This is a genomic window from Paenibacillus sp. sgz302191 (assembly GCF_057749925.1).
Window position 1 is genome coordinate 1 of sequence record NZ_JBYLHY010000018.1, and the last position, 57671, is coordinate 57671.

General features: G+C 49.9%; 42 protein-coding genes and 1 pseudogene (1 of these 43 running past the window's edge). 8 read left to right on the forward strand and 35 right to left on the reverse strand.

From position 1 onward, the window contains the following. Nucleotides 1-365: 365 nt before the first annotated feature. The 18 genes and pseudogenes from AC3G2T_RS23445 to AC3G2T_RS23530 form a co-directional block, all read right to left on the reverse strand. A complete protein-coding gene (locus AC3G2T_RS23445) occupies nucleotides 366-1976 on the reverse strand; it encodes a xylulokinase (protein ID WP_474681011.1) in 1611 nt (536 codons plus the stop codon). A gap of 665 nt (nucleotides 1977-2641) precedes the next feature. Continuing rightward, nucleotides 2642-3286 carry an SGNH/GDSL hydrolase family protein gene (locus AC3G2T_RS23450; protein WP_474681010.1) on the reverse strand — a complete coding sequence of 215 codons (645 nt, stop codon included), beginning with the start codon at nucleotides 3284-3286 and terminating at the stop codon, nucleotides 2642-2644. A gap of 449 nt (nucleotides 3287-3735) precedes the next feature. Further along, nucleotides 3736-4749: a glycoside hydrolase family 130 protein gene (locus tag AC3G2T_RS23455; RefSeq protein ID WP_474681009.1), complete on the reverse strand. Its 1014-nt coding sequence runs from the start codon at nucleotides 4747-4749 to the stop codon at nucleotides 3736-3738. 124 nt (nucleotides 4750-4873) lie between these two features. After that, on the reverse strand, nucleotides 4874-5890 hold the full coding sequence (locus AC3G2T_RS23460; RefSeq protein WP_474681008.1) for a sugar kinase: 1017 nt from the start codon (nucleotides 5888-5890) through the stop codon (nucleotides 4874-4876). Continuing rightward, the gene (dagF, locus tag AC3G2T_RS23465) at nucleotides 5883-6638 is read right to left on the reverse strand and encodes a 2-dehydro-3-deoxy-phosphogluconate aldolase (RefSeq protein ID WP_474681007.1); all 756 of its coding nucleotides are present in this window, start codon (nucleotides 6636-6638) and stop codon (nucleotides 5883-5885) included. The genes AC3G2T_RS23460 and dagF overlap by 8 nt, the downstream gene beginning before the upstream one ends. Further along, nucleotides 6631-7743 carry a DgaE family pyridoxal phosphate-dependent ammonia lyase gene (locus AC3G2T_RS23470; protein ID WP_488437092.1) on the reverse strand — a complete coding sequence of 371 codons (1113 nt, stop codon included), beginning with the start codon at nucleotides 7741-7743 and terminating at the stop codon, nucleotides 6631-6633. The genes dagF and AC3G2T_RS23470 overlap by 8 nt, the downstream gene beginning before the upstream one ends. Next, entirely contained in the window at nucleotides 7721-8836 is a 1116-nt protein-coding gene (locus AC3G2T_RS23475) for an amidohydrolase/deacetylase family metallohydrolase (protein ID WP_474681005.1), read from the reverse strand. The genes AC3G2T_RS23470 and AC3G2T_RS23475 overlap by 23 nt, the downstream gene beginning before the upstream one ends. A gap of 165 nt (nucleotides 8837-9001) precedes the next feature. Further along, nucleotides 9002-11326: a glycoside hydrolase family 3 N-terminal domain-containing protein gene (locus AC3G2T_RS23480; RefSeq protein WP_488437093.1), complete on the reverse strand. Its 2325-nt coding sequence runs from the start codon at nucleotides 11324-11326 to the stop codon at nucleotides 9002-9004. A gap of 8 nt (nucleotides 11327-11334) precedes the next feature. Beyond that, nucleotides 11335-12921 (reverse strand): response regulator transcription factor, encoded by a 1587-nt coding sequence (locus AC3G2T_RS23485; RefSeq protein ID WP_488437094.1) that lies wholly within the window; start codon nucleotides 12919-12921, stop codon nucleotides 11335-11337. An 11-nt stretch (nucleotides 12922-12932) separates the two neighbouring features. Next, nucleotides 12933-14720, reverse strand: a complete 1788-nt coding sequence (locus tag AC3G2T_RS23490) for a sensor histidine kinase (protein WP_474681003.1) — start codon at nucleotides 14718-14720, stop codon at nucleotides 12933-12935. A 34-nt stretch (nucleotides 14721-14754) separates the two neighbouring features. Continuing rightward, nucleotides 14755-15585, reverse strand: a complete 831-nt coding sequence (locus AC3G2T_RS23495; protein ID WP_474681002.1) for a carbohydrate ABC transporter permease — start codon at nucleotides 15583-15585, stop codon at nucleotides 14755-14757. Between the two features lie 23 nt (nucleotides 15586-15608). Continuing rightward, on the reverse strand, nucleotides 15609-16481 hold the full coding sequence (locus AC3G2T_RS23500; protein ID WP_474681001.1) for a carbohydrate ABC transporter permease: 873 nt from the start codon (nucleotides 16479-16481) through the stop codon (nucleotides 15609-15611). Between the two features lie 94 nt (nucleotides 16482-16575). Beyond that, nucleotides 16576-17889 (reverse strand): extracellular solute-binding protein, encoded by a 1314-nt coding sequence (locus AC3G2T_RS23505; protein WP_474681000.1) that lies wholly within the window; start codon nucleotides 17887-17889, stop codon nucleotides 16576-16578. Nucleotides 17890-18229: 340 nt separating this feature from the next. Beyond that, entirely contained in the window at nucleotides 18230-18478 is a 249-nt protein-coding gene (locus tag AC3G2T_RS23510; RefSeq protein ID WP_474681051.1) for a hypothetical protein, read from the reverse strand. Between the two features lie 54 nt (nucleotides 18479-18532). Next, nucleotides 18533-18694: pseudogene (locus AC3G2T_RS23515) on the reverse strand (winged helix-turn-helix domain-containing protein); the annotation flags it as partial. 602 nt (nucleotides 18695-19296) lie between these two features. Then, nucleotides 19297-20178, reverse strand: coding sequence for a TolB family protein (locus AC3G2T_RS23520; protein WP_474680999.1), 882 nt, complete (start codon nucleotides 20176-20178; stop codon nucleotides 19297-19299). Nucleotides 20179-20229: 51 nt separating this feature from the next. Continuing rightward, nucleotides 20230-20745, reverse strand: coding sequence for a VOC family protein (locus AC3G2T_RS23525; RefSeq protein ID WP_474680998.1), 516 nt, complete (start codon nucleotides 20743-20745; stop codon nucleotides 20230-20232). 213 nt (nucleotides 20746-20958) lie between these two features. Then, complete coding sequence (locus tag AC3G2T_RS23530; protein WP_488437095.1) at nucleotides 20959-21972, reverse strand: LacI family DNA-binding transcriptional regulator; 1014 nt, start codon at nucleotides 21970-21972, stop codon at nucleotides 20959-20961. Nucleotides 21973-22341: 369 nt separating this feature from the next. Here AC3G2T_RS23530 and AC3G2T_RS23535 point away from each other — a divergent pair, with 369 nt between their 5' ends. The 3 genes from AC3G2T_RS23535 (at nucleotide 22342) to AC3G2T_RS23545 (ending at nucleotide 24528) form a co-directional block, all read left to right on the forward strand. Continuing rightward, nucleotides 22342-23055, forward strand: coding sequence for a deacylase (locus tag AC3G2T_RS23535; RefSeq protein ID WP_474680996.1), 714 nt, complete (start codon nucleotides 22342-22344; stop codon nucleotides 23053-23055). Nucleotides 23056-23102: 47 nt separating this feature from the next. After that, nucleotides 23103-23843, forward strand: coding sequence for a YheC/YheD family protein (locus AC3G2T_RS23540; RefSeq protein ID WP_474680995.1), 741 nt, complete (start codon nucleotides 23103-23105; stop codon nucleotides 23841-23843). Between the two features lie 499 nt (nucleotides 23844-24342). Continuing rightward, nucleotides 24343-24528 carry a helix-turn-helix transcriptional regulator gene (locus tag AC3G2T_RS23545; RefSeq protein WP_474680994.1) on the forward strand — a complete coding sequence of 62 codons (186 nt, stop codon included), beginning with the start codon at nucleotides 24343-24345 and terminating at the stop codon, nucleotides 24526-24528. A gap of 85 nt (nucleotides 24529-24613) precedes the next feature. Here AC3G2T_RS23545 and AC3G2T_RS23550 read toward each other — a convergent pair whose 3' ends face one another. Further along, nucleotides 24614-30973: an S-layer homology domain-containing protein gene (locus AC3G2T_RS23550; RefSeq protein ID WP_488437096.1), complete on the reverse strand. Its 6360-nt coding sequence runs from the start codon at nucleotides 30971-30973 to the stop codon at nucleotides 24614-24616. A 186-nt stretch (nucleotides 30974-31159) separates the two neighbouring features. Further along, nucleotides 31160-32731 (reverse strand): response regulator, encoded by a 1572-nt coding sequence (locus tag AC3G2T_RS23555; protein ID WP_488437097.1) that lies wholly within the window; start codon nucleotides 32729-32731, stop codon nucleotides 31160-31162. A gap of 284 nt (nucleotides 32732-33015) precedes the next feature. On the opposite strand from AC3G2T_RS23555, the gene AC3G2T_RS23560 reads away from it, so the two are divergent. The 3 genes from AC3G2T_RS23560 (at nucleotide 33016) to AC3G2T_RS23570 (ending at nucleotide 38390) form a co-directional block, all read left to right on the forward strand. Further along, nucleotides 33016-33810, forward strand: a complete 795-nt coding sequence (locus tag AC3G2T_RS23560; protein WP_488437098.1) for a nucleotidyltransferase domain-containing protein — start codon at nucleotides 33016-33018, stop codon at nucleotides 33808-33810. Nucleotides 33811-33832: 22 nt separating this feature from the next. Beyond that, nucleotides 33833-34807, forward strand: coding sequence for a hypothetical protein (locus tag AC3G2T_RS23565; RefSeq protein WP_488437099.1), 975 nt, complete (start codon nucleotides 33833-33835; stop codon nucleotides 34805-34807). Nucleotides 34808-35114: 307 nt separating this feature from the next. Beyond that, on the forward strand, nucleotides 35115-38390 hold the full coding sequence (locus tag AC3G2T_RS23570; RefSeq protein WP_488437100.1) for an S-layer homology domain-containing protein: 3276 nt from the start codon (nucleotides 35115-35117) through the stop codon (nucleotides 38388-38390). Nucleotides 38391-38547: 157 nt separating this feature from the next. On the opposite strand, the gene AC3G2T_RS23575 is transcribed toward AC3G2T_RS23570, so the two are convergent. The 8 genes from AC3G2T_RS23575 to AC3G2T_RS23610 form a co-directional block, all read right to left on the reverse strand. After that, nucleotides 38548-39864, reverse strand: coding sequence for a UDP-glucose dehydrogenase family protein (locus AC3G2T_RS23575; RefSeq protein WP_488437101.1), 1317 nt, complete (start codon nucleotides 39862-39864; stop codon nucleotides 38548-38550). Next, complete coding sequence (locus AC3G2T_RS23580; protein ID WP_488437102.1) at nucleotides 39861-40991, reverse strand: NAD-dependent epimerase/dehydratase family protein; 1131 nt, start codon at nucleotides 40989-40991, stop codon at nucleotides 39861-39863. Before AC3G2T_RS23580 ends, AC3G2T_RS23575 begins: the two co-directional genes overlap by 4 nt. After that, nucleotides 40979-41698: a sugar phosphate nucleotidyltransferase gene (locus tag AC3G2T_RS23585; protein WP_488437103.1), complete on the reverse strand. Its 720-nt coding sequence runs from the start codon at nucleotides 41696-41698 to the stop codon at nucleotides 40979-40981. The genes AC3G2T_RS23580 and AC3G2T_RS23585 overlap by 13 nt, the downstream gene beginning before the upstream one ends. A gap of 28 nt (nucleotides 41699-41726) precedes the next feature. Next, a complete protein-coding gene (locus AC3G2T_RS23590) occupies nucleotides 41727-42920 on the reverse strand; it encodes a radical SAM protein (protein WP_488437104.1) in 1194 nt (397 codons plus the stop codon). A 27-nt stretch (nucleotides 42921-42947) separates the two neighbouring features. Further along, entirely contained in the window at nucleotides 42948-44051 is a 1104-nt protein-coding gene (locus AC3G2T_RS23595) for a radical SAM/SPASM domain-containing protein (RefSeq protein ID WP_488437105.1), read from the reverse strand. A gap of 1 nt (nucleotide 44052) precedes the next feature. Beyond that, nucleotides 44053-45171 (reverse strand): UDP-glucuronosyltransferase, encoded by a 1119-nt coding sequence (locus AC3G2T_RS23600; RefSeq protein ID WP_488437106.1) that lies wholly within the window; start codon nucleotides 45169-45171, stop codon nucleotides 44053-44055. Nucleotides 45172-45236: 65 nt separating this feature from the next. Beyond that, nucleotides 45237-45482, reverse strand: coding sequence for a phosphopantetheine-binding protein (locus tag AC3G2T_RS23605; RefSeq protein ID WP_488437107.1), 246 nt, complete (start codon nucleotides 45480-45482; stop codon nucleotides 45237-45239). Next, nucleotides 45469-46251, reverse strand: coding sequence for a class I SAM-dependent methyltransferase (locus AC3G2T_RS23610; RefSeq protein WP_488437108.1), 783 nt, complete (start codon nucleotides 46249-46251; stop codon nucleotides 45469-45471). Before AC3G2T_RS23610 ends, AC3G2T_RS23605 begins: the two co-directional genes overlap by 14 nt. 209 nt (nucleotides 46252-46460) lie before the next feature. Here AC3G2T_RS23610 and AC3G2T_RS23615 point away from each other — a divergent pair, with 209 nt between their 5' ends. Further along, nucleotides 46461-47405 carry a helix-turn-helix domain-containing protein gene (locus AC3G2T_RS23615; protein WP_474680980.1) on the forward strand — a complete coding sequence of 315 codons (945 nt, stop codon included), beginning with the start codon at nucleotides 46461-46463 and terminating at the stop codon, nucleotides 47403-47405. Between the two features lie 319 nt (nucleotides 47406-47724). After that, on the forward strand, nucleotides 47725-48525 hold the full coding sequence (locus AC3G2T_RS23620; RefSeq protein ID WP_488437109.1) for a helix-turn-helix domain-containing protein: 801 nt from the start codon (nucleotides 47725-47727) through the stop codon (nucleotides 48523-48525). On the opposite strand, the gene AC3G2T_RS23625 is transcribed toward AC3G2T_RS23620, so the two are convergent. From AC3G2T_RS23625 to AC3G2T_RS23655, 7 genes are all read right to left on the reverse strand, one after another. Continuing rightward, complete coding sequence (locus AC3G2T_RS23625) at nucleotides 48517-49179, reverse strand: HAD family hydrolase (RefSeq protein ID WP_488437110.1); 663 nt, start codon at nucleotides 49177-49179, stop codon at nucleotides 48517-48519. The genes AC3G2T_RS23620 and AC3G2T_RS23625 overlap by 9 nt on opposite strands. 35 nt (nucleotides 49180-49214) lie before the next feature. Beyond that, complete coding sequence (locus tag AC3G2T_RS23630) at nucleotides 49215-49811, reverse strand: DUF1349 domain-containing protein (protein WP_474680977.1); 597 nt, start codon at nucleotides 49809-49811, stop codon at nucleotides 49215-49217. Nucleotides 49812-49839: 28 nt separating this feature from the next. Continuing rightward, entirely contained in the window at nucleotides 49840-51105 is a 1266-nt protein-coding gene (locus AC3G2T_RS23635) for an MFS transporter (protein WP_488437111.1), read from the reverse strand. Between the two features lie 10 nt (nucleotides 51106-51115). Further along, nucleotides 51116-52147, reverse strand: coding sequence for a zinc-dependent alcohol dehydrogenase (locus AC3G2T_RS23640; protein ID WP_474680975.1), 1032 nt, complete (start codon nucleotides 52145-52147; stop codon nucleotides 51116-51118). A gap of 16 nt (nucleotides 52148-52163) precedes the next feature. Further along, nucleotides 52164-53426, reverse strand: coding sequence for an aminotransferase class III-fold pyridoxal phosphate-dependent enzyme (locus AC3G2T_RS23645; RefSeq protein ID WP_474680974.1), 1263 nt, complete (start codon nucleotides 53424-53426; stop codon nucleotides 52164-52166). Between the two features lie 18 nt (nucleotides 53427-53444). Continuing rightward, the gene (locus tag AC3G2T_RS23650) at nucleotides 53445-54605 is read right to left on the reverse strand and encodes a glycosyltransferase family 2 protein (RefSeq protein ID WP_474680973.1); all 1161 of its coding nucleotides are present in this window, start codon (nucleotides 54603-54605) and stop codon (nucleotides 53445-53447) included. 290 nt (nucleotides 54606-54895) lie between these two features. Next, nucleotides 54896-57671, reverse strand: partial view of an amino acid adenylation domain-containing protein gene (locus tag AC3G2T_RS23655; protein WP_474680972.1) — the 3' portion only. Its footprint extends 4040 nt past the window's final position; only the last 2776 of its 6816 coding nucleotides appear in the window; its start codon lies off the right edge, out of view; it ends in the stop codon at nucleotides 54896-54898.

Sequence of the window (57671 nt, forward strand, 5' to 3'; positions counted from 1 at the left end):
CTGTTGGCGCGAAACCGCGCCGACTACCCCCGTATTGTAACACGGGGGTAGTAAATACAAGGAACATGGTCCGACGCTACGCGTGGTCTGCGATTTCGGGTTTTGATCTTAAATTACGGGTTTTGTGCATATGTCTTTGCGACCTCAAAAAACGCTTTTTCTTTTCTTGTGTACTGTCCACAAATTTAGTCCGTTTCGCGACACAAATTATGGTCTGTTTTATACATAAATATCACGACACAAATTTAGTCCGTTTTGGAACAATGATGTGTCCTTCTAAAAAAAACTAAGTATTGAAAACCGTTCCTCTTTTATAAGGAACGGTTCGTTATAACCTGATAAATTTATTATCTTTTGTTTAGGTGTCATTTCTTCCAATTTTCTACAAAATGATCTACCGCTGCCTGCTCAATAGCCAGCCCTTCCGTGTAACGCTCCATAAACAAGGCAAAGCCATTCACATCTGCGCTGTCAGGATAAACCTCTTGTCCTTCTGCATCATTGAACACTTTAGTGGTAAGGTAATCAGCCAAGCCCTCGTGCTGCTCCTTATTAACCATATAGGATGCCAAAATTGCCATCCCCCATGCGCCGCCCTCACCAGCCGTAGACATGATCGAAACAGGAACATTCAGTGCTGCGGCACACATTTTTTGACCAACTAGCGGCGTTTTGAACAATCCGCCATGCGCCAAAATACGGTCAATTGTCACATGCTCCTTCTGTGTCAAAATATCCATCCCGAGCCTTAGTGCAGCAAACGCGGTAAACAGATGTACTCTCATAAAGTTAGCCAGATTGAAGCGGCTTTCTGGAGAACGAACGAACAGCGGACGACCTTTTGCAAGCCCGGTAATGTTCTCACCTGAATAGTAGCCGTAGCTTAGCAAGCCGCCGCCATCAGCGTCTGCTTCCAGCGCTTTGTTGAACAGGACGCTGAATAACTGATTCATATCGGGTTTCAGTCCCATTGCTTCATAAAATTCACGGAACAAGCCGAGCCATGCATTAATATCGCTGGAGCAGTTGTTAGCAAGAACCATGCCGACAGGGCTGCCATCAGGTGTAGTCACGATGTCAATCTCAGGGTACACGGATATATCTTTATCCAGTACGATCATGGCAAAAATCGATGTACCTACGGAAATGCTGCCGGTACGCTTTTTGACACTATTCGTAGCGACCATGCCTGTTCCGGCATCTCCTTCTGGAGGACATAGCGGAATACCTGCTTGCAGGCTGCCTGATGGATCTAATAGTCGGGCACCAGCTTCATTGAGATATCCAGCATGTTCACCAGCAGTATAAACTTTAGGTAAAATATCTTTAAGATTCCACGGGTAATCTTTATCGGCAATTAATTTGGCAAACTGCTTCACCATCTCTTCATTATATTGCAATGCAGATTCATCGATTGGGAACATGCCAGAGGCATCCCCCAAACCAAGAGCCTTGCTGCCGGTCAACAGCCAATGAATGTAACCCGACAAAGTTGTAATATAATCTATTTTAGTGACATGCTCTTCATCGTTTAAAATCGCTTGATACAAATGTGCAATGCTCCAGCGTTGAGGAATTTTAAATTGGAATTTCTCGGTTAGCTCCGATGCAGCTGTACCCGTTGTGGCATTGCGCCATGTACGGAACGGAACCAATAGCTCCCCTGCTTGATCAAGTGCAATATAGCCCTGCATCATAGCAGAACATCCAATTGAACCGATCTTTTGCAGTGTTACGCCATAATTATTTTCAACCTCTTGCTTTAATTGGCGATAGGTTTCTTGCAACCCGTTAATCATTTCATTGAGATGGTAGGTCCAATAACCGTCGATCAATTGATTTTCCCACTCATAACTGCTGGAACCGATTGTTTCAAAATTGTAATCAATCAGTATAGCCTTGATTCGTGTGGATCCAAATTCGATGCCAAGCGAGGTTTCTCCCCTGACTATCGCTTGTTTAATATTTTGATCCATGATGGCTTTGCTCCTCCATTAAAATGTGAGTATAAGTTTTGGTTATCATGGTGTGATGATAGCACTTGTAACTTAGTTTGTCAATTAAACAAACTAAGTTTTTCAAACAAAGTAGAGCAAGTGCGAGCATAGGTTCAATGGCACATCGGCAACCTTACTTTCTAATTGGATGAGCCATGTTTTACCCTCGATTGGCATCTTGTTGTTCACATACATTCGTATTTAATATTAGAATTTGCGTCTTCTAATAATTCAACAATTGTTTTAATAGGATTCTTTTGTACAATTGCATGTTTCTGGTGAAAATAAACTACCGATCTTCTCAGAATTATATTTCTTAGTTAGCCATCTTCTGGTTAATGTGTATTTTATTTTTAATTCCTTTCGCCAATTAAACAATCGATTTCTTAAATCTTCAAACTGAAATCCATATTTACAAGTAAATGCTGCACTCATTGATTTATCTGACACTTGAAATTGTTTTAATATTTTCTCTAGTTCAAAATCACCTCTCGATCGCAAAATAATACGTCGTACTTGCGCTGAGTCCAGTCACCGTAAAGCTCTGAGACGTTCCTGCTATTGCAGGGGTTGGCTCTCGGGTTGCTTGGGTCGCACTCCACCCTGCATTTCAATCGATCTTCAATACTTCCCGCGCCTCTATGCTACTTACGAGGGATAAGATATGGTGCCATTCCCATTGCAATAACTTGATGCCCCTTATCATTTGGATGGATGGGCAGTGATCCGCTCAAGGCATCCTCAATTTTTCCATTTCGATATCCATAGATAAGATTCGCTTGTTTTCCTTCGAACCATGCATGAGCGGGAGCAATACTTACATCGTAACTTTGGGCGAGCTCTTTCGTTATACGATTAAGTTTGTCTACTGACTCAACAGCAAGAGGACTGTTAGGGAATGGGTTGTACTGCGTGCAGCAGATGATGCGGGCATGGCATCCTTTTTTTATTTGGGATACAATGGCACCTATGTTGCGTATATAGTTTGCTGCAATTTGTTTTGCGGCTAATGGCTGCTGATTTCGAAGTGAACTCAATGCTGCGTTTGCTAAATCCACGCCTCCGATCCATATCGAAACAACAGCAGCCTGCCGAATAACTGAAGCCCCCCGCCATATCACTGAATCTAACAGATCATCGCTGGTCCAACCAGGCCGAGCCATAACACAACAAGTAGCTTTATGGGAGCTTGAATTTAATGTAGATACGGTCAATTGGGGATACGCATTTGCAAAAGAGGAGGCGTTTTCCCCAAATGTGATAGAATCTCCAAGAGCTGCATAGATCATAGCAATATTACCAACTCCTTAATTTATCAGACATACAACACAAATAACCAAATGAAAGAACAATGCTGCTTATTCCTGCATTTCATCAAGTGCATCTTAAAGGTATAATATTGCAATTATGCTAAGGTTGTGTGGGTATTAATAAGTATTGATTCAATTAAGAGTGATATGTACTGTAACAAAGTTCTTGTCATTAGTCGGTTCGATGACCATCGAATTCCACGTGCTGAAAAGGAATATTGGACAACTTCGAATGGCTGCTCCCGGTAAAGATCGCAACGGCAATGAGCCGCTTATCCTTATTTCGATAAGCGGCTCTCTATAAGTTCAAATAAAATGGATGCTACAAGCTATCCCATTATTTGCGCGGATAACCTAACGGGTTTGTCTGTTGAAGTTATCTGATTCAAATAAACGATTTCATTCATGCAGCTGTTAGCCCGTTCCCGTTAGACCTTTTGGGCCATTAGATGATTAAGCATGTCTTCAAGCGGGACGGTAGCCAAAGCGATGGCCGTATCCGTTACACCGTAATAGATGTGCAAAATCCCTTCATCCAATACGCAGCCTGTTGGGAAAATCACATTCGGAATCTGGTAGCCGAACTTCTCATAATAGGTTTCCGGCTCCATAATGAAGTTGGACGTTCTGGCCAGCACTTTATTCGGATTGTCCAGGTCAAGCAGCATCGCGCCTACGCGGTAGATAGTGTTCTGGTCTACGCCGTGATACAGCAGCAGCCACCCATGTTCGGTACGGATTGGCGGCGTGGAACTGCCGATTTTTTTGCCTTCCCAATCGTTCTCCGCTTTGGCCAGCAGAACAGGCTCTTCCCATTTCACCAGATCGTCGGAGTACGTGATCCAGATAGCCGCTTGGTCAGTGCCGAACGCTTCGCCAATATATTCTTCAGGTCTGCGGAGCAGGACGTATTTGCCGTTTACCTTCTCAGGGAAAAGCACGTTGTTACGGTCGTTGATTTCAAGCGGCGTTGTAGTCGTCACATATTCCCAGTCGGTCAGGTTCCGGGAGGACATCAGGATCGAGCGTGTCAGCCAGTGCCCTTCTTCTTCTCCCCAGCCGTCTGGATAGGTCGGAATCGAACGCTCCGGAATTCCGGTGCCCGTCGGATAGTAGTTCATCGCACAAGGCCGCACCGCAATCGTCATGTAGAAGGTATCATCAATTTTGACCATCCGCGGGTCTTGAACACTGCCGTATGGAAATCCTAACATATCCGGGGTTACGACTGGCTCGTCTGTGACATGCGTAAAATGTACGCCGTCTTCGCTTTCCAGCAGGCCCAGGAAGTTTTTGCACGGGGTAAGCGAACCGGCGGTCCGTTCGATCATGTAATATTTGCCGTTATCTTTGACAACGGCTGGATTAAATACGGTAGCCAATCTCCATTCATATCCACCGGGTACTACGATGGGGTTTTCAGGATGTCTTGTAATTTTCATTGATTGTGCCTCCTTGATCCAATGCATCTTGGTCATGTTGAAATGTTATTATAATATCCCGAATATGGCGTTTCAGCGGCCCGAGCCATGAATGAAAGCTATTGATGCTGTTCCTTTAATGACGTTAACGCTCCACATCTCTAACGGCGTGATCCATAGCGCGAACAACATCCTGTTCGGAAGCCATCGGCGTATCCCCAGCTACAGTGTGCGCCAGCATCCCAGCGGCCGCCGCAAAAGCAACGGTTCGCTGGGGTTCGAACCCTTCTAGCTCTCCGTGAATGATCCCACTCGCAAAAGCGTCTCCGGCCCCGATCCGGTCATACACCGGGAACGTCAGAAGATCGGAATGGACAACAGCCCCTTCTTTAAAAAGATAGCCCTTCAAGCTATGACGGTTATCGCTTTGGATGGACCGGTGCGTTCCGGCGGCCGCCTGCAGACCGTAACGTTCGGCGACAGCCGGAATCAGCTCCGCCAGTTGCTCTTCCCTCGACGTGCGGCTTGTATGCAGCCCAAGCACATGGATCGCGTCTTTTTCGTTCATGAAGACGATATCCGCGAGACGCAGCATGTCTTCATAATGCGGCCTGGCTTTGGCGTAACCCCCGTCTCCCCACAAGCCCGGCCGGTAATTGCAGTCGAAAACCACCTTGCCGCCGCGCTCTTTTACCGCCCGGGCAAAAGCCTTCATCGCCTCCCTGACGTTATCGTTCATCGCCAGTGTAATACCGCAGAAATGTGCGGCATCCAGTTCGCCTGCGATTCCCTTAAAGTCGTAGGTTCCTGCCGGAGCCGTATTGAAGCTGCTTTCCTGGCGATTGGAGTAAGTGACACGGCCAGGTCTGAGTCCGAAGCCGTTCTCCAAGAAATACATGCCGATATACGCCCCGCCTCTAAGCACACGGTTAGTGTTTAATCCGAGCTTCCGCAAATAAGCTTCGGCCGCATCCCCCAGCGGGTTGTCCGGCAGCCTGGACACCAGGCGCCCATCGTGACCGTATCGGGACAAGGCCGCCGCGACATTGACCCCGGTTCCCGAAAAGGAGTAACTGAGCGTACTGCTCTGCGTTAAAAGATCATAGCCCGGCACCGTAAGGCGCATCATAACCTCTCCAAATGCCGCTATACGTTTAGGCATAATGGTCGGCCAGATTCATCATCATTCCATGCAGCTTCTGCACATCCCGGATGATCGTCAGACCAGTAGAAGCGTCGATGATAGAAGAATAAACGTGCGGAATCACCCGAGGCACTCCGGCCTCCAGCGTAATGCGCAAAATCGCTTCAAAGTTGTCCAAATCGATGCCGCCCGTCGGTTCCAACGCAAAACCGGCCTCTGCACAAGCTTTTGCAACGGCACGCAGCTCTTCTTCCCGTTGTAATCCTTGCGTCGGGAAATATTTCAGAGCGTTGCCGCCCATATCTCTAACCAATGCAATGGCCGCCTCGACAGGCACCACTGCAAGTTCCTTCTGTGCCGCGCTGACCGGACCCGTAGAGATGTTGACATAACCAGGCCTGCCTGTCGGCGAAACAAGGCTGTTAATCCAGCTGTCTCTACCGCCCAGGTTGGCGCGGGTAGCTCCTACCGCCGGAAACACTTGATTGATATGACTGCCCGGATAATGCTTGGCGATTTCCGCAACGACAGCGGCCTGCCGGTTATCGCCGGCGCCCAGACCGATGGAAACCGCATCGTCAATTTCCAAGCCGTAAGCTTTCATCGCTTCCACGGCTTCCGGCACCGTGCCGTAATCTTTGGATAAAACACCGACCAGCACATGCCCTTCCGCAGCTTCAAACACCTCCTTGGCGTTGGAGATGTTTTTGGCCAGAACATTTAAAGCCACCCGATGTTTGTAAAATCTTTTTGCTATCTCAGGCATGGTTAGAACCTCCCGTTAACTCCCGGATTCTGGATTCGATGATCATGATGTCGTCGCCCGCCAATGGACGGGGATCGATGTCAAAGTAGCCCTGTCTTATGCCGTAATCCCGGGTATAAATGGCGATGTCGCCGTTTTGAAGCTCCTCGTTCAACCGTTTGGCGCTGATCCCCGCCACCGCTTCGTCCACCTTGACGCGGCCTCTATAAATCGCCCGGCCCGCTTCATCCTGAACGATAGTCACTTCCAGACCGGGAATCCGGCTGAGCGGCATCAAAGCCTGCAAGGAAGCTTTCTCCTGCTCGCTGTTATCTTTTTTCACGGCATATTCATCCAACGCCTGGAGCAGGCCGAAAGTGGTTTCTTTGCCCACCTTCATGCTGCGGCCGATGCCGTGCAGCTGAACTTTCAACCATTCGATATAAGACCGCTTCCCGGCTACGATGCCGGAGGTCGGGCCCTCGATCGCTTTGGAGCCGCTGTAAATCGCCAAATCCGATACTTTTACATATTTTTGCAGGTCTTCTTCTGCCGCCGCATCCACGATGAGCGGAATCCCTTTACGTTGAGCGATTTCCCATGCCTCTTCCACGGAAATCATATTTTTTTGCACGGCATGGTGGGATTTCACATAAAGGATCGCCGCCGTCTTATCCGAAACGGCATCGGCTATGTGCTCGGCCCGTCCTTCATTCGCGTACCCGACCTCAACAACCTTGCCGCCGCCGAGGTAAACCATCGTTTCAACCGGAGCGCCGTATTGCACGTTATGACCCTTCAGCATGATGATTTCATTCTGTTCAATGGGTTCCTGATGCAGACGCACGCTTGTCCGACGGTCGCCCTTCGTGACGATCGCCGCAACGGACAACACAATGCCACTGGAAGCGGAATTAACGACAACCGCGGCTTCGGAACCGACATATCGGGCTACGTAATCGCCCGCTTTATCTACCAAATCCGCTATCTCCACATAGCTTTGTCCGCCTTGTCTCATCGCTTCCATAACGGTGTCCGTCGGTGCCGAAACGCCGAGAATGCTCATCCGCCCGCTTGCGTTGATAACCCGTTTCAGCCCGTATCTAGCATTTAATGAGTTTGTCACCTATGATTGCCCCTTTCGCTTCAATTCGCCGCACCGCCGTTCTCGTTTCTCCTTCCGAATCGATCAACGCGATCGGCCGTTCCTCCAGCCCGAACAAGGTCAGGTTGGCCCGGTCGCCGACTTGGATTCGCCCGAGCTCCGGCCGTTTCAGCCACTCGGCAGCCCGTACCGTCACCCAACCGATGGTTTGCTCGAGCGTGTAACCGAGGTAGAGGAATTTGCTGAGCAGGTTGGACATGCTGTATACGGGGCCATTCAGCCGATTGCCGCGATAAATGTCCGTGCTGATCGTGTTCGGGTCTATGCCATGCCGCTTGGCGGCTTCCGCTACCCGGAACGAAAAACTCGCCGTCCCGTGCCCGACGTCCAGATGAACGCCGCGGCGGACGGCTTCCCGAAGCACTTCCAGCGGTTTGCCGACTTCGTCAAACAGATTGTTGCTTTTTCCGTTCAAGTAGTGCGTCACCACATCCCCGCCGCGCAGCAGCGGCATTACTTCGCGGATATTCGGCGGCGCCGATCCGATATGGACCATCAGCGGCAGCCCTGTCCGCTCAGACAGCTCGCGGGCAATCAGCAGCGGTTGAATGCCGCTTTCCCCAACGACGCTTCGGCTGATTCTTGCCTTCAGACCGACGATGAGATCGGGATGCTCCGATACAGCCTGAAGCAGCTTGTCCCGATCGATCCACTCCAACCGGCTTAACTCGTCGACCCGCAGCAGTCCGATACGCGAAATGTTCAGAAAAGCCAGCAGCCGGGTATCCGCTTTCCGCCCGCCGGCGGCCAGATCACCGATCCGATCGGCGCCGCAGCTTCCGGCATCGACAATCGTTGTGACCCCCTGCTTAACCCCGATTTCATCGATTTCGTCGCCATAGGGATCAAACTCCGGAAAGGCGTGTACATGCAGATCAATCCAGCCGCTGGAGACATATGTACCGGGTTGCTCCCAAATCTCGCTTTCCGAATCCGCGCCGCAAGAAGCCGCGCCTCCGGGAACAATATCCGTAATGATTCCGGCGTTAATCGCCACATCCACTTCTTCTCCGCTCACCAGGCGGACACGCCGCAGTAATAAGCTTCGATCCATCGGCTTACCTCCTGCCTCAATGAGATAAACCTCTTTCGAGGTCTTTCAAAGATGAACGACCGCGTTTAGAGGTAGGTTTGCTTGTTATCATCTTATTTGTTGCTTACTTCTATAGTAATTCAGGAAACTGCGAGAAAATATCCAATAGAATTGCGATTCTATCCGCTAAATTGTAAATGATCGTACGACGCTCAATTCGGCGGAAAGCGTATCGGTCGCGCTGCCGCCGACCTTAACCTCGATCCGGCAAGGCTCGACGGCGAACTCCATGTTCCGGTTCCAGACAGCCAGCTCTTCATGCCCCAATTCCAAAGTAACGATTCGTTCTTCGCCCGGATGCAGGTTTACTTTGCGGAAGCCTTTTAATTCGGCAATCCGACGGGTAATTCCCGATTCAAGGGCGCGGATATATAGCTGCACGGTTTCCGCCCCGCGGACGGCACCGGTGTTTTTTACCTTGACGCTGATTTGGACCGTGTATCCTGCGGCAAGCTCCGCCGAAGAAACGGCCCTTTGCGAAAGCGTCAATTCGCTGTACGCAAAACGGGTATAGCTCAAACCGTATCCGAACGGATACAGCGGAGCCGAAGGCATATCGATATAGTTGCGGAGACGGTGCGCCGCCTTCTGGTTGTAATATACCGGCAGCTGCGCCGCGGAGCGAGGCAGCGAAACCGGCAGCCTGCCGCTCGGATTCACCTGGCCGAACAGAATCTCCCCAATGGCAAGACCGCCTTCCATGCCGGGGTACCAGGCGCATAGAAGAGCGTCCGCCAGCGGCTCCAAATCCGTCAGCTCCAGCGGGCGGCCCTGAATCATCACCGCAATGACCGGCGTACCGGTAGCGGCCACCGCTTCCGCAAGCCGCTGTTGCATGCCGCCCGGCCGCAGGTCGGCCAGATCCACGCCTTCGCCGCAGTCCATTTCGGACGGACTGCCTTCGGAAATGACGGCTTCCCCGTTGCCGTCAAAATCGCCGCCGAACTGGCGGGCGCTGCTTCCGCCCAGCACCAGCACGGCAGCGTCCGCTCCGGCGGCGAGCTCTACGGCCGCAGCCAGGCCGGTGCCCGACGTATCGCGGATGCCGCAGCCGAGCGCGTGCACGACCTCAACCCCGGATGGCGCCGCTTGGCGGATGCCTTCTAGAACAGTGGTTCCCCGCCCCTTGCGCTGCACGCTGGTATAATCGCCAAGCTGATTGTACAGCCGGTCCGCATTGGGGCCAATCACGGCGATTCTCCGCTGTTTGTCCGCCTTCAGCGGCAGAATCTCGTCCTCGTTCTTCAGCAGGACGACCGATTCCCGCGCGACCTGCAAATTCAGCCGACTCATGCGGTCGCTGCCGACAACAGCCAGCGGGCGCTGCTCATCGGCATACGGCCGGTCGAACAAGCCAAGCCTGAACTTGAGCGTCAGTACCCGGACCACGGCGCGGTCAATGTCCGGCTCGGACACAAGCCCTTGGGCAGCCGCCTCCTCTAGCGTCGTAAAGGCCTTGTCCCACAGGCTTAAGTCCACGCCGGAGGTCAAGGCAATCGCCCCTGCGCCTTCATGGCTTCCGGTCAAAGCCAACAGGCGGTCAACCGCCTGACCGTCCGCCATGACGATGCCGTCAAATCCCCACTCCTCCCGCAAAATGCCGGTCAACAGCTTGTCATTGGCATGGCACGGCACGCTGTCGATTTCGTTGTAGGCGGCCATAAAACCGGCCGCGCCGGCCGCGGCACCCGCTCGGGCTGCCGGGAGATGGATTTCGCGCAGCTCGCGTTCGCCGATATCCGCGGGTCCAGCGTTTCTCCCCCCCTGACCTGCGCCCTGCGCGCAGAGATGCTTCAGTACCACAGCAATGCGATCCGGGCCGGCCAATTTCTCTGCGCCTGTCCCCTGCATGCCGCGCACCGCGGCCGCCGTGAAGGCGGCGGCCAAATAAGGGTCCTCGCTGTAGCATTCCTCGGAGCGACCCCAGCGGGGGTCGTGAAGAATATCCAGGGCGGACACCAGCCCGATATGTGCGCCACGGCTGCGGATTTCGGCCGCCACGTGGCCGTAAGCCTCCTCGAGCAGCTCCGGATTCCAGGTCGAGCCCGCACCCAGATTGACCGGCAGCATCGTACCGTCCAGCGCCTGATGCCCGTGCGGGCACTCTTCCGTCAGCAGTACGGGAATGCCGAGCCGCGAATGCTCGATCACATAACGTTGAATTTGGTTTGCCGCAACCGCGCTTTGTTCCGCGGTAATGCCGTTGGAATAGTCGACCCCGGACCAGGGGTCGCTGCGAAACAAACCGTATAAAGCGCCCATTCCGCCATACGCTTCCACTTCTTCTTTAAATGCATCCGTAATTCGGAACTCCCCGTTTTCCATCTTGTAAGCGTCCCAGCCGTACATGCGCTGATTCAACTGTCCGACTTTTTCCTTCAATGTCATGCGGGACAATAGATCCTGAACCCGTTCCTCCAACGGCAGTCCGGCCTGTTTGTATGTCTCCACCGTCCGCTTCACCCCTTCTCGGTTTTACTTGCGCGAAGTCCTCTATATTCTTTGGGCGTCAAGCCTGTAAACGATTTAAATACCGAAACGAAATATTTGTATTCCTTGTAGCCGACCTGATCGGCAATTTCAAACACTTTGTCGTGAGTCGTCGCCAGCAGCGCTTTCGCCTGCTCAATGCGCAGCTCGTTCATATATTCCGTGAACCCTTTACCGGTACTCTGTTTGAAAATATAACTGAAATAGCTCGGCGTGATCTTGAGCCAAGCTGCAACCTCCGAAGCCTTGAGATCGCTTCGATACTGATCGTTCATATAGCTTTTGGCTTTTTCGATAATCCAGTAGGAACGGTCGATGCCGTTTTTCTCGATCAGCGCGAGCAGTTCCGACATATCCCGGTTCGCCGCTTCCTCAAGCGCATGATACGAATTGTAGAGATTCAAATCCAGTGAAGGACGGCTGCCTTCAAGTCCGGTCATGCCGCTTTTTCTGAGACGCTGGCGAAGCAGCGCGAACAACTCCTCGCAGACGGCGACAACCTCCTGCAGCAGGTAAGCTTCCTTTTTAAAAAAATGAAACATATCGGACACTTCCGCTTTCAGTTCCTGTTCGCCCTGCTTGAACAACGCGGCGACCAGATGCTGCACCCGCGCCGATACATCCAGCACTTCCGGCCTGCGGCCTCCCTGCCATTTCGCTTCATAGGCGGCATTCAGTACCGGTTCATGCTCCAGCACGTAGTATTTCAGCCTGGACGCCGCTTCCGAACAGCGCTGAGCGGTCTCGTCCAAATGTCCGTACGGCTCCGACACACCGCAGTAGAACTGCAGTTGTCCCGGCGACGGCAAGGTATCTTGCCACAGAAGCAAATCCCACTCCCCCTCGTCCAGGAACCGGTCCGACACGGCCAGCGTGATCAGCAAATTTTCATGGTCGAAGATGGAAAAGGGGCGCAGCCCGGGATTCTCCAGCCGGCGGTGGAGCGTGTGAATCCATTGCTCCTGGATAAGCTCGTACTGGTCGGGCCGCACATCCTCATAAAGCTCATGGAAGCATGCCAACTGGCTGGCCAGAATCCGGAACTGGACGCCGTGCAGAGGCGGAGGCGCCATTTTTCCGTAGACGATGCCGCTTCGGGCCATATTCGCCAGCCACAGCTTCACGTCCTGGTCTCCGCTTACATTCCCTCTGCTTCTGATGCCTTCCACCAATTTCTGCACGACTTTGGTCAATTCTTCTACTTCCACGGGCTTCAGCAAATAATCGTTGACCCCGAGCCGCATGGCTTGGCGGGCGTAACCAAAGTCCTCGTATCCGCTAATAATGACCATCTGCGTATCCGGGTAACGCTGCCTGAGCTGCGCGGCAAGCTCCAAGCCGTCCATACCGTCCATCCGGATGTCCGACAGCAAAAAATCGGCCTGCTCCTGCTCCATCAAACGGAGCGCCTCTTCACCGTCATATGCCTCGCCGATGACCTCGACGCCGAGCTCCTCCCAATCGATCGTGCAGCGCAGACCCATGCAAATGATCGGCTCGTCGTCCACGATCAGCATTTTGATCCGCCGCAGCTCTGCAGCTTCCTGTTTGCCCATGAGATGCCCTCCTAGCTTTCGGGCTCCGGCCCGGGAAGTCTTAAGCGGATTCCCGTACCTTCATCCGAGTTATGAATGATCTCCAAACCGTACTGTTGTCCAAAAAAGATGGTGACCCGCTCATGAATGTTCAGAAGTGCGCCGATGCGGCCCGCCGAACGCTCCATTTGCCTGCTCGCCAAAGCATGGCTGATTTCAAAAGCCCGATCCGGCGGCATGCCTTTGCCGTTATCGGTTACATCGATCCAAATTTCGTCTTCCGATCTGTAGCCGATCACTTCAATAATGCTGAAGGGTTTCTTCTTATCGATGCCGTGTTTGATGAAGTTCTCGACCAGCGGCTGAATCGAAGCTTTGAGTGCGGGAGTCTCTTCAATCCCGGGTTCCAGATAAAGCTTGTACATCAGCTTGTCGCCCAGGCGAAACTGCTGCAAAGATAAATAGGTCTGAGCAAATTCGATTTCTTTGGCAAGCGTGGTCTGATAATTTCGGTTGCCTGCGCTGGAACGAAAAAATTTGGACAGCATCTCGATCATACGGCTCGATTTGTCCGCTTTTTCCAGCCGCGCCGTCCATCGGATCATATCCAATGTATTATACAAAAAGTGAGGGTCCATCTGGTTTTGCATCAGCTTGAGCTCGGACTCCCGTTCTCTAAGCTCCAGCTTGTATTTGTGCTCGATCAGCTCTTCAATGGTCGTGACCATCTCGTTAAATTTACGATTAAGCTCGGCAATTTCATCCTGGGAATCTATGGGAACCCTGGCGCTGAAATCGCCGCCGGCTACCCGTCCCGTCTCTTTCTTCAGCCTCAGAATCGGCCGGATGATCGTCAGGTTAAAGCCGAATAAAGCGACTAAAGCCAATAGAAGGATCGCGGTCAGTATAATCATCATGATGGCCTGGACGCCGCGCAGTTGTTCGGAAATATTCGCTTCTGAGACCATGGCGATGATTTTCCAATCCGTATTTTCCATCTGGTTGTACAAGACCAAATACCGTTTCCCCTGTACCTTATAGCTGAGGAAATCTTTTTTGCCGGAAGACAGCTTCTTCAGCAGCGTTTCATCCGGAACATAACCGCCCGGCATCGCGGCCTTGGAAGATAAGATCAGATTACCTTTCGGTCCTACGATAAACACGCCCCCCGCTTCCGCCTCCAGCACGCCTTTCTCCAGCTGGGAAGCGATGCTGGCTTCATCCAGCCTGATCGTCAGTTCGCCGAGCGGCTGAGTAATCTTAATGTATGAATTTAAGATGCGGATCATGGACAGCACCCGCACCTGACCATTCCAGGAGCTCTCCAGGGTGTGGCCTTCACTCCAGAAGATGCCGCCTTTTCGCCCGATGGCTTCTTCCTTCCAGCGGCTTTCATCGCCGGTGAACGGCTCGCCCATTTTGATCTGGTTCCCGTTATACCCCGTAATTTCGATAGAGCGGATATAACCTTTGGACATCAACTGGAAGGTCAGAAAGTTTTCAATATTGTTCTTGAGATCCGCTTTGAGCTCATTATCGAGCGGCGGTCCGGTCCTTAAGTAGCTCCGCATATCGGGACTTAAAATGAGGTAGTCGGCGATATCCTCAACCATCTTTGTCTGTTCTGACAGCTGGCTCGTCACATTATCCAGGTTGCGTCGGGTAGAGCTGATAAACTGCTCGCGTAGCACCTGATTGTATTTGTACTGCACAACGACGCCGACCCCTATCGTCGGCAAAATGACGAACAGCAGGAAGATGACAAGTGCCCTGCGTTTTAAGCTTAAGCTGCTCAGACGTCGGATGTAGCTTGTCTTCATGTCATCTCTCCTTTGCTGTCAGGACGCAGATTGATCAGCCTTTAACTGCTCCTGCCGTCATGCCTGTTACCAATTGCTTTTGCAGCAGCAGATAGAAGATAATGATCGGAATCAATGCGATGGTAAGCGCAGACATTTGCAGCGTATAGCTAGCGGTTTCGATACCGACGAAATTGGACAAGCCCAACGGCAGCGTCTTCAGGGCGTTGGATGTAATCAAAACGAGTGCAAACAAATATTCGTTCCAATTGTATATAAAATTCAGAATGATCACGGTAGCCATGGCCGGACGGGTAATCGGTAAAATGATGGACCAGAAGATCCGGAAGATGCCGGCCCCATCCATAACGCCCGACTCCTCCAGGTCTTTCGGGAACCCCCGCATGAAACCTTCCAGAATAAATACCGTCAGAGACAGGTGAAATGCTGTATATGGCAAAATGAGCGACAGATATGTATCGATTAGGCTCAGCTTTTGCATGATTAGAAAGATCGGAATCAATGTGGCATGAATGGGAATCAGCATACCAAGCAGAAACAGGCTGTAGGTTAATCCGCGCAGCTTAAAGGAAAAGCGGGCCAGGAAATAAGCGGCCATCGATCCGAGCAGCACAGTCACGATCAGTGAAGCAAAGGTGATAAGCAAGCTGTTAAAGAAATAAACGTTCATGTTGGCGATTCTCCACGCTTCCGCATAATTGGAGAACTCGAAGCCGGACGGCAGCGAGAACGGATTTGCCGCATACTCTTGCTCCAACTTAAACGAGTTTATAACCATCCAAAAAATCGGTACTATATTCATAATAGCGAACAGAATCAAAAATGTGTATGCGAATATTAGGAATAACGGAGACTTTTTCTTCATTCAACGTATTCCTCCTTTCCCTCTTAATCTTTCTCACGGGTGATCCGGTTGACGAAGGAAATGACGATAAGACTGAACAGCAAAATCATAATGGAAGCCGCACTGCCGTATCCGTAGCGTAAATTCACAAAGGCGCTGTTGTACATATAAATCGTCATGACTTCCGTCTGGTGAGCCGGTCCGCCGCCCGTCAGAACCTGTATGAGATCGAATACGCGGAACGAGTTGCTTATACTGTATACGATCGTGACCATTAAGGTGCTGCGGAGCATCGGAATGGTAATGAACCGGGTCTTCTTAAAGCCTGTAGCTCCATCCAGCTCGGCGGCTTCGTTGATCTCGTCGGGAATGTTTTGCAGAGCTGCCAGGAACATAACCATGTACAAACCGCAGTTCTGCCAAATATAAGCCGCGCTGATTGATAGCATCGACCATTTGGAATCGCCAAGCCAATTCTGCTGCCAGCTATCAAGTCCGAAAAAGGCGAGCAGATTGTTAAGCAGTCCGTATTCGGTGTTGTAAACCATTCCAAAAATCAGGGATACCATGACCGAGGAAATGACGACCGGCATAAATCCGATGGTCCGGAAAAAGCCGGAGCCCTTCAACCCGCGGTTCATCAGCAGCGCCAACAGCAGTCCGAGCGGAATTTGCCCGATCAGTCCGGTGATCATAATAATAACGTTGTTCTTGACCGACAGCCAAAAGGTATCGTCCTGCAGCATTTGGATGTAATTGTCCAGTCCGATAAATTTCATGGAACCAATACCGTTCCAGTTCATGAGCGAGTAGTAAAGCGAGATGCCTATCGGAACGATCGCGATGCTGAGATAAATCACCAGCGCCGGGAACAAGCCGATAAAGATGGCGTATCTGCTTCGTTTCAAGGTTTGCATCAGCAGTTCTCCTTTCGGTCAGCTTTGACTTTGAACAAAGAAAACCCGGTATGCGGGTTTTCTTTGCATCGGATTAAGCCTGTTTAACTGAGCATTAATTCGTAATGTTGTCCATTGCTTTTTGCGCATCCGCTGCTACTTGTTCAGGGGTACCGTGTCCTACAGTCAACGCCTGCAGGCCGTTTTGAATAACGTCCACCACCTGGGTCGGAATCATGCTGTCGAATACAGGAGCTGTTCCGTTGCTGGTCAGTTTAAGCAATTGTTTCAGATAAGGGTTCGCATCCTGGGGAATCTCCACTTTCGCCGGAACAACGACGCCGTTGCTGATCAATGCTTTATACAAATCTTCACTTACGAAATACTTAAGGAATTCTTCGGCTGCCGCCTTCTTCTTCTCATCCAAGCCGCTCTTGATTGCGATGCCGTACTGTACGACACCCGCGCTTTTTTTCGGATCCCCTTTACCGCCGTCCACGCTTGGGAACAGGGCAATGCCGAATTTGCTGCCGTCTTGGTTGTTCACGCGAATTCGGGCATCAACAGTGGAAGAGGAAATGTGCATAGCGGCTTTGCCTTGAATAAGATAATCCTGTCCTTGTACGGTGTCCATATTATTGGCATCCACATTAAAAGCTTTAAGTTTGGTCAGTTCGTCGATGACGCTGATGGCTTTCACGAATTCCGGATCGGTAAACTTGGCTTCCTTGTTCACAACCTTCTGCAGAAAGTCGCTGCCTGTAAAGCGGTCGCCGATTATCGACAGATAGGAGGACTGGAGCGGCCATTTCTCTTTGTTGCCAAGCGAGATCGGCGTAATGCCGGCGTCTTTCAGCTTTTTGACCAGATCGATAAATTCGCTGTAGGTTTTAGGAAACTCATTGTAGCCAACTTTGGCCAAAAGCTCTTTGTTGTAATAGACGATGTCTACAAACGTTTGTTTGGTCGGTACGGCATACTGATTGCCTTTCACATTGAAGCCTTTCAGTGCCGCTTCCGGCAGAATGGACTTCCAGTTGTCCAACAGACCGTTAATCGGCTCAAGCAGTTTGCCCTCTACCAATGGATCCATATCCGCCCCTGGCCAAACAACGTTGATGTCCGCCAAATTGTTTGCCGCAGCCATTGTACGGATTTTTGTTTTGTATTGCGCGGAAGGAACCTCGTCCGTCTTGATCACGATGTTCGGATGTTTTTTTTCAAACTCGGCAATTCTTGCCTTGTACACGTCATTGTCGATATTGGGCGTCGTCCATGGGTGCATCATGGTCAGCGTCACTTTATCGCCTACCGCCGATGCTCCGTTTGTACTCTCCGAACTTTTATTTCCGCAAGCCGCGCTGAATAAGGCAAGCAGGGAAACTAGACTTAAAAGAGTTACTTTCTTTCTTATCTTTCTGTTCTTCATCGTCAACCCTCTTCTCTAAAGTTTTTTTGTTTGTTTTCTCCGGCTCCAGATCATTGCTACTTTGTTTAGCGATCTGTTAGATTTAATTATAGAAGGTATGTCCAGCGGGCTATATCCCATAAATGTTTGATTATATCCGTAAATATTCAGATAATTTATAAAAGGGGCTCCTTTTTTAGAAAAAAAACAATTTTAAAAAAACAAAATTAAAAGATCCTTTTCAAAAATATTGTAAATTTGTGCAACTTTTCATCATGTCTCTCCATTTCATAAAGTTACCCGCTTTGTTACACATAAAACAAATATCATCAAATAAATTCCATCTTGCTACTCCAACTCCCTATCGGCTTTCCGGCTGCTTTTTCACCACGCTTTTAAATCGCCTCAGTAAAAGAAGGCCTCGCCCCTTTTTAGGGGCGGGCCTTCTACTTCGCAATGCCGGCGTAGGGATATCCAGTGGGACACTGAATATCGAGATTTTGGTTACCTGCCCTTTTTTCTTTTGGTGCGATAAAAAGGAAGCCGTTAAGCGGGTAACAATTCCATCGGTCGAAGGAAGAAACGTTCCTGTCACGATGGCAATTCTCATCCAGCGCCTCCTTAGATCTTGTTGAAGCGATAGCCGGCACCCCGGATTGCTGCTATCCTTCTCGATTTTCGATCTGATTCGGTTGATGTACACCGTGACGGTCGTATTGTCGCTAATATAATCGAATCCCCAGATTCGTTCGAAGAGCCTTTCCTTGGAGAAAACGATATTGGGATTTCTGGAAAGAAACAGCAGCAGCTCGAATTCCCGGAGCATGATAGGCCATTTCCTTGTTCGCGCGATTCACTCTGCCTTTGCGCATAGACCACGCCATCTCTGCGACGCCAAGTCCTCGGCTCTCTCCGGTGAAGGCATGGGATTGCTGTATGACCATGGGCTCCGTGTTGCCTTTAGAATAACCTTGACCTTACCGCCAAAACGGTTAGGATCGGACATGTACATGAGGCCATTGGTGCCAAACAGCACAAGCGTCGGCTTCTCCGGAACGATGAGTATGGAATTGGCGTCGAATAGAATTGTTTCACGACACCGTAATGTGCAGTCGGAGCGATCAGATTTACTACGATTTCAATCGAATCGTCCTCCAGTATCTCTTCCATGGAGAGCGCTCTGATGTATGCTTTTTCGAGGTCTGTTCCACCTTGTCGGGATTGCGATCGCAACAACCGGCCACATCCAATATACGAAAGCGGTTAATCATTGAACTCAAATACGCCTCGCTAATCCTCCCACAGCCCACTACTGCAACTTTAACCGGTTTCACTGTGTCCATGCCCATCTTCCCTTCTAGATATATGTAGTCGCTGCCCGGGATTGAAAGGTCATCACTACGCCCCCTTCTTTCCAGGACTTGAACGCTACTGCTTCAGCCGATATGAAACAAAAGCCAGTTTACGGCTGTCCGGCGCCCACGAATTGACATTTATCGTTCCCTGACCGCCGAACAGTCGGGCAATCGTACGCGACGGTCCGCCGCCCGCAGGCATTAGACGCAGTTCCACCTGTTTATTAGCCGGGTGTTCTCCGGGAGCCACATCACCTTTGCGGTAAACCAGATAGGATACCCATTCGCCATCCGGGGACATATGCGGAAACCAACAATTGGCTTCTTCAAATGTCATTCGCTCCGGGTTTTTCCCGTCAGAACCCATGCGCCAAATCTGCATCAATCCGCTTCGTGTCGAATTAAACCATATCCAGCGACCGCAGATCGAAAATTCAGGTCCGTCATCCAACCCGGGAAGGTCAGTAAGCTGGATCTCTTCACCACCGCTCGCCGGAATAGTAAAAATATCATATTGTCCGTTTCTTTCCGCACAGTAAGCAAGAGTCGAGCCGTCCGGAGACCAACCGTGCAAATAGCTTGGACCGTTCGGCGTCACCAGTACCGGTACCCCTCCCTCAAATGGAAGAACGTATATTCTGGACAACGCATCCTCTTCCGTAAAATGGCTAATTGCGATTTGAGCGCAGTCGGGAGAAAGTACATGATCATTATTGCAGTCGATGGCAAATCCGGTCTCGATCTGCCTTATCGTTCCGGTATCCAGCTCGTAGGTGTACATAAGGCCGTTGCTGTTATACGCCAAAAATCGGCCGTCTTTCGTCCAGTTGGGAGCCTCGATGACCTCATCGAACTCCCGCAAAACAGTCCGTTCGCCTGTTATGATATCTATCGTTTCCAGAATGCTATAGGAATCCCTTTCTTTTATTAAAGCCCGAAGGGTTTGAATATCCATTTTTCGTTCTCCTTTGTTGTTTGAATGGGCATGTACTTTACTTTTCGATATCTAAAGATCCTTTACTTCATCTAAAGCTTTTGCCCTCCCTTGGGCAAGGCGCTGCACCAAATCGAGATTGTCGGCTCGGTTGTTGATGCTAAGCTCCAGTCCAAGCTGAGATCTCGTGTCCACGTAGCTGTAAGAACCTTTGGCAAAATAGCCAATATGGTACGGGAGCTCTGCTCCGATGTCGGCCAGAGTCCGATACATGGACTTGCGGTCATCCACGTACAAGCAGAAATGGAAAACTCCTGGTCCGTGTTGATCGAGAAAGGTTCTCCAGGGACTCGGAGATTCGGCGGGCTGCATAAGTTCCAGGATCAGATTCTCCAATTCGTACTTGGCCACCTTGCATCCAATGTATTCTACTGGTTTTCCATACGTATAGTGAAGCACTCCCTCCATCTTCAGTGTCTCGACAGTTGCCTGTTGAACGCCCAGCACTTTAGCCCAATTGGCGCTTGCCTGTTCCGCATCATGGACAACAAGGCAAATCTGTGTAAGCATTGGCATCGGTTGTGTCATCGTACTTCCACTCCTCTGGTTATAAATTGGATTAGAGCATAGCAAAGAATCCGGAAAACGAACCGGGATACCTTCATAAAGACTCTGTTATTTATGTTATCGTTAACACATCACATAAGAGATATGTGTTAACGTTAACACATTGGTGAAACAAGACCCGAAATCGAATGCCGAAGGCGAATCAATTCCAAAGTTCCTGCATCGTACGCCCGACTAGTCGCCATGCCATTCCCGCACCGTATGCCGATCCATCAGAAATGGGTCTATTCCGATCGTGCGGGATGAGGCTTTCGTGTCTTCCATTCTTCGTAGAAGCAGTTGCATAGTATGATCACCGATTTCTTTGAACGGTAGTCCGACCGATGTAATCGGCGGAGAGAGCAGGGCCGACAGCGTGTTGTCGTATCCGATAAGCGACAGGTCGTCCGGCACGCGAAGACCGCGTTCATACAAAACTTGCATCACGCCGCAGGCATAGATGTCTGAGGTCATAAAAATCGCCGTCGGAGGACGCTTCGCATCCAGTAGATCGCTAGCTGCCTTCCGGCCGGCGTCCACAGAATAGTCGGGCTTAACCCTTATCCACTCCTCTTGCGGCGTTATTCCTGCCTCGTTCAGAGCATCAAGGTATCCCTGGTAACGGTCCACTTCAACCTGATGTCCCAGCTTGGCGCCGATAAAAGCGATACGTCGGTGTCCTTTATTCACCATATGACGAACGGCGCTTTGCGAACTGGCGCGATCATTAACCACAATACGATCTACCAAGGGTATTTCATAGGTCCGTTCAATCATCACAACGGGTATATTTTTTTCGATCAATCGGTTGATTAAATCCTTTGAAAAGGCACGATTCGAGGTAATGATAGCTCCGTCCACACGGTGACCGATCAAGTCGTTGACCTGTTGCTCTTCCTCACCCAAGCCATTGTGGCTCGTAAGAGTCAGCACATGATAACCGCTGTTCGAGGCAGCAACATTGATTGCAGAACTGATCTCCATAAACTGCATGTTAGCGCTAAATAGCATCAAATGCCCAATGATTTTGCTTTGACTGCTTTTCAGCCCCTGTGCAATCTTGTTCGGAATATACCCCATCTCTTTGATGATCCGCTCGATCTCCTTGCGTTTCTCTTCAGACACGTAACCGTTATTGTGCAGAACCCTGCCGACGGTTGCAAGAGAAACGCCCGCTGCTTTTGCTACATCCGCCATCTTGACATTCATATTAGTCTCCATGATTCCATGTGTTATCGTTAACATGTTATCAAACATTCCAACTTATGGCAACATGTTTAATTTTCGTATTCCTCACGTCAAACGGATTTCTTCGCTGCTGCGAAGGAAGCCCTATTTCTTTTGCACGATCTGGATATGGATCCCGCGTTGTTATAAAAAGCCGCAATTTATGCGACTTTAAAAGGACAATGTTTGTGTCGTTCGACAATCCATTTTTGCCCGGATCATGATAAGTCTTTCTGCCGCGGCTGGAAGAGATATTTGTATTAATGGAGCGTTTGCTGTTTGTGCTAATGTCCGTTTCGTATGGACGGATCGGAACGTACATTAGTCACTAACTGGGAGGTGACTACTGCAATGCAAATATCGAAACTTCTTTTAGCAAAAGGGACTAAGTTCGAAACACCTTATTACATTATCAAGGGGAACACTGTGAGAAAAACAGTAATGATAACGGCGGGGATTCATGGGGATGAAACAGCAAACGTACTCGCGGCTAATAAACTGGTGGATTTACTACGGAAGAACATCCTCCATATCGACAAAGGAATGTTGATTATCGTTCCAATCGTCAATCAGATCGCCTATAAGAAACGTATCAGAGGTACTCCCGATTTGAATCGGACTTTCCCACGTAAACCTAACGTTGCAGCAAATCACCCGCTAACGGCCGCACTATTTCGGTTAGCGAAGCAATTTCAACCTGAATGGTACGTTGATCTGCACGAAGCCAGAGGTTTCTCAAAATTAGACCCAAGCGTATTAGGGCAGACATTGCTTACGAATCCAAATAGTGAAGCAATACCATTAATTAGACGCCTTACAAATCATATGAACCGTTCTATTTCTAATAAATCAAGGCAATTTTCAATTCGTATACGTTCTTTACCTGGGTCTGGCCGTACCGCTGCGTATCGCTTACTAAAATCAAACTCCATCACTGTGGAGACAAGCTGCAGTTTACCTAAAGCAGTTCGAGTAATGTACCAGATGAAGGTATTACGTTATCTTTTGAATAAGACTGGTTTAATCAATAAAAAACAAAGACGACATACCTCGGCAATAGTTTAAGCATCGGTCTTGGGTGAGAAATATGATCAGTTTAGGAGGAAGATCGTGTGAAAAAGGTAAAATATAAAATGGGTAAATTAGGAAAGTACAATTTCATGAAGAAATATAAAATGATACGCAAATTCTTGCCAAACACTCGAAAAGCAACTTTGTCTAACATTAAAATAATGCTGAGATTGTATGGATCAGTTTACCTAAAACCTGATGAGGGAACAGGCGGTCATGGGATATATAAATTAACTAAGGAAAAAAATAACTTTATTTTACGCACCGGATCGAATGTTCGTAATTTTAACTCATTGAATGTCTTATTTGATTCGATTCAAAGGAATCTAATTAGAGATAAATATATTGTTCAAGAAGGAATTGTATTGTTAAAACACAATAATCGTCCGTTCGATATCAGAGTTATGGTGCAAAAGAATGAAAAAGGAATATTAGATGTGACTGGGATTATTGGAAGACAATCGAAGCGTAATAAAATAGTAACAAATTATCATTCTGGTGGAACTCCCTTACCTATAGATACCTTGCTCAAGTCACATCTGAATGACGAATCAAGGAAACAGTACATTCAAATAATTGAGAGATTAGGGAAAGATGCAAGCACTGTCCTTCGTAAAAGTTATAGAAGTAAACGAGCATTCGGAGTTGATATAGCAATTGATTATAAATTGTATCCCTGGGTCTTGGAGATTAATACAGAGCCTGATATGAGCATCTTTAACACTTTGAAGAACAAAACGATGTACAAACGGATTCTAAGATACTCAAAAATAAAAGGATGAGCAGTAAGTTGGAACACCGTTCTCAATCCGGCGGCCCTCGTAAAATAAGCTTTGGACTGATCCTAAAAAAGAAGCAGCGGCCTATATAACAATACTTTCCTGTCTTTAGTTCACTTTCAATTACCGAGCAGTGTTGTGTCGATCAAATAAAAGTGGCCCTAGGAAGATTACTCCCGGGGCCCATTTCGTATTTAACTCTTGTTTGGATGAGTACATAGTGCACTTGTGGCAATTTTAGGATTAACATAAGATATCGAATACATATGCAACTTGTTATCTCTCCATTCAATATATAAATAAGCCCCAATTTTCTTGTTAAGCGCTTGTACGCTTAGAAGAGGATTTCTCGGGGTATGATCTTCACTCGCTCTCCTTGCTTGAATATGCCGTAACAAACATTGCCGAAGAAGTGTTTCAAGACGTATTTGAATTATGGCACTGCAAGTCCCGTTTATTCGTTCCCCGATAGTATCGCTGAACTGTATCAGCGCTCCGTGGCATGGAAAAAGCGGCCTATTTGCTCAAAAGCACCGATCTCAAAATTTCCGACATTAGCTCCAAGCTGGGCTTTCTGGCTCCGCCTCATTTCATCAAGATCTTTAAAAGCACTATGGATGCACACCGCAAGAATATCGATTCGATTCGTGAACCTAAAGCATCCGCCTCACGGCGGATGCTTTTCTAAGGCTGATCTAAAAAACTCGGGCCACTTCGTTCAATGCGTTCGATTTCCAGCTATCGATTTTTCTCCTCCCAATCCATATCGCCGTTTATTGATCGGCGGTAATCATGCCGTAATAACGCGCCATCCAATACGGAGCATTAAAGGCGTTCCCGTAATCCCAGGTGTTTTCATTGCCGCCGTCGTCAATCGCGAACATGCTGTCGCCGGGTCTCGTGAGCGGGCGTTCGTCAGGGGAAACCGCGATTTTCCTTGTCGGGTCGCCTTTCATCGCCGTTTGCACATGCCGGCCTTCCTGTCTTCTCGTTCTTACGACGAACAGATCGCCTTCTTTGACCGCCTGCTTGACGTATTGCCCCGTCGCCGGGTCGTATACGATCCCGTTGGCCGCTGGAACGCCGGCATCAGTGAGCAATCCGCCCCCGGAAGTCTTGTTGTTGTACCCGTCGTCGGCATTGACGATCGCTTTTGTCACGAACCACGAAATATCTTTGCGGCCGGTAAGATTGACGTAATAATCCGTCCGGTCGATCGGCGTCCGTTTCAGCACCCATGCCGCCTTGTTCAGGTCGACGACTCGCCGGTCGGGATAAGCAAGCTGGTAAATGTAATCCCACAGCGGCTCATCTTCATATTGCATGTTGGACTTATACCAGTTGTCGAGTCCGGCGCGGATCATGACGGCGATGTCGTCGTCGCCCGCCTTCTCCGGAATCGCGATCAGATTGTAGAAGGTGAACATCGCCTGCCGTTCGTCCGAATAATTGTACCAGGTGAACGGAGACGGGTCGCGATCCCTTCGGCTGGCATAATAGTAGCTCGCCCAACGTTGATTGAGCCGCTGCATGTAGCCTTGGGCAACCCCGTTTTGCGGAGGCATATTGACGCCTTTAAGCGCTTCGGCCCCGGCAAGCGGTCCAGTTCCTTTAATGCCGGCGACTACGTCGTTATAAGCATCCACGTTTTCAAATACGGACGGATAAATGTAATCCCTTGCCACCTTGCGGTATTCGTTCAGGAACATGTCGTTGCCCGAGACGTATGCCGCCGTCTTGAAGATGGTCATCAGCTCCGCCGCCCGCAGCGCCGTATCTTCACCGGCGTCTTCGGTCCGGCCGAACACATCGCCGGTGTATTTGCCATGTACGGTCGGCTGCCCGGTAATATCGGTAATCGTGTAGCCGTTGTTGATGATATGCCGAGCGAACTCTCCCGCCGCATTCGCGATCAGCCGGCCCAGCTCGTTATCCGCATTCGGTCCGGTACAGAGCGTATCGTAAGCGATTTTGTACAAATACATATGCCCGAGAATTTCGTCGGCGCTTGTATCGCCTTTGTAATACAAGTCCTTCTCGGTTGCGCCGAGATCGGTAAACAGCTTGGAAAGCCTGGCGGGAATGTCGCTTGCGGAATTGACGACCGATCCCGCGAATTCGCCCCAGCCTTTTTTCCGGACGTCATCGTTCCCTGTATTAGTTGGGTCTGCGAACGAATCGGTCGTATTGTAGGAATAGCTTTTGCCATCCACCGTCAAACCTTTTTTATAAAAGATGCCGTTCCAGCTGTCATGCTTGTCGAAGCCCGATTTGTCGATACCCATCGTCCGGCTGATAAAGCCCTGGATCGTCCGTTTTTCAGTCGCCGCCGGCCCCGAGTACACATAATCGTCCGGATTATTTTTGCGGCCCCCGGCTTTTAGATAGGAGTAGCTCATCGAACCGACATCCATCGTGCTGTACGGCAGCATTCTGACCTTGGCTTCGATCTGCCCCGCGCGTCCAGTGACGTACATAAGCATTAGATCGGCTTCCACGGATCTTGTCGCCCTTGCGCGCGCCTGTTGGGCCTGAACGCTGTTCGGATTTTTCGCTTCCTCTACTGCGGTGCGGAACAATTCGCCGGCGATGGCGTCGGCCGTCCACAACCCGTCATTATCGGTTTCATACCCTCGGCGGTTCCCCGGCGCGCCGCTGCCTTCGGAGAGGAACGGCAAGGCGATTTGGCCGTCCGGACCGCGACGCAAGTTATTGGCTTCCAGATTGTCGCTCATGATCTGGGCTTTTTTCTCATAGCCCATCCCGATCATCTCGATATGGGAAACGCCACTGACTGTTACCGCCCAAATCCCGTTATTGCTATCGGGAGCGATAAATTGAACGTCGTCGTCGGGCAAATAACGGTGCGTCGCGAACAATTGCACGACGTCGCGCGAATATGTTTCGCCGAGGTTGATGCGCACGACGCCTTTATTTGTAGCGAGCCATGTCGTATAGGTCACGTCCGTGACGCTGAATTTGACGTCTGCGGCATCAACCGGAAGGATTTCCCCGGGAAGATTCCCGTTTAATGCCGGGATCGATCGATCCGTCGGCGCCTGGATGGTGCCGTTAATATAATCCTTCACTTCCTGCGGCAGTGCGGAATCTGTTTTTGCATACTTGCTCACGATCTTTTGCAGCACTGTGTTTACGACCGCAGGCGCAATATTTTCCGGACTGACCTTTTGCGCCGTTGTCGGCCTTTTTGTAATATCGATAGGGTCCAAAGGTTCGAACTTAGCCGGATCCGGATCTACGATCACCCTTGTCCTTACCGTCACGCCGTCGACGGTTGCGGAAACGACCGTATTGCCGACCATCTTTGCAGTTACTGTACCATTCGCGTCAACCGTCGCCACTTCCGGCGACAACGAGCTCCAATTCGTGGCCGTTTTGCCCGGTGCCATGATGGAGGCAAGGTCAGCCGTATTATGGATGCCGGCGTTCAGCGTCAGCTTAACGTTATAGTTGGCCACGATCACGTTCGCTGTGTCGCTTTCGTTGCCGGCGGTCACGCGTACGGTCTCGACGCCGGGAGCCAGCGCTTTGATGGCGCGCCTGCTGCCGTGGTCGTCATCTTCCTTGATGACGCCGTTCTGCGGTATGCTCCAATTCGCCTCGGCGCCGAGCGGCGCTTTGACGTCCATCCAGGCGATTTCGTCCTTGAACAGAACGATGTCGTGTCCGCCTACGATTTTAACCGTTCCGTGGTATTGATCGTAGTTCTCGGCGACTTCTTCGGCACTCAGTGCACGCGAATACATTTTGACGCGGTTGATCGCGCCTTCGAACAGATGGATCACATCGCCGTAGCCTTCAACGTCGCCGCCGAGGATCAAATCGTTCGTTTCGTTGATTGGGAGCTTACCACTCGTTGTGTTGCTGCCGTCCAAAACGCCGTTCACGTACAGCTTGATGGAACCGCCGGCATACCCGTCTGCTGCGTCTCCGTCATACACGGCGGTGAGATAAAACACTTTTCCCTTCACGTCCGCGATGACGTCCGATTCGGCCGGATCGTTCGAATTTTGTGTGTCGAACACGAACTTCTGGTCTTTGGCGGAGTAATAGAGATAATAGCCGCCGTTCTCGTAGGTGCCGAGAATATGGTACTCATCCTTCGACAAATCGCTGTCCGGCGAAATATAGAAAGCCGCTTCGATCGTCATCGCGTCCTGCTTGAACAGGCTGCTGTTATATTTCACCCGTGCGACCGAGCTCGGCAGCCCGCGGCTTCCCGCTCCGTCAAGGACCAGCGCTTGCTTGCCAAATTTGGCATCCTGCAACACCTTGGCGTTGTGCTCAAGAACGGCATCGTTCCCGTTGATGGAGCCGTCCTTCACGATATTGCCCGCTGCGTTCGTGAAATCCATGTCCAAAATATCCGCCTGCCGCGGATCGTATCCGGCCGGAGCCGCTGCAGTCCGGAAAGCTGCGGAGATCGGCTGCGACGGTTTGCCGAAGGCGTCGACGGCTCGGATCGACACGCTGTACTCCGTATTCGGCGTTAAACCTTTAGCCGCAAAAGTATGAGCGGAAGCCTCGACGAACGGCGAGATCACTAACGGCGCGCCGATCAGCTTGTCGTTCGCGTATATTTCGTAATGATCCACGCGCGTATCGTCCAGAGCTTTAGGCCATTCGAGCAAGGCGGATACTGCGGTGACGGAAGATACCGTCAGCTTGGACCCTGCCGCGAATTCGGGATTCCGGCTATCTGCCGAATAGGCTTTGGCCGAAGCTACCGGATTTTCCAAATCGATCTTGTAAGGCTCTCCGATGATCGCGCCTTGCCGGTCGAGCTCTCTTCGTTCGATAACAATCTTGTCGCCGTACACTTTGACAAGCAATCCTTGCGATAGCTTCTTGTCCAAATAAATATCGCTGTCATTGCTGTATCCGTACGCTTGTACGAAAGAGGTCGCTCCGTCGCCCACGCGGATGAATCCGTCGTCTGCGTTAATCGTATTGGGATGCTCCAGCGTATAGTGCGTATGTCCCGTAAACATCATCGCATTCGGATGCTTCGCCATGATCGTTTTGAATTTGGCGTACTCGGCCGGGTTTTTCCAGCCGGCGCCTTCGCTGCCGTAAGTCGTGTTTCGATACGGATAATGGGTGAAAACAAACACCGGTTTGGTCGGGTCCGCCGCTTTCCCTTGCTCATCCGTGCCGATTTTCTCCTCCAGCCACTTGTACTTGGCGTCGGACATGGTGCTGCGGTCATGATCCATCACGATGAAATGGTAGCCTTTAACCCAAGTATCGAAAAATACGCCCGCGTTTTCGGTATTGCGATCTACGGCTTCCACGTTGTATCCGGCTGTATTCATGCCGGTTTTGTCATAAAACCGTTCCGCTGCTTTATACTTGTCGCCGCCGAATTCTTTGCTGGCGTAATATTCATGGTTGCCGGGAACGAGGATCGACTTGGCCGCTTTTTCTTTATTGGCTTCCAGAATGGCCATGGCCTCGTCGTACTGCTCCACTTTCCCGCTGTCCACGAAATCGCCGTTAACGACGACGGCATCATATTGGGCGAGCGTGTTGTACACTTCCAGCGCTTGCTTGAATTTGGCCGCCGCGTCCTGGGAAACATCCTCGATGCCGACATGCGTATCGCTCATGACCGGAAACACAAGCGCGGGAGCAGGATCTGTCGGCGGATTGCCGCCATTGTTACCTCCATTGCCATTACCGCCGTTGTCGCCTCCATTGCCATTGCCACCATTACCGCTGTTACCACCGTTGCCGGTGCTGCTCCCGCCGCCATTGCCGCTGCCGGAACCTCCGGTCACTTTGCGCGGCTGCTTCTCGAACGTCGTGTTCTTCGCAAGCTCGCTTAACGTCGCTTCGTCGATGGAGCCTTGGCCAAGCACCTTCGCCAGCGAGTCGAGGATCAGCTTGGCGATGCTGGCGTCAGCCGCCACCGTCAGCGTAACCCCCTCCGCTTGCTTCTCGACCGTGAGCCGGGCTGCCGATCCGTTCTCCAATTGAACGGAAATATGCGCCGCAGCAACGGATACGCTGTCGAATCGCCCGATCAGCTTCACAGCCGCGTCTTCGGCCATTTGCCCGCCGATGCTTACGCCCGCGAACCCGCTGCCGGTCAAGTTCACAGCTTCCTCCAGCGTGGCCGGGGATTCGACGCTGGCGTTCGCCACGCCTGTCGATCCTTCAACGACAACTCGCACGCTGCCCTTGCCTTTGCGAACGATCAGCTTCGCCAGCGTGCAGTCCGCGAAATGAACGCTGTTCGCGCCGCCGCCCAACACGACCGTATCGCCCTGAACGGTCAGCCGGCTCATATGGACGTCGCCTTCGCCGATCTCCCCGGCAAGAATCAATTTCCCGGTGATCCGCATATTGCGCAGCGTAACGCCTGCCGATCGAACTGTCACGTCGCCACTGACGACCGTGACCCGATCGGCATCCCCGTATACGCCCGGTTGGTCGTACACAGTTTGGGCCGGCTTGTCCGCCGGTTTGGCGGCTGCCATCGCTGCATCCAGCAGCATGACCGCCTCTGCGCGGGTCAGCTTCGCCTGCGGCTTGAAGCTGCCGTCGGCATAACCGGCAATCAGCTTGCTTGCAGCGAGCGCCGCAACCGACGGCTGGCTCCAGCCCGCGATCTTCTTCGCATCTATGAACTTGTCCGCGCCGCCTGCGGCCGCGTTCACGTTCAGATTCAACATCCGCGCGAGCATAACCGCCGCTTCCTCGCGGCTGACGCTGCCGTCAACGCGAATCGTGCCGTCCTCATAGCCGGTCACGTAACCGGCCTTGACCGCTTTTTGCACCTCCGGGTAAGCCCAGTCGGGCGCCGCGATGTCCGGGAAGCCGATCTCGCCCGCTGCGCTGAAGCCGAACGCGCGGTTGGCAAGCGCCATCCATTCTGCGCGGGTGACTGTCCGGTCCGGCTCCGCCTTGCCGTCCGGATAACCTTGAAGCAGGTCGTTGCGCAGCCAGCGCTCCATCGTTTCCTTAGCCCAATGCCCTTCAAGATCGGGCGGGGATGCAGAAACAGGCCCGGCGGCATATGTGTTCATACCGGGGACAATCGTGACAAAAACGATGATTGCAGCAAGCCATACCCGCATAACGCGCATGGCAATGATGCCGACACTCATTTGAACTCCTCCTCATTATGTGGTTGATCAATTGCTAGTTCAAATTATAGGCGGGAGGCCGCCGGCGGGAAATGACAGGAAGTGACCGATCGCTTATCTCTTTATGCGGCATTTGCCGGATGGCGGCAGGCTTGCTTCATGAACGAATTGTAAAAAAACGGCCCCGATTTGATCGTTCGCCGCTTTTCATTTATCATGCTTCGCCGTTCGGCCGAGGAACAGCGACGGCGAAGCGCCGCGCACCTTCTTGAACATGCGGGTGAACGAACTTAAATTCAAATAGCCGAGCTTCTCGGAAATTTCCGTCAAGCTTTTGCCGTTACGCATCATAACAATGGCAAGCTCCGTTTTTTCGAACAAAACGAATTCGGTAAAGCTCATTTGGCTTACTTCGCGGAACAGCCGGCTTAAATACGAACTGTTGAGATGGAAGGTTTCGGCGACCTCCTGAAGCGATATTTCCTGCTGCAAATGGTTTTTAATATATTGCTTGATCAGCACGATAATTTTCGTTTTGTCGTCGACCGAATTCGTCAACTCCAGTTGGCGTTCGGCTCTTTCCATATCGGCGAGCAGCAGTGAGGCGGTTTGATCGAGCTTCTGCGTCGCATACATTTGATCGACCAGGCGATGATCGGCTATCGATTTTCCAGCTGCCAGCTCCTCAGACGCAGACCACATACGAAACAAAAATTCCGTAAACATGTTTTTGACGATGTGGGGATGCAGCCGGTGGGCAAGGAGCAGCGCCTCCTTCAGCTCGTACACCTTGAGCTTGGCTTCGGCAAACTGCAGCGAACCGATCCTTTCGTACAGCTCCCTTCTCGCATGAGACACCGGCTCGGGCAGCGCTTCGCCAAGGGAAATCGCCCCTTCATACAGGCGCCCCTCCCCTTCCGGGTCATAATATTGGTGCTGCAGCAGTTCGGCCGCCCGGCGATCGTGCGTTTGCCATTCGTGCGGGTGAACGAACGGCGCACTCCGGCCAACCGAAAACACGATGCCGGTGTTGGCCTTCACTGCATCCATCCACGCGATCATGTCCGCAGCTGCGAGCCGTTCAGACACGATAAAATGCCACCTGTGCAAGTGCGTCTCTTCCACAATGCCCAGCATGTGCTCCCCATGCTCTTGAACGAGCAGCCGCCCGAGCCTTTGTCCCATGCCGCGGATATCCGCTTCCGACAACCGGATATGGACGTGCGAACGGACGTCGAGCTGCAGGACGCAAGCGATAAAACATTCGTCGTCCGGGACGGTTCGCGCCAATTGCTGCCGGATGCGCGCTGAATCGCGCAGCGATCCGCCAAGCCAGTTCCGGTAGAAGGCTTCGTCGGGCAAAATGGCGGCCTCCGGCGTTTTCGCCTGTTCCTTTGGCACGTCGCGCGCCTGCTTCAAAGCAATATTTTGCAATATATCGCACAGCTCTTTCATATCCAGCGTCGATTTTAAAATAAAATCGCTTACCTGCAGTTGGATCGCTTCACGCATATATTTCATGTCCTGGTGGCAGGTCAGCACGATAAAATGGGTGCCGCTCCGATGCGCTTTCGCAAGACGGATAAACTTCAGCCCGTCCATCTTGGGGAGCTCGATGTCGACCAGCACGATGTCGGGCAGATGCAGCTTGAACAATTCGTAAGCTTCCGCGCCGTCCTTCGCCTCGCCTACAAGCTCCATGCCAAGCGTCGACCACGGAATCGATTTTTTTAAACCGAGCCGCACCAAAACTTCGTCTTCCGCAATCATCACTTTCATTGCCGTCTTCCTTCTTTCTCGTCATTATCGTTGTATAGGGAAGGGTGTCCAGCGTCGTCCGTCTTGACTCTATTCTAACAAGCGGCAATGGCGACGGCGCGGTGATCGGGTTAAAGTTTTTGTAAAGGAGAGCGGCAAAAAGGCTCGCTTTCGCGGCATATACCGGAAAGCAAGCCTTTTTGATGGAAGCATGAAGCTCTTGGCTTATGGCAGAATTGACCATAGTGCAATGCCGACCCTTTTGCTACTTTAGAATCATAACATAGGAAATGGGAGGAATTTCGATGTACGAGCATCATAAACGTGCTTTAAATAATCTGGTTGATACGCTGCGGCAGGATCCTACGATACTGGCCGTAATTACTGCGGGTTCCGTCGCGCAAGGAAAAGCGAAAGAAACATCGGACGTTGACGTTTACTTGGTTGTGACCGATGAATCATACGACGAACGAAAAAAGACTTATAACCTTTCGTATATCAATCATGAGAAAGAAATATGCGATTATCCCGGGGGATACATTGACGGCAAAATAATCAATCTTCGCTTCCTGGAGCTGGCAGCCGAACGCGGCAGCGAACCGACCCGTGCTTCTTTTATCGGATCCAGGGCATGGTTTTCACGTATTCCGGACCTGGATTCGCTTCTCGCCAAAATACCGGTTTTTCCAGAGGCTAATCGGGATAAAAATATCAAGGACTTTTTTGCGCAAATCTTTTTGTATGGCTTTTACTTTGCCGATGAAGCGGTAAAAAAGAGCAACCCCTACTTGCTCGCCCATTCTGCAAGCAATCTTGTGTTGTTTGGCGGCCGAATCATTCTTGCTCACAATCGCATGTTATTCCCATGCCACAAGTCTTTAATGACGGCTGTCGAAAACGCGCCCGAAAAACCGGACAACTTCATCCGACTCGCAGGCGATCTTCTGAGCAATCCGACAGCGGATAAGTGCAAAGGCTTTGCCGCGATGCTGTTTGGTTTCCGGAATCCCGGCTTCCCTCCGGAGCTTTCCACTGCAATCTTCATTGAAAACAATGAATGGAACTGGCTTGACCAGGATCCTCCTTTAAGCGACCGATAATCAAAAAAGGAGGATTCCTGGTATGCTTGTGATTCTGCCGGTCAAGAGCGTCCCGAAAACGGATAAATTCCCAAGCTGTATCGATGATGCAATCGCATCTGTTGCCAAGTGGCTGGGACGCGGAAACCATTGTATGTATGCTAATGTTTGGAGCTTTTCGCTGCGGCGGGAAGCTCCGACAACATCGGTCCTTGAACGAGTCGAATTTCCTAAGCCGAGTCTTGATTACTTAGCCGCCTATCACGGCATTCGGGTTCGATTTTTCAACAGACCCGCTGATGAAAAAGACGAACGCCAATTACTGAATCTTATTAAGCGGCAACTGGCCGCTGGCATGCCCCTGCTGGTAGAAATCGATGCCTATCATTGTCCGTGGACGGAGATCTATCGGCAAATGCACGTGCTTCATTCTTGCCTTGTGCTTGGCTATGATAACGTGAAGAATGAACTCACCCTGATGGATGCGTTTTATAAGGGGCATTGCGAACCTTTCTCCTGGAATCTATTTCAGGAAATCTGCCGTGGCTATGCTGTATTCGAATTAACCCCGCGTTCTTCTTCAGCCCAAGATGTGTTTGCGATTCTCAAGGAATCGTTATGCAACGAGGAAGATCTGATGCGATTGCGGCAATCGTTTTATGATTTATGTGAGTTTACTAATCTCTATAAGGAACAGGGCCTGCCCGCTAGCTGCTCAACATTTCCGGATCAATTTATTTTGATGAAATTTCCGCTGTACCGTAGACGATATGCAGCTTTTCTCTTACATCTGCATGATGTTTGCGGCCAATCCCAACTGCTCCATCTGGCTCATCAGATGCTGCTGGCAGCCGATCGCTGGGATAAAACTCGACTGCTATGGATCAAGATCGCCCTATCCGGCAATAAGCTGCAGTCCCGTATCCGGCTTACGACCCACATGCTTCAGACAATTGATTTGGAACAAACAACGTTCCGTCAACTGGAGGAATGGGTCGGACAAGCTGGGGATCGCTAAGAACTCGTTGTATGCCCCCCCTCCTCCCGTTATCAGCAAGTCACGGCGCCGCGATTCCGTTTATCCTCCTCTTTCAATTCATGGCGAATGAAGCCTAATGTTAATATCGAGATATTCCACCTTTGTTTTGCACTATTTCTGACACTCTTCTCGCTCTGTATAATTTTATTGAAAACGAAGATGCGTTTTGTTTTGTACCACGCGCATTTTCGTTGCCTTCACCGATTCGTTATGGAAAGGAGTAACGCTGTTTTGAACATGTAACGGGGGGACACAAAGTACAATAGTCATTACAGGAGAGTGAACAATGAAACGATCTAAACAGCAATTTTCCGGATTGGCCGCTTCTATCTTACTGCTTGCTTCCTATTCGCCTGTTCTAGCAGAAGATGTTCAAACAAATAAGACCTCAGCGGCTGATAGCTTTAGCGACCTCCAAGGATTAGACCCGACAACCAAAGCAAAGTTTTCGGAAATGATTGCTGAGGGTATTTTTGAAGGATTAGAAAATGGAAAATTTGGCGTCGCCGAGAACATGAATCGTGCTCAATTCGCTAAAGTAGCTTCTTTCATTTTCAAATTGAAAGCGGATACAAAATTATCCATCTCCAACTTCACGGACGTACAGAAGGACGACCCTGCAAATGGGTATGCACTACCGTATATTGAAGCGATTGTAAAAGCAGGCATTACACAGGGATATGCACCGGGTCAGTTTAACCCTGGAGGTGTTGTTACCAAAGAACAATTGGCGGCTTTTCTGATTCGCGGCCTCGGGCAGGAGAAGGCGGCGGAGTCGGCAAGCGGTTTTGCAGACGACCCAACCGTCTCTGATTGGGCTAGAGGTTATGTGGCTTTAGCTTTACAAGAAAAGTTAATGACGAATCAGGACAACGGCCGTTTCGAAGGCGGAACGGCAGCTACCCGCAAAGATCTGGTGCTCGCTGCATATGAAACGAAGCATTTCAAGAAAGCTTTCGTCGGCTCATACGGAATTACATCCTTACAAGCAACGGATGCAAACGCTTTAACGCTATCCTTAAATGGTGCTGTTACCGACACCGACGCGGTTACCTTATCCGTTTATAAAAATGGAACTGAGCAAAAAAGCGGCTTCAAGGTTACCTGGAACGACGATAAAACCGGCGCGACACTGTTATTTGATCAAAACTTCGACAGCGCTTCGTGGGCGATTCGTTTGGGAGGGCTTCCGAACATCGATGAAACGACCCGTATTGCCAAAGTAGACACGACAGAGGAACGCATCTCGAAAATCGAGTTCTTGTCGGCTGACGACCACCTGCCTCTACTCGCCTCAGGTCAAAAAGCGCGAGTCGATTTCAAAGCTACAAACCAGTATGGTAAAAAAGCTTCGATCCCTGCAAGCAGTTTTAGTATTTTCGTAAACAATGCTGACTTTACCACAGTATCAGGCGAACAAGCTATCTCTATCACCGAAAACACCGGCGTTAAAACAAATGACGGAATTTCTATCATCATATCGGATCGAAATAGCGGAATTACACTATCAAAAACATTTACGGTAGGTTTACAGCCTCTGGCCAGCAAGGTGGAGGTTGGCGAGATCAAGAATGCGTCCGGGGTAAAGCTGGATAACATCGCAGCAAAATCGTCGGCCTATTTGGAAGTCAAAGCGTATGATCAATACGGTCTTCGAATAACGGATAAAGACATTTTATATCAAGGGGTATCTGTGGTCATTGCAGATCCGGATCTGCAGAAGGGTGATGATAACTCGAATGCATTCGTTGACAACGTTGTAGGCGATGATGCCCCGGATGTCAAGCTTACTTCAGTCGCCGATAAAGAGAAAGATATTTCTCTCACTGTCTATGCGAACTATTCCGGTCAATCCGTTTCAAAACAGATCCATGTTAAGACCGCCAGTGTTCCTGCCAAGATTGAGTTTGGAGAATATAAGTATAACCTGGCAGTCGGCGATAAAGAAAGAAATGATGATACCGCGGATGCCAATTTATTTGTGCCGCTTGTCGTTAAGGACTGGCAGGGAAATCCTCTATCTGCAGATGATATCATCAATAACGCCGATAAATTTATGATCCTTGGAACCGGCGGCATCTTGCTTGAGGACGATCCGTTGAAAGCTGCCAATTCAATTGCTACAAGCGGAATCAACCGAGGCCAAATCGCTATTAAATCCGTCGTTTCGAAAGGCCCGGCGATCATTACGGTTTTTTTGAAAGACAAGCCTGACGTAAAAGCACAGTTCACAACAACGATTGGCGATGAGCGCCGTGCGGATTCCATCAAGTTTTCTTCGCAACCGCAGCCGTACAAATATTTAATGCCTTACTGGGCGACGGATCTCAAACTAAAAGTATACGATCAATATGGCAGTGAAATGAAGTATGATGACGCCGATAATTATTATGTCCGGATGTCCTTCAAATTTAACAGCGGAAATGCATTCGGCACTTTTTTAGCCAGCAACGAAAAAGACGCGAGTGTAAATGTACCCTATCAGAATCGGAAATATGTGTTTCAAGCGTTTCCCCAAGGTATGGGGGCTGCATTCGGACCCATTGGAACCGTATCAAACGAAGTGTATCATGATTTTGATATTCATACTGTTTTCGATAAAGGGTTCCGCTTCTATACCGGAGATTCGGGTGAATCCAGCTTTACTTTTAAAGCCGTATTGTATAAATCGGGAACCAACCAAGAGATTAATTCTCTTAGTTCTGTCGAAGAAACCTTTGATCCGAAGCTATCATCGGATTTCATGGGCGGGAATCTCGGTTATATTCCTGTTCCGTTACCTTATAATTATTTATCAACGGTTCTTGCCGCCAAAGATTATTTAGGAGATTCGGTAACCGATGCGACTTATGTTTTAAATCATTACTTACAATTCGCTAAAGAATTGAATATTATCGCTTATAAAGGGGATTATTCGCAACAAGTTTCAACGAATACGTGGACGATTAATAGCGGAGCATCGAGCAACCCCTCTGTGGCTCAAGTCGCCAAAGCAAGTAACGGGCGTTGGTATTTGGTCGGTCTAAAAGAAGGAAAAGCCACGATTCGCGTATCTTTCACAGATGCTAAAGGTGAAGGACGCACAGCGGCTTTCGATATTCAAGTTAAAAACGAAGCGCCGGCAGTGTCTTCCATTGTTCTCGATAAATCAAGAATATTCAATATTTCCAGATCGGATTTGAGCACCGGCTTATATGTATGGGATGCTAAACTTGCGAACAAAATCACCGTTACGGATCAATATTTTGATACTGTTAAAGCATTTCACGCTCCTGGGTCGCTGGACGAAGAATGGAATCCGACCGACAATTGGTTGGTCCAAGATCCCGGCGCAACCGGCACAAGCCAGAACGGTAATGATCTGTTGAATCTTATGTTCGCAATAGACAAGATCACCTACGGTTCTCCTGTTGCCGGAACACCTGATTCTGTGAGCATTGATCCGCTGAGAGGATTTATTAAGTATAACTCCAATGGAGGGACCCCTATTTCAAGCTTCCGAGTAAAAGTTATAGCGCCTAATGGTATATCGTCGTCGTTTGATGTCATCCTGCAACCTTGAATATGATTCGCATATAATAGAAATGTCAAATAGTCCCTATAAAAGGGGACTATTTGTATGTTATACCACAAATCGACGATTAATCGATATTTCTCCTCCCAATCCATATGCCATTTTTTGATCGGCGGTAATCAAACCGTAATAACTACGCGCATCCTTACGAGAATTTTACCGCTTGTTTCTCTTCTATACAGTTTCCGTGACCCGCTAACATATATCGCGCATCGATTAGACGTTCTTTTTGAAATAAGTCATCGATGGCGCGAAACTCTTCCCATGCTGTTGCAACGACAAGAATATCGCTTGATATTGCGATCTCCTCCAATGAATCCATCATCCTGATAGGAAATGAATACTGTTCGGAAAAAGATTTCATGGCAAAGGGGTCATAAGCGGCAATGTTGACACAACCATGAGACAGAAGCAATTGAATCATGCGAGCCGAAGGCGAATGTCGAACATCATCGCTTCCGGGCTTGAAGGCAAGACCTAGAATACCGATTTGCTTGTCGCGATCGCCTATACCGGCCAGAATCCGTTCGACGAACCTCTCCATGATATCAAGATTAATATCTATCACAGCGTTCAGCAGCTTGGGATTGTATCCGTACTCTTCCGCTATTCGCTTGAAGGCCATAGTATCTTTAGGCAAACAATATCCGCCGAATCCGCAGCCGGGGTATACGTATTTGCTCATGCCTGCCGGGAATCCGGACCACCTGCGATCCATATGAAGCAGGTTAAATGCAGCAGGTACCTCAATATCGCCAACTTGCTCCGCGATCATCGCGGCTTCATTTGCGTAGCTGATCATGGTGGCAAGCAGCGTGTTTGAAGCGAACTTCACAAATTCTGCAGTTGTTGGCGAAACGCGACAATAGGACGCTTTAAATGGCCTGTATGCCTCTTCAAGCAACGATCCGATTGTATCGTCGGCTTCACCCGCCACTATACGATCAGGAAACATGAAATCGTTCCATGCACTGCCCTCCCTTAGAAACTCGGGATTGTACGCCAAACCGACCTGCTTCCCGAGCTCAAATCCTTCAGCATGTATGGTTGGAATCAATAAGTCTCGCATTGTGCCCGGAGGAACGGTTGATTTCACGACAATTCCATAAAACTTGTCCCTGTGCAGGCAATGAAGAATATTAAGTAGTGCTCGATTGAGACTTGATAGATTCAGTTGTCCGCTCTCATCGGCGGGAGTTCCGACACAAAGAAATATCAACTCGGCATGGTTGACTGCTTGCTTAAGCGTTTCTTGCACAAAAAATTTCTGATCAAGCTGACGTTGCAGCGCTTTTTCCAAACCTGGTTCGTAAAAAGGTACCTGACCTGAACGATAGCACGCACGTTTGGCGGCGTCCTGATCAAATCCCCAAACGCGCATGCCTTTTTCCGCAAATCCGAGCGCAGCGGTTAATCCGACAAATCCGAGACCGATTACCGCCACACCTGCAGGCTTTTTCATGCCTTCACCCCGTTAAAAGTTAAATATCGTCGAATCCCTTCTTTCAACCCGATTTCCGGCTGAAATCCGAGCAGTTGTTTCACTTTCTGAATATTCGGGCAACGCCTCTCGGGATTATGGGTCAAATAGTTATAATCCTCCGGACTGCAATAAAGGATCGACGTCCTTTTTCCGGTTAGCTCGCGGGCGCATTCTGCAAACAAAGCTGCCGTATCCGACACGCTGATTTCCGGTGCGTCCGAACCGATATTAAAAATATCAAAACGGTCATGAGTCAATACAAGCAAATATCCGACTATCGCATCCGCAATATATAAATAAGTACGTGTCGGCAAACCGCTTGAGTAAATTTCAATATCCGTACCTTTAACTATAGCTTTTGCAAAATCGGAAGTGATTCGTCGGTCATTCAAATCCAAACCGGGACCGAAATTATTAAAAGGCCGTACGATCCGAATCGGCAGCCGGTACAGCTCATGGTAGATATAGCGCAATGTCTCGCCAAGCCGCTTGGATTCATCGTAGCAAGCCCTGGGTCCGGTAGTGGGTACATTGCCGTTATAAGTCTCCGGCGTTGGGATGGCATTGGAATCGGGGTTCCCGTACACCTCGCTGCTGGAGAAAAATAAAATGCCTTCAGGATTTCCCGAACGGCACTCATCGAACAGCCGTTTGAGTCCGATTACATTCGCCTCCAGCGTCTCCAGGGGGAAGCGCCGGTAATGAGTTGGAGAAGCAATGGAAGCCAAATGAAAGAGAAAATCCGCTTCCTTTACGTATGGCTCGAATGAATCTTTCGTCACATCAAAATCACAGACTTTTAACGGTGGCCATCCCCCATTCTCTAAATCGAGCAGCCATTTCGGCTTCCCTCTTGTAAAGCTGTCAAGTATATAGATTTGATGAATCGGATCGGCATTATTTGATAGATACAGCAAGAACAAAGTCAGATAATATCCGATAAATCCGCCGCCACCGGTAATGACAATCGTTTTTTTCGCAAACCTTTCCGGCTTGCCGAACTTTTTCAGCATATAGATCATATCTTCTCGGATCACTTCATTTTCCCAAGGTAGGCTTTGTACATGCTTCTGTTGCTCGGATAGCAGTCCTTTCATACCTTCCATGGAGCCTCACCTCTCTCCCAAAGCCTTTCAAGCTCGCGCTTGTCATGTATCGTATCCATACAGGCCCAGAAACCCTCATGCCGGTAAGCCATCAATTGTCCCATCGCGCTTAAGTTCTCAAGAACTTCTCGCTCCAGTTCTGTCTCGTCACCATCGATGAAATTCAGGACCTCCGGTTCGAAAACGAAAAAACCGCCATTGACCCATTCATCCTGCGCGTGAACTTTCTCACGAAAAGAAGTGACAACACCGTTTACGCACCGCATCATCCCAAATCTTGCTTTCGGTCGAACCGCCGTCACCGTTGCAAGTTTTCCATGACTTCGATGAAACCTCAACAAAGCGTTTATATCAATGTTTCCCAACCCGTCGCCATATGTGACCATGAATGCCTGATTATCAATACTGCCACTTACTCTTCCCAAACGGCCACCCGTCATGGTATCGCTTCCCGTGTCGACCAGTTCTATCTTCGCTTCATTTAGACTATGCCTTGCCTTCTTCTCGCCGTCGGCGAAGAAAGCTTGAAAATAGTCGGCTCTATAACCGAGAGTCAACATAAAATCATTGAATCCGAAAGAGCGATAAATCTGAAAAATGTGGCACAAAATCGGTATGCCGCCAATTTCAATCATCGGTTTGGGCCGGCTATTCGTCTCCTCGGCAAATCGAGTTCCCAAGCCTCCGCATAGAATAACCGTCTTCATTGCGTTGTTCTCCTTTCACTGATGCCGATCATATGTGTGCAAGCGATGCTGCAGAGCCATGCAAGTAAAGCACATTGCATTTGGAACAAGCCGGGGATAGCTGTTCTCCCAGTGTTCGCCTGATTTTATCATAGGCCTCTGAGTTCCAGATATCATTAAGCGATTGTTCATGCAGATTGCCGACGGAGAACTCCGAGAAAAATTTACAGGCGCTCACGTTACCGTTAGGCATAATGTCGGCTCTTGTACTGAGAGCCAAGCAAGTCGTGGCGCATCGTGAAGTCATGGCATCGCCGCCGATAAACGCTTCGATCTCGTCAAAGTCGAGTCCAGGCTGATAGCGGATGCGGGTATGCCATATTCTATCGTTGATCCGTTTTAAATCATCCATTAATCTTCCTATGTTCTCCGGCTTCATATGATATTTGAAAGCATGCCAGCTGCTTCGCCGGTTCTCCTCAAGCTGCTTCAACCAGTCAAAGTGATCCCGGAAAAAGATATCCATCTCGCTTGTCGTTTCCTGCGAAATGTACCAGGGGAAACAGAGAAGTACAAGGTCGATTCCCTTCTGCTCAAAGAACGCCATCAAATCGTACATTCTTCCGATCATACTGTCGTTGATCACCGAGTGAACCGAGATTTTTCCATGAAACAGACCTTGTTCACGAAGAGCGATTAGACGATCGATCTGATTCATTACTTTTTTGAACGATCCTTTTCCGCGAAGCAGATCGTGCTCTTTCTCAAAGCCCTCAATCGCGATAAGTAATTCGAGATTGGGCGAAATTCGGCATAAGCTTTCTTCGTATTGATCGATCAGGTAGGCGTTGGTACATATGGTTGTTTCCCGGGGGTCCTCCTCCAGAAGCTTAAGAATGTCCGAAATCTTGCGATGAAACAAAGGTTCGCCACCCCATAGATACAGCCTCGACTTGGTCTCGCGGGTTTCCTCCAGCAAGCTGCGAAATATATCGACGTCCATATCCAGATTCTGCTCATCGCGTTCCATATCGTGATGATATCCCGAGTCGTTCCATTGATAGCAGTGCTTGCATCTGAGATTGCAGCGATTGGTCAGTTTAACGGCAATAACCTCCGGCATCACTGTTTTATAACCGGAATCCATCTTTCTCTTGCGATGCGGAACAACCACATTTCGAATCGTTCGTTTCAGAATTTCGAATGATTTGCGATCCATCGCAACTTTGCTGGACGGCTGCATCGCGATCCCTCCTCGTAACATGTTGGGCTAAGCCATCATGGGTTTTTCGTTATAAAATAGGCAACAGCCTTGGCAGATTGGCAGCAGATGCTTTCGCAAATAATTGCGGTACTGGGCATACTTCTCTCCTCTCCAGATTTCATCGATACCCGTTTCATGAACGTTACCCAGCGTCAAATCATAGTAGGCGTGGCACGACGTCACGTCGCCTCTGGCATTGATCTCCGTGCTGATCCATGGGAACGGACATCTTTTCTTCACTTTCGTCATGGAAAACCAGTCGGCGCTGAAATATTTGCGTATATTATCTTCAGTCATCACTTTAGGATAGGTGTTCAAGTATTTGCCTTCCGCCTGACAATATTCCGCGATTCGGTTGACCTGCCTGGCAATCAAGCCTGCATCAACATCCGCAAAGATCGCCGGATCGCAGACAAATCCCTTGGCTAACGGAGCTTCCTGTACGCCAAACTCTCTTCGCAATACCCCTGCATAATCATGGTGGTCTTTCTCGGTGATGTACGCTTGAAGTTCGAGACTCATACAATCAAGCCTGCTGATATCCAGCGATTCGAAGAAAAACGATTCAAGATATTTGTAATTTGTAGGCGTTATGACCGTGCTGATGCCGATCTGAGGATATTTCGAACCCGCTCGTTCCCTCAAACGCTGCAGCTTCTCGATGCCTCTTAACGCCTTCTGGAAGACTCCTTTGCCTCTTTGCGCATCATTAATATCAGGAGGGCCGTCCAGAGAAATCCATACCCTCTCGGGCGGGCAGGCAACCAACAGTTCGGCATACTTCTCCAGCAAGGTGCCGTTCGTCGGCATGTGCACCTTGCTTCCCGCTTCATGGATGGCCTCCAGTACTTCGTCAATATGCGGATAAAGCAATGGCTCGCCGCCGTATAGCTCATAGTAAGGTTGAACCGGCTTACAGGTGTTGATGATATTCTTCACCACTTCGATATCGAGCTGCCTTAATATTTTTTTCTCCCTGTAAGGTCCGTTTTCTCCCCATTCGTAACACATTTTGCAGCGCAGATTACAGCTTTCCAATAACTGCAGAAACACCCACTTCGGTAAAGATAAATCCATTGAAACAGAAGGTGTGATGACAGAACTTTGCATGCTATCCTCTCCCATCGACCAAAGTCATCCCGCTTGCCATACAGGTTGCGTAATCAGGAATTTGTGCTCTTTTGATTACGAGATTGTGTTGCAGCTTCTGCAGGACGTTCATCTCATATCCACCTTCTCTCCAGCGCTCATACCGAATACCGAACCCCTCTGATTCCCACACGTCCGCGTTTACTTTCTCATGCTGACCGAATGGCTCCAGCAATACCAGCGGGGTCGCCGAGGCTAGCGAGTCAATAAGAGCACCCGCTCCAGGTTTACTGATGACTGCTGTCGACTTGCGAATGACCCCGTACAAACCGTGATAATCCAGGCCGGGAGAATAAACGATGTTACCGGGTTGATCCACGCGTGCAAATGGCGGAAACGTATGCGACCCTCCCTCTTCCCTTATCCAAGCTCGCCAATCCGGATCGTTCATGAAATACCGTCTGCCCGCCGTATCAACGGTGATATCATCAAGGCCATACGCGACTACATCAAGCGAATATCCGGCTTGCTCCAGCTCTTGAATAGATTGGCGGAACGTGCCGATTCCCCAACCTCCTCCGTGAACGACGAGTCGTCCATTACGTTCAGGGAAAGGAACCGGATCAGTAACGTCAACATCGATTCTGAATTTGGTTTTCTTTCCGATTGGATCATAGAGACCAACCTCACGGTAACATGCTGCATAATTTGGCATCTGCTTGCGCAGCTGCTTCCAGGAAGGCGATAAATCGGAATCGACGTAAAGCAAATCCGCCACAACGTCGCCGCCTGCCAGTTTACGAAATTCATCAAGGATATGGACCCAGTGGCCAGATAGACAGATGAATCGCTTCCTTCCCTCACGCAACCACCGAACAATCAGGGCTTCCACTTTATTGGAATCGAGACTCTTTCGAATATTCCCCGGAATTTTCTGCGAAGCGATAGCAAAGGCAAAGTTCGCGGCGTAAGCCTTTCGGCTCTCATCCGACATCAGCTTTTTGTCTTCCGTAAGCAGGTTTTCGAACACTTCTACATCTGTAACTTGTCCCAAACGCTTCAGCTTCTGTGCGATCAGCAGACCGGGAATGTAAAAGCCCAACCCGAATCCGGAGCAGAGAATCGTCACTACTTCCGTCATTTGTGCCCTCCTGTCTCATTAACAATAGCTTTCCGCCTTAAAGGTACCGTAATGAACCGAGATTATCATACGCGTTCCAACTGACCCAAATAATGAGTGAAAGCTTCGATCGATTCCAGATGATCGAGGTTAAACGTATCAAAATCAACTTCAACATCAAATTCTTCTTCAATGCGAAGAATAAAGCTAATAATTTGCAGGGAGTCCATTGCTGCGTCGATCATCAAGTCGGAGGAGTTGCTGAGGGTTTGGAGCAGTGTCGGATCTTCCTTGATTTCGGCGATGATTTCAATAATTTTACTGTTCATCATAAATTCCTCCTTTTTTTCTTAGCACTACAATGAGATCCGTTTGAGGAACAAACAAATTATAGTTCGTAATGTGCAGCTGCCTGCAATCAGTCACCGATTCGATCTCCAGATCGGAGGTCATGTTTTCTTCTAAGTGACGAATAAGCGACTCTTTACTGAACCGCCAAATCACCCCGTCGATTGAGGAATTGGCCATATACCCCCTTTCCGCTTGCGACCTGAATTTTGTTACAAGGACAACCGGATCGGCAATGATAATCCGTCCATCATCACGCAGCAATCGGCTGCACTCCCGAAACGCTTTCTTATGGTTTCGAATGTGATGAAAGCTGCGAGCAAAGATAATCACATCGCAGCACTTGTCCTCCAGTGGTACGGTTTTGTCAATATAAGCGTGAACATAGGAATCAAACCGCCCCAATTTAACGCCTAGCTTCAGCGCCCGCAGGTTGGGGTCCATGTTGATCCAGCGAACATAACGATTCGATCGGGCGAACTTGTTCAACAATCCAGTCCCGCAGCCGACTTGAAGGACGTCCCCCCTTAATTCCGGCAAAGCCTTGTAAACATTGCGAGGAATCGGAAAATTCTGCACTAGCATAGCGAGCTCGTAGATCATGGGATAGCGGACTTGAAGCTGGACCAACTTGCTCGTATAAAGCGGGTTGCGTCTAGTTTGCCTTTTGAAATGCCACTTATTCAGATAGTAGACAGGACTTGCCATCGCGAAAAGCACGATGAATATAGCAGTGATCAGACTGATTGACAACCCGCTCGGCGTCTTTCCTGACCCGGCTGCATGAATGAGATTTTCCGCTGTTTTTGCTATGAATCTCCCTCCATTTCCTAGGACTTGCGAGTAACTTATCATATACATAAATTTTTAAATATGGGCATTAATGACATCGTTGTGCTATAGTAAAAACATGAATAGAAGCAGATAGATTATACTAGTTTTAATGGTAAAGGGGGTTGCGTATGGGGGAATATCCTATTCTGGAGAGCCGCTACATCTTTAAATCGAATATCCCGATTCAAACATCCTGCGGCAGAGAAACACCATTTCTATTGCGGCATCAGCACGATTTTGTTGAAATTGCTTATGTAGCTGAAGGTGATGGAATTCACTATATTGAGAATGAAAAACTGTTGGTTACAAAAGGAGACCTTTTCTTTATCCCTCCCGGTATACAGCATGTCTTCCAACCGTGTGATTTAACAGGACGGCGTTCCTTGCGTATCTGGAATTGTATGTACAGGCCTGAAATCTTTATAGTCCCTTCCGAACTGGTTCAACATGAATGGAAGGAAGATTACACCTTACTCAACAACCTTCACAAAGGAGCAACCTGGCTGGCTTTCCGGGAAGTATCGGAGGAAATCGCATACTTTCTTCAAACCATGCATCGAGAGAAATACTCGCAAAATCCTTACGTTAGAATAAAGCTTTTTGCGTTGCTTCTCAATCTGTTATCCTCTTTGTCTTCCTCAACCAGCACTGTGGATTTCAATAAATCCAGTGAAGCGGATTACCCTATACACATTGCTGTGGAGTATATGGCTTCTCATTACAAAAGGCCCATGTCAGTTAGCGAGATCAGTCATGCAGTTGCTATGAGTCCGCGACATTTCCAGCGCTTGTTCAAGATCGCCACAGGTCGTTCCTTTATCAAAATGCTTCAAGATATACGAATCGTCAATAGCATCTGGCTTCTTTTATTAACGGATCGTAGCGTTCAATCTATTGCAGAGGATGTGGGGATTTACGACATGAAGCACTTCTACCGTCTGTTCCAGGATCGCAATGGGATGACACCGGCGGCATTGCGGTTTCAGAACTATAACCAGTACTCTGTTACGGAATGGGGATCCGGTAACGACAAAGCATCTTTTCAATCCGTTTTGTCTATTTGGCGGCAATAGCCATAGACCGCTTGCGGTGAGCATGTTCCGTCCCACATCATCCCTTATTGCTTTCAGTTCCATGATGACCTTCGCATTGACGTCCCCCCTAACAATACACCCTCCAATTCCGCATTTGAATAGAGTATACTCACATTCTATCAAGATGAAAGAGACGGATGTAATGGTAATCTGCGCCATTATTTCCGTTAAATCGTCGTTAATGGGCAAATCCAAATTACAGTGCGAAACAATCAATTGAAATATTACCATAGACAGGTAATAATTATCATCATATAGAGACCTTTCATTTGAAACTGAAAGGAGAGCAGTATTTGGAATGACCCACCTTCCTGTATACATCACCGGCAGCGGGAGAACAGGCGTGGTCGAACAGCTTTCGTCCATTAACGATAGATCGGATTATACTTTACTCCAATGCGAAAGCGGAGCCGGGCAGATTATCCTTTCCGATCGAACGATCCAGCTTGAGGAAGGCATGCTGCTGCTCTACCCGCCGCGGACTGCGCTGCGAATCGAAACATTGCGAAACTCCTGGCAGAGCAAATGGTTCTCATTCAATGGATTTGAATTATCCGGCATCATGAAAACGCTTCAGCTCGAAGAGGCATTCGTCTTGCCTTTACAAGACGGGATCATCAAGATTCTGTTTGATGAAATTATACTGAACCTGAATTCGCAATGGCAGGATCTGAAATTCGAGAACTCCGCGCTGCTGTACACGTTGCTGGTTAAAGTATGGAAGACCCGCTCTCTTCCTAAGCCCGAACGGCGGGGGAACAAGGAGAACAAGCTCGAAACCGCAGTTCTGCTGATGTATGACAGATATTCCGAGAATTTGCCGCTGTCTGAGCTGGCTGAGTATATTGAAACGAGCGAGCAGCATTTGAACAGACTGTTTCGCAAGAGGTATGGCATGACCGCCACTCATTTTCTGACCAGACTTCGCCTCCTGAAGGCCAAGGAAATTCTCGCCTCGAAAGCGAAAATGACCTGCAACGAAGTAGCCGCGGCGGTCGGTTTTAACAGCCCCAGTTATTTCGGCGCCATATTCAAAAAATATGAAGCATGCACCCCGCAGCAATACCGGGAGCGCATGCTTCAAATGAACTTATGCTGAATCCGGCCGCTTGCCGGACAGCGCGGTAAAATCAAACGACAACAGCGAATCGAGCCGCTGCTCGCAAGTGTCGAAGAGCAGTTCGCGCGTCACATCGTTCGGTACGATCATGCAACGAATTCCCGCCGCATTGGCGGCTTTCAGGCCATTCGGCGAATCCTCGAAGGCAATGGCTTCGGCAGCTGCCGCACCAAGCTTCGCCAGTGCCGTCACATACAGCTCGGGGTCGGGCTTTACGCGTGTGACGTCGTCTGAAGTGACGACCGCATCGAAAAATTGCAGCAGGCCGAACTCCTGCAAGTAGCCCTGCACCCATTTCCGCGTCGAGCTCGATGCGACGGCTGTTTTGAGCCCGCGCGCCTTCGCCTCGCGCAATATTTCAGTGACGCCCGGACGAAGCTGCGCATTTTGCATATGCACCGCGTATTTTTGTTCGGACCTTTGCTCGATCAGCCCGCGGTCGATCTGCCGCCCTGCATGAGTTTCAAGATAGTTGAACGGGTTGAACTCATCAAAGGAGGTTCCGACATTTTTGCTCCACAGTGTTAAAGGGAGATCGAGCCCGTGCTCTTCGTAAATTTCTTTAAAGGCGTAGTACCAAGGCGTTTCGGTATCCACCAGCAATCCGTCGAAGTCAAATATGGCCGCTTTCATGTCCAGTCCCTCCACTCAGCTTCATATCGGCACATCTAAAAGCGGCTGTCCGCGTTAGGCGTCGTTACGTGCAAATAGTCAAAATGGACTCGGCAGCCTGTTCCCTTCGGGGATTGCGCCACGACGCCCGCCACGATGTCGGAAGGCAAATTCATCCCGAAATACCGGATCAGCCTCCACTCCTCCCCGTCCGGCGAATAATGGAAAGAGATGCACGACCCCGCTTTCGTAATGCGCAAATAAGGGTTATCGACCGTAACACGCTCCGAATTGCAATCATCCGAGGAGCCGTCCCGCGTGACGACAGAAACAATCGTGGGATACTCGCCGTTGAATTCGAAGCAAAGCTTGGCCCAATTGGCATGATCCGCCATCAGCATTAAGCAGCCCGAATCATACATATGCCGCATGTCTACCTGAAGCCGCGTTGTCAGTTCGAATGACGATCCGACCGGGAAATGCAGATACGGCGCAGAGCTTACTACATGTTTGCCGGCCGGGTCCTGAAAGAAATCCGCCGAAGGCGGGGCTTCGACCATCAATCTCCCTTCTTCGGTGTACGCCCAATGCTCGGGCGGATTCATCCAGGTCAATGACTTCCTGGCCTCGGCATGAAACAGATTGTTGTTCATATTCATCTCCATTTAAGTTTGTATTTTGTTACCTGTGTATGGATTCGTTTTCCATCTTGAATTTTCCTGCCGCCGTCTTAAAATGAGCCGATGACAAAAAGAAAGCGGTCACGAGCAGCAGTAGATACAAAACGAAAATACAAACAAATAACAGCGTCGGTTTGTAGTTATAGAGAAGCCCGGAAAAATAACCCCATGGTATGGCAATCAGCGACATGACCGTCTGTACGGCGGAGAACATGTCTGCCTTGTCGTGCGAACCGAGCCGATTCATCAGCAATGCGTCCCTGTAAGTTTGCAGCATGAAGGTTCCCGCAGCCAGAATCATGATGACGATGAACAGCATCGGCATACTGCCTGCAGGAATGAACAGAAACAGCAGAGAACCCGCCGTGCAGAGCACAATAGAAAACGAAAGATGGGATTCTTGAGAGCGTTCCTTCATTTTGGGGATCAGCACCGCATACAGGACAATAATCGTCAATGCCGTAATAAACGGTATGAGCGATATCGGCCGGTTGCCGAAACCAAGCTGTTCCTGCAGATAAATCACCTGAAAAAAGTTTAGCTGCAAAATAATGTTGGAAACGATCGTAATCACAACAATCGGGAACAGCCTCCGGCTGCGGAACGATTTGCCGAACAGATGCAAGCTGTCTTTCAGTCCGCCCCAGATGGACATTCGGCTGTGCGCCTCCATTAACGCCCTGCCCGCTTCCGTCTCGTGGGTCAGGCGGTTTCGCACGAAGAACAGGACGGTCATGCTGATGCCGCCGGCGATATATACGATTCTGAGCGTCGGCATAATGCCGTAGCTGGCTATGATGGCGCCCGCAATCGGAGTCAGCACCCCGGCTGCGGTTATAATCATATTCATAATGCCAAACACGAGCGGACGCTGCTTCTCCTCCAAATCTTCAATGATGAGACAATTGAAGGAAACCGTAACGAACTTGGATGTGGCATTAAGCAAATAAGCGATCATAAACATCCAGAAATCGTTGGAAAAAGCCCAAATAAACATGGGAACGCTCCACGACAGCAAATCGAATACGAGCGTCGTGCGCTTCCTGCCCATCTTGTTGGTCACCGTTCCGGCCAGCAGTTGGAAGATGAAAGCGAAATACAAGTTGATGGAGTTAATGATGCCGATCTCGATCTCGTTTAAGCCCGCCCCCTTCATATAAAGGGGGGCGTAGAACAGCACAATCGTACCGGGAATCGCCCATAAAGGCTCCAGCCAGATCGAAACTCGCGGGTTATCGGGAAGCTGACGGAATTGGGAAAATTTCATAGATCCCTGCCTAGCACAGGAGAACGGTTTTGACCGAGCTCATGGGGCGAGGCTCTCCCGTATGCAGATCGTAACCGATCGTTTCATTAAATGCCTGCTCGTAATTGTCAAGTTTCTCTTTGGCCGTTACCATCCGTTCAAGCTCCGGCATACTACGGGCAAACTGCAGGGCCATACTGATAATTTGATGATTGGCCACATTGCCGATCACATTGATGCCGTTATTAATGAAATCCGTCGGCTTGATCGCGACTTCATACCCGTCATCGTAACCCATAGGTATAATACGTCCCCCCTTGCCTATATATTCCAGCGCCATGTGCAGCTGATTGCCAACTGCATCCACGACAATATCGAATTTGCGGTTATTGTTCATGGCCAGCACCTTCTCGACGGTCAGTTCATCGGGAGCGAACACATGGTCCGCAATGGTGCGCGCGAACCGGCGGCGGTATTCGTTCGGTTCCGTCCCTACTGTCAGACGCGCCAACCGCTTGCTGACAAGCTGGCAGAGCGAGCCGATCGCGCCCGATCCGAGCACCAGCACGGCGTCATCCGGCTTGATGCCGGCTTTGAGGAACGTATTGAGCACGCATCCGAGCGGTTCGATCAACATGGCCGTTTCCCAGCTCATGGAATCGGGAATTTTGTATGCATATTTTTCATCACCGACATAGTACTCCGCGAACGTGCCGTGAGTCGTCATCCCTACCTGATGATCCTCAAAATTTTCGCAATAGCAGTGCTGGCCTTGGCGGCAGTAGGAGCAAATGCCGCAGGATTGGGTCGGATCGACGAGGACCCGATCGCCGACACGCAGACTGCGGACCCGGTCGCCGACTTCCACGACTGTGCCTACGCCTTCATGGCCGATAATCGTACCGGTATTGGCGAAAATTTTACCTTTTACGACGTTTAAGTCCGTGCCGCATATGCCGGAACCGAAAATTTTAATTTTTACTTGCGTAGGAGATTGAATGACGGGCTCGTCCATTTCCATCAATTTGACCTTCTTATGATCCGCATAAACGATCGCTTTCATTAGGATTAAACCTCCATTATAAGATAAGCTGACTTTCATTCTTGCTCCATGCATGAAGCGCTTCCACTGCCGACCGCTCAATATAGGAAAGCTCCTCTTCCGTGTGGCTGTCGGAAAAGATAAAATAGCCTTTCGTAAAGATGCCTGCTCCGGCAAGCGATTTGACCAGAAATTCGCGGAACGGATCGCGGTAAAAATCGTCCGAGCGTTTATGACGTATGCAAAAACTCGCGTAAGTTCCTTTCAATTCCAGCTGGTCTTCAAGCCCGGCTTCGATCAGACTCGTCCGCATGCGCCCCATCATCTGCACGGCACGTTCCCGCCAGCTCGGCCATACCGGAACCTGCTCCATTAATTGCTCGCACGCTATAGCCGCAGCCAATGCAATCGTCTCGCCGGCATGCGCTGTACTGAACTTGACTTGCGTGCTGAGATCGAGCAGCTCTCTACTGCCCAAAAGAGCGGAGAGCGGCAGTCCGTTCGCCATCCCTTTGGATATGCAGAGCAGATCGGGCCACACATCAAATTCCCCTGCGGTCGCCTGCTTGCCCATGCGAATGCCGGACGTCACCTCGTCGAAAATAACGATGATTCCGCGCGCCTTGCTAACCTGCACAATTTCCCGCAGCGGCTCCGGCTCCCATTCGTTAGGACAAAGGACGATGCAGGCCATGTCCTCCTCATACCCCTTCAATTGCTCGACGATTTGCGCCGAGCTGCAGCCGCCGGCCCACACGGTGGTGTCCTCGACGGAAGCCGGAATGCCGAGCTTCCCGGCCTGCCGATCGTAGTAGCCGTAGGCCGACCAATCATGCCAACCGTGATACGCAGTCGTCATCACTTTCGCCCGGCCTGTATGGGCTCTGGCGATGCGGGCGGCGCCGCTAACCGCGTCTGCGCCGTTTTTGCCGAACCGGAGCGCGTCGTATCGGCCGCCGAATCGCCGAAGAATGAGCTTCGCAGCCGTCAGCTCCAGGTCCGCCGCTGTAGAAAAGCTTGTCCCTTTGCTCAATTGGCGCATCACGGCAACGTTAATTTCCTGCCGGGCATGCCCCCACGAGGCTGTTCCCATCGCCATTTCGCAATCAAGCCATTCGTTGCCGTCTATATCGACGAACCGGGAGCCCTTTGCTTCGGCGCAGCATATCGCGGTATGGCCGGGAAACAGCCGCTGCGGCGTCTTGGCCAGCGTGCTGGTACCGCCTGGAATGATCGCCGATACCTCTTCAAGCCACTGCAGGCTCTTGTGAAACTTTGCATGCTTAACATGAGTTTCCATATGTTTCACCACCCGCTTCTAGCGAACTTTCGTTCCGGGCCAGCAGCTTTGATAGATCCGATCAACCGAGACTACGTTGCCGTACAAATCCACGATCAGATCGTCTCCGCGATTGGCATGGCGCATTTCAATCCAGTACCTGTTTTCCAGCAGTCTCGTAAAATTGTCGACAAGATACATGAATTTTGCCGGGGAATGAACCAAATCCCTGCCCAGCACCTGCGGCAGCCAGATCGCTCCGTTAGAGTTGAACCGATTGGAATAGTCGTGAACTTCGGAAAGGGCGAACAGATTCGCTTCTCTCAGCTGTTCCCAGAACGTCTCGGCATCGCTTCGCACTTCAGCCAAATCGATGCCAACATAAGCAATATTTGATCTGGGGCCGACCGCTCCGAGAACATGTTCTTTCAATTTGGCAAAGGTGTAGTCCCACAGATCGGTTTCAATGTGATTACCCCATTTTTTCCAGAAACGGGCCAGGTTGTTTTTGCGGTTGAAATTGCGGTGAATGCCGCTGCTACGCTCCCAATGATAGGCATGAACGGCCGGATTAATGACGGTGCTGTAGCCCGCTGCCCGCGCTCTCATTTGGTAGTCGAAATCCTCGTAGCCGTTGAAAAACTTCTCGTCCAGAAACCCGACTTTCTCATAGACTTCCCTTTTCATCGAAAACATCGCAAATACGACAAGCTGAACCGGGAAAGTTTCCCGCGGAATGTCCTCTATAGTGGCGTTCAAGAACAGGTGACGTCCGATCGTGTCGGCAAACGTGATCCCGCAATGTTGAATGCCGCCGGTTTGAGGATAAAGCAGCACACCGCCGGCCATTCCGATCGAAGGGCTGCTGTTCAACGTCTCCTCAAGCATGTCCTGCCAGCTGCGGTTCAAAATAATGTCCGAATCCAGAAAATGAATGAAGGAACCTTCAACGATCCTCAAAGCTTCATTGATCGAATAGGCGCATCCCTTCGGATGGTCATGGCGAATAATTTCAATCTTTACGGAAGCCGGCGCTTCGTTTTGCAGTTTTTCCAGATGCTGCTGGACATTTTGCCCGGAGCCGTCATTAATAAAAATAATTTGGGTTTCCGGAACAACGGTTCTCATCAAAGAATCGGTAAACAAGTTCAAAATGTTATAGTCCTGGTTAACGGGCACAACGACAGAATGCTTCATCATGAATTTCCTCCTTTATTTTGGGCGTACCGGAACTGATACCGACTGACAGCTGTCCGATGTGATGTCACTGCTTCGCGATCTTTCCACCTTCCTCTCAGCAATCCATCCAACTCTATCGACCTGAAGATGGTTACGAATAGGTCAGTTGGAATCTATTACCATTCTATTTTTTCGTCCCCCCCTTGTAAATCTCAACATCTGAACCTTATCAAAATATGAACCTTTCGCTGGTTCCGGAAACAAAAAAGAAAGCCGCAGCTGATGCGCGGCTTTCGATGTGCGTTTGGATGCTAGAAATGGAAATCGATGGTCTGGCTCATATTCACGGCGTTGTCTGACAGATCAAACTCTTCCAGTTTGGAATGCGGATTTTCAACGAGCATGTGCAGCAGCGCTGTAAAGTCCTTCATCATGCGGTCAATCGTCGTTGGCTTATACAATTTCGCGTTGTACTCGAGGTGGCAGCACAGATATTCTTCTTTTTCAACCGCATATAGGCAAAGATCGCACACGGCGAGGTTATGCGCTGCAGAATGGATTTCATAGGAAAATGGCGGCTTCATTTGTTCATATTTCCGCCGCACAAACATGGCTTGTATAAGCGGAATGAGGCTTTCTTCGGAAATGACCCCAAGCTTTTCCGCAAGCACTTCAAAAGGGATGTCCTGATGCAAAGAAGCATTCAAATTCGACTCTTTTACCTCCTGCAAGTAGGCAAAAAACGGTTTGTGATCCTCCGGAAAATGGCGCAGCGCTCGTGTGTTTTCCCGATGAACCGCCGGTTTGCGGTCCGGGAACGGCGCGGCTTCGACAGGCATGCCGATTATAATGTCCGATTGTCCGCTATATTGAGACAGCAGGATCGTATAGGCAGCAAGAAGAACCGTGTGCACGGTGTTGCCGCTTTGCCCGGCCAAAATCCTGAGTCCCTCTGTCAATGAAGGCTCGATCATAAATTCGGCGGCATCCCTCCCCTTTTCTGCCAGAGGCGCGACGGACCGGGGATAACCCAGCGGCAGATCCAATACGGGCCACTCGCCGGCCAATCTATCCAACCAGAATTTCTCCTGCTTTCTCCAGGAGCTTCGATGCGGATGATGCAGATCATCGATGCGGATATGAGGATTTTCCGAAATTCGCTGCAAAATTTGAATGAAGGCATCGTTCAACGTTTCTACAGCTTCTTTACCATAAACCGCAGCATTGTAGTTATACTCCAGGGTCAATGAATGCGCAGGCGAAATGATCAGGACAAAGTCATATTTGACCTCTTCGCTAAAACGGGCGTTGTCGAAATTCCATTCGCGCTGCTCGCCCTTCATCCCTTCCCATTGCGAAGCAGGGAAATTGATGAAATTGATGATATGAGTGATTAGCGGTTGATTGGGAACACTTCTCGCCTGAATTTCGTAAAGCGGGTACGTTTCGAATTCGCCGGATGCCAGCGCGAGCTGCTGGGTACGCTTCATCGCATCGCTAAAGCGCTCGTCCCCATCGCAGGCGAAGCGTACGGGAATCGTATTGATAAACATGCCGAGCATGGAATCGATTCCTTTGACTTCCGCCGATCTTCCGGATACGACGGAGCCGAATACGACATCCCGGCAAAAGTTATGATTTTGCAGCAGAACGCCCCAAGCGGTTTGGATCAATGAATGAACGGTGACTTGATGCTGCTTGGCTGTATCGTGAAGCGAATCGCTCAGTTCTGTTTGCAGCGCGCAGACCAGGTTTTCGGCCTGATACTCTTTCACAGTTCCCGGCGGGTTCGCTTTCATCGGCATCGTCCGGGAATGGAACCCTTTCAAATAGTCGGTCCAATAATTCGCGGCCGCCTCAACGTCCTGTCGTTCCAGCCAGGCCATATATTCGCTGTAGGGCGCCGCAGGAGGCAAGGCCGGCTGCCGGCCGCTCGCCAGCTCGCGATAGCTGTCGAACACTTCGTTCGTCATCATGGGAAAACACCAGCCGTCCAAGACGATATGGTGGAAGCTCCAGATAAAGCGGTAAGCCTGGTCCTCCGTTTGCAAAATCGCAACCCGCATGAACGAATCCCGGTAAAAGTTAAAATCCCGCGCTTTATCTTTTTGTCTGAATGCCTCCATATAAGCAATTTGCTCCGCCCGGCTCCGATCCCGCAAATCCTCGTAGTGGAACTCGCAGGATTTCTTCTTGAATACGACTTGCAGATGCTCGTCCTTCCAACCATTATACAGATTTGTCCGCAGAGCCTGATGCCGCTGCATAAGCAAATTCAAGCTCTTTTGAAAAAGTGGAACATCAAGGTCCTGAAGCAGATCAAAGGTAGCTTGTTGAAAATACGCCCGGGACTCGGGGACCAGCAGACATTGAAATAATATCCCTTTTTGCATGGAGGTCAGCCCGAAAACATGTTCAATCTCCCCGATGTCTGACGTGCTCGCTGCAAGCTGTTCCAGGTCTTCCAGCTCCATGCCCTTAACAAGTACATCGCTTGGCGTAAGCACTGTCCGCTTCTGAGCGATGCAATGGGCAATAATTTGCTGCAAACTCGATTTGATTCGTTCGGCGAACAGCTCCATCGTGCTTTGGCGGTAAGCCTTGCCGTTAAAATCGACGGCAATCTTCAGTACATCGCCGGAGACAAAACAATGGATGCCGATCAGATGGTTCAGCTTCGCACTGCCGCTTATGTTTTCGCCGCCGGATAGAGGCGATAGCTGCAACAGTTCGTTTTTTTCCAGCTCCATTTGGCCCGAATAGGAAAAGACGATTTCCGGATCGGTCTGAAAACGGCCTGCATCCGTCTGCTTTGCCTTTGCCAAATATCTGGAAAGCCCGTAACCGATTCCTTCATGCGGAATATGCCGCCTGCTTTCTTTCACGTTAATGATTTGCCGGGATATCGGCATATCCGACCCGGTTTGCAGCAAATACGGATGCATACTTGTCAACCAGCCTACCGTAAGCGTAACATCCAGATCCGGTTGAACCGGTTTCCTGCCGTGGCTTTCCAGGCCGACGAGCACCTGCTTCATGCCTGTCCACTCGCCCATAGCCATACCGAGCGCGGCGAGCAGCAAATCC

Bases quoted from the DNA above. Each gene is read 5' to 3' on its own strand.
- AC3G2T_RS23445 (WP_474681011.1), bottom strand. From the start codon at position 1,976: ATGGATCAAAATATTAAACAAGCGATAGTCAGGGGAGAAACCTCGCTT.
- AC3G2T_RS23450 (WP_474681010.1), bottom strand. From the start codon at position 3,286: ATGATCTATGCAGCTCTTGGAGATTCTATCACATTTGGGGAAAACGCC.
- AC3G2T_RS23455 (WP_474681009.1), bottom strand. From the start codon at position 4,749: ATGAAAATTACAAGACATCCTGAAAACCCCATCGTAGTACCCGGTGGA.
- AC3G2T_RS23460 (WP_474681008.1), bottom strand. From the start codon at position 5,890: ATGCCTAAACGTATAGCGGCATTTGGAGAGGTTATGATGCGCCTTACG.
- dagF (WP_474681007.1), bottom strand. From the start codon at position 6,638: ATGCCTGAGATAGCAAAAAGATTTTACAAACATCGGGTGGCTTTAAAT.
- AC3G2T_RS23475 (WP_474681005.1), bottom strand. From the start codon at position 8,836: ATGGATCGAAGCTTATTACTGCGGCGTGTCCGCCTGGTGAGCGGAGAA.
- AC3G2T_RS23485 (WP_488437094.1), bottom strand. From the start codon at position 12,921: ATGGGCAAACAGGAAGCTGCAGAGCTGCGGCGGATCAAAATGCTGATC.
- AC3G2T_RS23490 (WP_474681003.1), bottom strand. From the start codon at position 14,720: ATGAAGACAAGCTACATCCGACGTCTGAGCAGCTTAAGCTTAAAACGC.
- AC3G2T_RS23495 (WP_474681002.1), bottom strand. From the start codon at position 15,585: ATGAAGAAAAAGTCTCCGTTATTCCTAATATTCGCATACACATTTTTG.
- AC3G2T_RS23500 (WP_474681001.1), bottom strand. From the start codon at position 16,481: ATGCAAACCTTGAAACGAAGCAGATACGCCATCTTTATCGGCTTGTTC.
- AC3G2T_RS23505 (WP_474681000.1), bottom strand. From the start codon at position 17,889: ATGAAGAACAGAAAGATAAGAAAGAAAGTAACTCTTTTAAGTCTAGTT.
- AC3G2T_RS23510 (WP_474681051.1), bottom strand. From the start codon at position 18,478: ATGAGAATTGCCATCGTGACAGGAACGTTTCTTCCTTCGACCGATGGA.
- AC3G2T_RS23520 (WP_474680999.1), bottom strand. From the start codon at position 20,178: ATGGATATTCAAACCCTTCGGGCTTTAATAAAAGAAAGGGATTCCTAT.
- AC3G2T_RS23525 (WP_474680998.1), bottom strand. From the start codon at position 20,745: ATGACACAACCGATGCCAATGCTTACACAGATTTGCCTTGTTGTCCAT.
- AC3G2T_RS23530 (WP_488437095.1), bottom strand. From the start codon at position 21,972: ATGAATGTCAAGATGGCGGATGTAGCAAAAGCAGCGGGCGTTTCTCTT.
- AC3G2T_RS23535 (WP_474680996.1), top strand. From the start codon at position 22,342: ATGCAAATATCGAAACTTCTTTTAGCAAAAGGGACTAAGTTCGAAACA.
- AC3G2T_RS23545 (WP_474680994.1), top strand. From the start codon at position 24,343: ATGGAAAAAGCGGCCTATTTGCTCAAAAGCACCGATCTCAAAATTTCC.
- AC3G2T_RS23550 (WP_488437096.1), bottom strand. From the start codon at position 30,973: ATGAGTGTCGGCATCATTGCCATGCGCGTTATGCGGGTATGGCTTGCT.
- AC3G2T_RS23555 (WP_488437097.1), bottom strand. From the start codon at position 32,731: ATGAAAGTGATGATTGCGGAAGACGAAGTTTTGGTGCGGCTCGGTTTA.
- AC3G2T_RS23560 (WP_488437098.1), top strand. From the start codon at position 33,016: ATGTACGAGCATCATAAACGTGCTTTAAATAATCTGGTTGATACGCTG.
- AC3G2T_RS23565 (WP_488437099.1), top strand. From the start codon at position 33,833: ATGCTTGTGATTCTGCCGGTCAAGAGCGTCCCGAAAACGGATAAATTC.
- AC3G2T_RS23570 (WP_488437100.1), top strand. From the start codon at position 35,115: ATGAAACGATCTAAACAGCAATTTTCCGGATTGGCCGCTTCTATCTTA.
- AC3G2T_RS23575 (WP_488437101.1), bottom strand. From the start codon at position 39,864: ATGAAAAAGCCTGCAGGTGTGGCGGTAATCGGTCTCGGATTTGTCGGA.
- AC3G2T_RS23580 (WP_488437102.1), bottom strand. From the start codon at position 40,991: ATGGAAGGTATGAAAGGACTGCTATCCGAGCAACAGAAGCATGTACAA.
- AC3G2T_RS23585 (WP_488437103.1), bottom strand. From the start codon at position 41,698: ATGAAGACGGTTATTCTATGCGGAGGCTTGGGAACTCGATTTGCCGAG.
- AC3G2T_RS23590 (WP_488437104.1), bottom strand. From the start codon at position 42,920: ATGCAGCCGTCCAGCAAAGTTGCGATGGATCGCAAATCATTCGAAATT.
- AC3G2T_RS23595 (WP_488437105.1), bottom strand. From the start codon at position 44,051: ATGCAAAGTTCTGTCATCACACCTTCTGTTTCAATGGATTTATCTTTA.
- AC3G2T_RS23600 (WP_488437106.1), bottom strand. From the start codon at position 45,171: ATGACGGAAGTAGTGACGATTCTCTGCTCCGGATTCGGGTTGGGCTTT.
- AC3G2T_RS23605 (WP_488437107.1), bottom strand. From the start codon at position 45,482: ATGATGAACAGTAAAATTATTGAAATCATCGCCGAAATCAAGGAAGAT.
- AC3G2T_RS23615 (WP_474680980.1), top strand. From the start codon at position 46,461: ATGGGGGAATATCCTATTCTGGAGAGCCGCTACATCTTTAAATCGAAT.
- AC3G2T_RS23620 (WP_488437109.1), top strand. From the start codon at position 47,725: ATGACCCACCTTCCTGTATACATCACCGGCAGCGGGAGAACAGGCGTG.
- AC3G2T_RS23625 (WP_488437110.1), bottom strand. From the start codon at position 49,179: ATGAAAGCGGCCATATTTGACTTCGACGGATTGCTGGTGGATACCGAA.
- AC3G2T_RS23630 (WP_474680977.1), bottom strand. From the start codon at position 49,811: ATGAACAACAATCTGTTTCATGCCGAGGCCAGGAAGTCATTGACCTGG.
- AC3G2T_RS23635 (WP_488437111.1), bottom strand. From the start codon at position 51,105: ATGAAATTTTCCCAATTCCGTCAGCTTCCCGATAACCCGCGAGTTTCG.
- AC3G2T_RS23640 (WP_474680975.1), bottom strand. From the start codon at position 52,147: ATGAAAGCGATCGTTTATGCGGATCATAAGAAGGTCAAATTGATGGAA.
- AC3G2T_RS23645 (WP_474680974.1), bottom strand. From the start codon at position 53,426: ATGGAAACTCATGTTAAGCATGCAAAGTTTCACAAGAGCCTGCAGTGG.
- AC3G2T_RS23650 (WP_474680973.1), bottom strand. From the start codon at position 54,605: ATGATGAAGCATTCTGTCGTTGTGCCCGTTAACCAGGACTATAACATT.